Below are 57,671 nucleotides of genomic sequence, written 5' to 3'. Positions count from 1 at the left end.
GTCGGGCAGGTCCTTGGCCACCTTGTCGATTTCCCGGCTCACCTCACTGGGCAACAGGTTGCCCAGGTAGAGGAGTTCGTACACCTTGTCCAGCGTGACCAGGTCGCCAATGGGTGCGTCGGCAAGGCGGGTCCGAGGATTGATCATCAATTCCTGGGCCTGTTTGATGATGGTTCGGTTGCTGCCGCCCACATGGCGATGCGCTCCGCGACGAAGCCTGAGGCCGGCCACGATGTCCACGCACAGGTCGATTTCATAGGGAAGATACGGGTACAGGCGGACGAAACTCTCGCGGGTGACGGAAATGTCGCGGCTGGTTCGCTCCAGCCGGCCGAGTTCCTTGATGCGGCCTTCGTTTTCCACATACAAATCGCCGAGGGCCTTTTCGGCGTCAGGTTTTTTTTCAAGAACCCTTCGCGCCGTAATCTCCGCGATGTCGGATTGCTTGAGGTCCACGGTCAGGCGAAAACGATCCTGGAGTCTCGCCAATTCAATTTTTTTGGAATCCAGTGCGTGCACCACCTCGTCCAATTTTTCCTGCGACGTGACCGCAAGCCAACAAGGGGACACCGCTTTCTTGTGTTCCACCCGGTTTTTGCTCTCCACTCCCAGGGCTTGAACGATGGCCTGCAAATCGAGCATTTTATCCACGCTACGGGAAACATACTGACCCACCTCGTCGATAATGAAAATCAAGGCATGGCCTGGTTTTCGACGATCTGTCAGCTCATAAGCCCTTCGGGCCAATTTGTTCGGGTCGATGTCGGCGCGGCCGGAGCCCACGGAATTGACATACGAATCAGGAGTGGAATACGTCCCGGGATAGAGGGAGTGCAGCACCTCGCCGGCTTCATTCAGGGCAAGGCCGAGCAGACGGCGTTTTTCCCATGGCTGACCATGCACCTCTTCGAATCGAGTGAGAAACGCATCGAGTTTCCCGTCCCCTTCCAGGGTGATTTCCAGTTCCGCCAGGTCAAAATCTTCTGAGTAACCCAGTTCACGAAGCAGGGCCTTATAGATGATTTCCGTCAATCGTTCGTTGGCCAGGCGCACCCCTCGATCCATGGAAACATCGAAGATGACGGCATGGAAGGGTATGCGTGCGTTGATCAGATCAACCAAGTCCGCGATTTTCGGGTTGTTCACCTTGATCTTGAAAATGTCCGAGGCAGTTTTGGAACCCACCTTCCGGGCTGCCATGGTGTAGCCGAGTATCTTGGCAAACAGGGATTTACCCGAACCGAAGAAGCCAGAAATCCAGATGCCGATTCCTTCACGGGGGTTGGACGGCCCGGACGCGATCTCTTCGAATATCCTGGCGTATTGTTCCTGGAGGAAATCGGTGGGAACATACTCTTCAAGTTCCGTGAGCACGGCCTTTTCGTCGGCTTGCTCCACCTTGATGACTTCTTCGATGGTGCGATCAATGGGTTTGGCGAAAATGTCGCGGATATTTTTCATGCCTCGGCTCCATAGACTTTCACGCGATAGTTGTAAGCTCCGGCTCCACCGGAACCCGGCAAGTTATAAAAACAAAGATCAGTTTGGCCTTTGGCGCTCCCGGGATAAAAGAAGATGGTGGGCGCCATGGTCCGTTGGTGCAGTTCATCAAGCAAAACAGAAGGTCGATAAATCACCGGTGCGAATCCTCCGGCTCGCACAAGAAACACAAGGTCCTTGTCCGGGTTGAGTCCTTCCATGCATTTGAGAACTTCATCCGCTATGGGACGGAAATGCGGACTGGAAAGAAGACTGTTCACATGATCCTGCGCGGCCTTGAAACCGCGTGTCTTTTCAACCTTGACCAGATAATCGAGACCCTGTTCTTCAGCGATCACCTTCCAGACCAATTCGGATAATGAAATGAAGTGGACATTCCGGCCATGATTCTGGTCCAGGCCAAAGGCAAAAAGCCTGAGCTTCTGTCTCAATTCGAATTCGTCTTCGGGACCGTACCGAAATATGGCGAACGGAAGGTCGTGGTAAGCACTGATCCTCATGGGATCGGAGACAAGGTCTTCTTCAAGATTTTTCAGACACCTATCCAAAGAGGACATCAGCATACTCTCCCGGATCATCCTTTGGAAAATCCACCCTGTAAATGCGGCCTGCCGAATTAAAATCCAGCAGTCTTTGCTGGTGCGCCTCCAGCATCAGGCGCTCGACGATTTGGGGGCTCATGAGAAACAACCGCCAGTCCGTATGGTTCACCAGGCTTGCTCCACTAAAACCCAATCTGGCAAGCCAAAATGCGATGTAGCAAAAGGAATCCAACGGCAAATGCACCGGGGCGACTCGTTTTTTGGAACCGCCTTCCAGAATCCCGAAATCACGAAGCGCAGCCAATATGCCGCGCCCGACTTTCAAGGTGACGGTGGGGCTCCATTCCTGCCCTGCATCGCCGATGTGCCGGCTAATCCAGGCCGTGGTTTCATCAATTCGAACCGAACCATCCCCTGACCGCGCGACATGGATCAATTCCTCGGTGACAAACTCATATAGAAGGTTGTCGCTACGCGCAGTGATCCAATAGTAGACGGGGATCAGGACTTCGGGCTCAGCGCCACGTTCCTCCAGGAGTCGGACGATTCTCCAGGCATTGGGTGGGTCGCCATGAATAAACCTGGGTGTGAAAGCTCTGACAAGCGTGTCTCTCGAACGGGCGAGGGTTTTCTTGCCCAGCAACCGATGAGCCTCGGCCCCGGCGTCCGCGCCTTCCACCTCCTCCCATGAGCGAACCAGCATGCGCATGTCATCAAGGAGTGCGCCGCCTTTTAGGATTCTTGTGTTATATTTTTGATTTGTATTGGCCACTAAAAATTGCTCCGTAATATGAAATGATTCGCCCACATGAAGGGTGAGCGATCACCGAGTCGCATCCCGCAATCACACCATAATGGGCTCAAGGCCGCTTGGCATCCTTGGGCTTTTCAGCCGCCCCGCCGGAGGTCACCCACTCGTCCACCTCTTCCTTGCGGAATTTCCACAACCGGCCGACCTTGTGGGCAGGCATCCTCTTGTTGTTCAGCCACTTGTACACCGTATCCCGTTTGATCCCGAGATATGTGGCGATTTCGTCAACTGAAAGCCAGCGATCTTCCATATCATGCTCGTATCGCCCTTGACTACAAAACCCCATTGGTCATACAGCACCCGGCCTTGCTTTCTGAGCGGTCTGAAATATTAGGGAAATCCCAAGAAGTCAGAATCTTGTAGCTCAAATTCAACTATTCGTCAATTCAATTCACTTTGCCCTATTAGGATCAAACAGGATGGAATGGTTTTGATTATCAATCACGAACAACCACTGCGCAATGCAACCAGTTCTTGGCATCCCTTGTGAGAGATTGTTCCTATGCTGTTTTTTTCAGGCGGGCGAGAGATTGGAAGGTTTCCCAAAGAAAAATGGTGAAACTTTTCATATAATTTCAATGACTTAATCCAATATTGCCGCCTCCAAAACAGGATATGTGAAAAAATAATCTGTAATTACGAACGGTTATATAAAATCTCAACACTTGACATTTCGCCCCGGGTTGTGATATAATATGTTGAAATAGTTGAAGAATCTGCAAGGGAAGGTCGGGAATCCGGCTTTCCCTTGTGTCGTTTTTAGGCCAGTCAAATCCGGGAGAATGAACATGCTGTTTGATCAATTGGGCATACACGGTTGGGATGAAATCGAGCCGGTGGTGTTGGCGGCCTTGGCCTCGGACCTTTCGGTGCTGTTCGTCGGAGACATCGGGGGAAATAAAACCGAGGGTGCGGAGCGCATCGCACGGGCCTTGCTCGGCCGGGACATTGAGTTCCGGGCATACGAGGTTCCGACCCTCAATTTCGATGACCTGGTTGGCTTCGTGAATCCGAAAACCCTGGCAAAGGGAAGTCTTCAATTTGTGCCCACCCCCTTGTCAATATGGCCCGCCGATGCGGTGTTGCTGGACGAAATCAATCGGGCCAATCCCTTTATCCAGTCAAAACTTCACGAACTGGTCCGGAAACGGACCCTCCTTGGCATGCCCACCAATTTGAAGATGGTCTTCAGCGCCGTGAACCCGCCAGAGACGTACAACACCGGCTACATGGATCTTGCGCTCGCATCGAGGTTCGTGTGCGTGCCGGTGCCGAACGTCTCGGCCATGGATGAAATTCAGATCGAACACATTCTATCCGGCAATGGCATCGGTCGTGGTGGACATGATCTGCGTGGCATGCTGGCCCGAGCATCGGCCTTTGAACCGAGTGGCATCGAGGGAATGCGCATCAGTTCCTTGTGCAAGAAGATTATGAGGGACCTGGGCAATTCGGGCATCGTCTTCAACGCGAGACAACTCAAGATGATGCAGAAACTCATCACGTCCGGGCTGGCCCTCCAATGGGCGTCTGGTCTGGATATCTTCACTGCACCGGACGCCATCGCCTCATACATCGGCGCGGTCATCCCTGAAATCAACGGCATTGTTCGAACAAGGGTAGACGCCTCGGTGGTCCGTGGCACCATCCGCACCATCGTGACCGGCTTCCAACTCGCCGACCCCATGACCATGGCCCGCAATCTCGGGGAACTCCTGGAAATCGAACCCGCAGACGTTCTTGCCTGGGCCGGGGCGGTGGACCGGTCCATCAAATCCGAACGGCAACCGCAATTGCTTCGCGATGTGCTGAGGCGCTTACCCATTCTCCAAAGAAAGGGGGTGATCGAGCATGACCTGTCGCGGACCCTGATGGAAAAGGCGGCAACACGTTTTGCCACGTTGACCCTGATTGAAGAAGCAACCCCTGTCCTGGAAATCCCGGGACGCATTCACAACATCATTCAGAGTTTGAAAGGAGAAGTGTCATGACTGAAAGGATTTTTCAGAGTGAGGCCCTGACCAACGGCTGGGCGAACATCACAAACGACGGAGTGAAGACCTGGTGGTTCGACACCGACAAAAAGTATCCGAGCATCTATGCGCTGGATAAAGGAACCGTGCCCGCCTACTGGGACGACGAGAAATACACCGAGGAAATCATCAAGGAATGCACCCACGACGACGTCTGCTGCCTCATCCTTTCGTCCGGCAAGACCAAGGTGCTGGTGGTAGTGCATGCCGACTTGCCCAACGTGATGATGCACGGCCGGGTCACCAAGGAAATCCCGTGGTCCGAATATGCTAAAGAAGGCTTCATGGCGGTGAAAAAACACATCACCCCATACCAATTGGACGCGGCGGTGATCAATCCCACGGTGCAAACCCTGGAAAAACTCGGGGTGCTGAAATCCATCATCCAGAAATTCGTCAAGGACGCCAAACTGATCGAAGGAGGAGCCGATGAATCCCCTGCTGATGAAAATGGAACGGATCAAGACGGCGCTGAGGAGTAAGGACCGTGATGCGGCGGCCGATCTCCTGGTGCGCATGTTGGCAAGCGACGAGTTGTTCGCCTATTGGTCCATGGCCAGCCAAGGGTCCGAACGCATCCCGAACATCCTGCGGTACGTGAGCCAGATCGTCTTTGACCCGGACATCCCAACCGCATCCGTCAACCTCCTGGAAGGAACCGTTCATTTGTCCCCGGACTTCTTCCTGGAACACATGACCGGCCCGGAGGATGTTTTGTTCATTCTGCTGCACGAACGGAATCACCTGATCCTGCACAAACTTTGGCCTGATTTGGTGGGGCATGAATATCCACCGGCGTTACGGAATTGGGCCGAGGACGTTTACATCAATGCCATGGCCAGACGCCAGGTCCTGTCCACTCTGCCGGAACGATTCTATTCGGACGGGGACTCCATGCAAATGGTCCTCACCGGCAGGCACCGCGCCGTGGACTGGGAGGAGATTGAATACAAAGTCGAGGGCCGAAACCTTCTCAAAGACGCCCACGCCGCAATGTATGCGCAAGCGGCCGAACTGATGGCCGCGATCCAGGAGCAACCCGTTCAGTGCGATGAATACAACGGGTTCCACCAGTGGATGCACTTGGTTCTCGAATGGTGGAAGGCCAAGCAGAGGGAGAATCGCCAACAGTTAGAGGACATGACCAAGGTGTTGGCCAACATCCCGCCGTTGGTCGCCAACCACGAACATGGGCCGGTCCAGACGGAGACCTCGGCCAACAACAACCCGGATCGGCAAGGCGTTGAGGTGCATACGATCCCGGACATTTCACCAAACGATCCGGTTGTCAAAATGATCCTGGCAACGTGCGAGATACCCGAAATCCGGACCAGGTTCGAAATGTTCAACGATGCAAAGGTCCGCATGGTGGAAACCATGATCGGTGGGGTCGTCAGCCAAAGGACCGTGGTGTGCGAGCATGAGGGGTATTCGGTCACGGTGCCGCATACGGTCACCCGCCGGGATGCCTTCCACATGACCACGGGCGCGGCTCCTGTTTTGTGGCAGCATTTCTACGGAATGGAGAAACCGGCGGTGGACCTGTACGTGGACGTGTCCGGGTCCATGTCCAAGTATTACATGTTCATTCCGTACATTTATCAATCCATCCTTCACGTGGTGGGCCGCATTTTCCAATTTTCCACCAAGGTCGTGGAGGTTGACCACGGTGAGCGATTCCTGTTCACCACGGGCGGGACCAGTTTCAATGTGGTGGCCGAGCACATGACCCAGGAGAATGTTCGATGGGCAATCCTGGTTAGCGACGGGTTGTCCGCGTTGAACTCGAATCTGGAAAGGTCCTTGGCCCGGCAGCTTGAGCACCTCGTCTATCTCAAGGTCCAGCACAATACGCATCGGAATTGGGAGAGATTGGCCAAGGACGTGGTGCTTCTGGAGGGCGGCTCATGATGAATCCGGATTACGCAACCGCCCTGAACGAGGCCATGGATTTGGTTCGGCATCATGTGGATGACGCGGCATTCAAGGACATGACCCGGGTGCCCAAGGTGAAGAAGGTGCGGTCCATGCCGGGATTGTTCCAGCTGGTGGTGGGCATCCTCGCCGAGGCCAAGGCGGTGCGGGAAAATGTGTCCGACATCGAAATTCTGACCAAACCCTTGTTCGATTTCAACCCCAAAAAGGTGGCGGCCTTCCATGAAAAACCCGGCCGGTTGGAAAGGCGTCTTTCGAAGATGGCGCCCGACTGGCCGACGGAAGACATGGAACCTTTCGTCCACGGCGTGGTGGAGGGGGCCCGGACTTTGATGGCCTGCAACACGGCATCGGGATTCCATCGGTTCGTGGAGGAGTTCTACGCCCGCAAGGACTGCATGATTGCCTCGTCCCTGCCCCTGGTCCTGGAGAAGGAAATACCGGGGATCGGATTCGCGGGTGCGTGTCGGTTCCTGAACCTGGCTGGTCACCCCGTGTTCTTCCTTGTGGAGCCCAAGGTGCGAGCGGTCCTGTTCGACACAGGACTCACCGAAACCAGGGGGCTGTACGATTCCTTCTTCGCCGTTTTGGAAATGGCGGACCAAGGGAGCATCCACCCCCATTCAACACACACAATCCTGTCCGCCCTGGTGGCCAACAATCTCCAAACCTTCTACCTGGAAAAGCTGGCGGCCAATACCTGACCAAAAAACGACATTGTGTCGTTTTTCCGACGATCCCAATCAAATCCGGCATGCCGCTTTTGAAGCAAGCGGCGAGTTCGCCACATGCCGGTGGAGTGTTTCCGGGGATCGTCGCAACAACAGAAAGGAGTGAAAGCCAATGGTGAAAGGGTTCTTCTGCGAAAAGACCGATGAACAAATCCCGTTTGCGGAATGCCTCGAATGCGCCCGGTCCCGATTGAATCGCAAATTGGATTGCCTGTTCGACGAGGCTGTCATCGCCGGGATGATCGACAACATCAAAAACAAGGTCGGCATCTCGGTGACCATGATCTCCGGTTGCCACCGGGCCGCGTTCATTCAACAGCATTACGACACCTATGTTTATCCGAGTGGCATGTATTGGGCGTTCCGGGGACAGATCGCCCACAAGGTCATGGAGGAAGCCGCCCTGCATGAAGACGCGGTCATCGAGACCAGGTTTGAAAAGGAGTGGGATGGCATCCTGGTTGAGGGCACGCCGGACCTCATCGTTCCGATCCAAAAAGTCTTGAAGGATTACAAGACCACGGTCTCCATCCCCTCCTACCTGAACAAAGACCGCCGCATCCTGGCCTACGACAACCACCGGGTGCAGGTGAACCTCTATGCGTGGCTGGTCCCGCATGACATCGAGGAATTGGAGGTCGTGTACATGTCCATGGAGGAGACGCGCATTTGCCCCGTGGAGGTCTGGGCTGAATCTTCAACCAAGAAGACGTACATGACGGTGGATCGTTACATGGAGGAAAACCTGGTCCCTCTGTTCGAGGCCCTGGAATCCGAAACCATGCCGCCCTACGCCCGCACCTGGGCCTGTGACGAATACTGCGGTGTCTCGGACATCTGCTACCGGGAACTCAAGAAAGAACTCATGGCCGCCCGCCGTGTGGTTCCCCTGAAAAAGAAAGGGAAGAAAAATGGCGATACCGCTAAAGCAACCGGTTGATGGACAAACGGTTCAACACGAATGGACCGCCGAGGAGATTGTTCGACAGGCCCGCAACATTCTGGACCTCAAGGACCGGGTCATGCGGGAGGGGATCCACTTCGGCGTGATACCCGGTTGCAGGAAACCCTCCCTCTGGAAACCGGGTGCGGAGAAATTGTGTCAGGCATTTCGATTGGAGCCGCAATTCGAGATCGTGGCCCGTGACGATCCTGGCCGGATGGTGGAGTGGACCAAGAAGGATTACCAATCCCGCCGTGAGGTCACGGGCACCACGAGGGGATTCATCGAATACCGGGCATCCTGCTCCCTCGTTCACATTCCCACCGGCGAGGCATGGGTCCGGAATGTGGGCGGGGTGTGCAACAATTTCGAGACCAAATACCGGACCATGAACCCCTACGACCTGGCCAACACCCTCGAAAAAATGGCCGAAAAACGCGCCTTCGTGGCGGCGGTTCTCCTTGGCACCGGGGCGTCGGACATCTTCACCCAGGACGTGGAGGACCTGGCCTATCTCGACGACGGGAACGCGAGCGGGAATGGTTCGGCCTATGAACCGGCGCAGAAACCAGCGCCACAGCAGGCGGCCCGCAACCCGGCCCCTGCTGCCCAAAACGGTGCTGAGTATGCACACCGTGATGAATCCGTGCGGTGCGCCACCGAGAAACAAATCAACTATATCCGAAGTCAACTGGGACGCAAAGGCATACCCGCAAAGGATTTTTTTGAAGACTGGGAGGAGGAGTTCGACAGCCTGGACACCATCCCCTTCAATCTCGTAAACGACGTTTTGGCCTGGATCAGGGAGCAATAGCGGCGCATGGTATCGGATAAAAAGCTCATCATTCTTTTTAACGAGGCGAAGGACTTTTTGGAAACCGTTGCGGGCCGGGATGTCGAGGAACTGCTGGCCTTCACCCGGTACTCCAAGGTGACCGACATGCAGGAGGTGTATTGGCGGTTCGCGCGGTCCCTGTGCAACAAGCGGGGCATGCCCGCCACCATCGGCGACGTGGACGACCTCGAACCGTTTCTGTTTGGGTTTGATCCTGTGCGCTCCGCCGGCAATTACGGGGGTGACTGGCGTCGGCTCTTTACCGCCATCCGGGAAGGGTACACCCCGCCGGGGCCGATGGATGCCAGCAGGGAAGGCTCTTATTGGGTGCAATACGTGAAGGGGCTCTTATCCGGGGCGGTGTTTCTGTCCAGATTCGAAACATTTAAGAAGTTCGAAAAATTCGTCGCCGGATTTGCACACCACCCCATCGCGCTGGCCGGGCTCCCTCTGACCTTGGACCGTCAGGTGTTCGCCATGGGCTTTCCCCTGGCCACCGACTGGCTGAGGGAGTGCGGCTACACCAACTATGCCAAGCCTGATGTCCATGTGATGACCATCTTCGTTGAATGCGGGATCGTCAGGGAGTGGGACACCTTTCAATCCTTCAAAATCCTGGCGCGCATGGGCCGGTTGGTGGGTGAACCGCCTGCTGTGGTGGACAAGGTGCTGTGGTATATCGGGTCCGGCCGGTTCCTGCCCGGTGATGAGCCCGTCACCCGGTACAGAGAAGCGTTCATCGAATACGTGAAGCCCATTTTGGAAAAGGATTAAAAAATGTGCGGGTTCTGCATGGAAAGACTATCCCTCATCGTGGCCGAGGTGGAGGCCAACGGTGGTTGCTACATTTTACCTGACGATGTGAGCCTTTTCGAGGTCGCCATGATCATTCAGGAGGCAAGGGAACCACACGTTGTCCTGGAAGTCGTCGAACCCCAGGCCCCGGACATGCTCGAAGACCCGGAACTGCTGGCCACTGTGCAATGCCGGGTCATGATGGAACATGCCTGTGGGAAGCCCTCTGCTTGGGTCGGCCATGCCCTGGTGAAGAAGGTCATGGCGAAAAAGCCCAGCGTACCGGAGGCCATGACCTTTGTGCTTGATGCAGTCAGAATAAAGGACGCCGACTTTCTGCGAGAGGTCGTCACCAACCCCGTGACCATGCCAGATTTTCTTGGGTGGGACCTGTGGACGCAAAGAATTGCGGCCCGGCACTTGGTCCGGGAGGAGGGAATGAAAGCCTTCGTTCCCTATGACCCGCGAGTCCGCCCGGCTCTCATGTTCTATGTCGGGCTGGGTCTTGGGCAGAAGGCACGAAACCACCTGGCCTTGTCCATGATGGAGTCCATCGGATTGCCGAGTGTGGATGACGGGGAGATTGGGGAATATGCAGGACTGCTCATCGGAAATTTAGGAGAATGACGAATGCGTGACCATTGGGAGGGTTTCGAGAAAGAAGAAAGGTTCCACCTGATCCTGCGCCGGGCGCTCGATGACTGCCCGACGATCAAGGCTCGGACCATCAAGCGCATTATCCACCAGGTTGCACCGGATTTCATGGAGGGACTTTTTTCTCCCCAGCCATGCGTTCGGAGATTGCGATACGTGGGATGCGGGGACGTTTGTTGCGAGTTCCCCACGGGCGAGGCAACGCATGGAAACGGCCTGGTCCTGGGGCAGATGTACGAATCGGAACTGTTCAACGGGGCCACCTATAAATTACGGGACCGGGATGGGTGGATAGGGGCCGTGCATTTTGAATGGATTCGGGGTGAGGATTAAGGCCATCCTGTTTTTAAGATTTCTCCAGATTTCTTAACGATTCCACTCTCATCAACCATGTTTTCATAACAATCCGGTATGCAATCCTAAAAATACGCATCCGTTTTCATCCGGTGTTTTCAACCATCCGGGCACAAGAGGAGTGTTTCCTATGAAACGATACCAGATCAGCCGCGATAAATTCATGTCCAGCGAGGAGGTTCGCCAGTTGCTCAAGGTATGTGAGGACCAGACCATCATTGACCAAGTCAAGGGACGGAAGACCTGGGTAACCCGGTACATGCTGGTCCACCTGGCCCTGCATTCCGGCCTGAGGGTGAGCGAGCTTGCCGCCCTGACCATCAGCGATCTGCACCTGGCTGGCCGGGAGACATACCTTGTGGTGCGGAGCGGCAAGGGTGGGAAGCGCCGCGACGTGTACCTGGATCGAGAGATCGTCCGACACCTCAAGGAATACATCGCGCACAAGGCCAGGGCTTGGCAGGAACCCGTTGATGTAGAAGCACCCCTCTTCATGGGCAGGTCTGGTCATTTCACCGAGACAGCCCTGCACCTATCCTTTCGCAAAGCCGTGGAGACCGCAGGGTTGTCGAGGCGTTATTCGATCCATGCGGCCCGGCACACATACGCCACCATCCTTTTGGCCAAGACGAACAATCTCCGGTTCGTTCAAAAGCAACTTGGCCATGCGTCCCTTAACATGACCGCCCTGTATGCCGACGTGTTGCCTGAACAGAATCAGGACCTGGCCAACGCCATGATCGAATGATTGACGGAGATACTGGATATTGAGGAGCCGGTCCCGCGAAGCGGGACCGGCTTCGTGCTTTGTGGAAACCATCATCAACAAGGAGGCGCATCATGTGGAACACCCCGAGCAAAAAGAGATTGGATCGGATACCCCGCCTGTACGACACCGAGAGCATCCCCGTGGAGGACAAACTCATCCATCTGCATTTTTTCATGTGCGGCTGCCATTGGTACATCGCCGAATACGACGGTGACGACCTGTTCTTCGGGTACGCGGTCTTGAACGGGGATTACTATAACGCGGAGTGGGGCTATGTTTCCTTTTCCGAACTCAAGGCAGTCAAGGTAGGCTGGCTTGAAGTGGACTGCGAGACGGAAGACGCCTGGCGGGTGAGGCCAGCGCGGGAAGTGGAGGGCATCAGTCAGTGAAGACGATTTTTGACGCCTGATTTGTCTTATCGCACGGAATATGGTAGACACGAATACTCAACGCTTTCATTGGTCTGTGGAGGAGACGCTGTTATCAAAAGTGGCATAAACTCAATGAATTGTGCCGTTTTGACGGGCCACAAGATGTGGGATTGAAGAATTTTTTTCGCGGGCCTTCAGGCGCACGGAGTCCTGTGGATGGACTTTGAGAGATATGATATGCTAATTAACATAACATGCCGAGCTAAAAGGGGGCGACCAAAGGAAATGGCATGAGTAACAAAAGGTTAAGTCATCTCTTGCAGAGTGTCTGCGGGTGTTTTATACGGACAGAAACGGACGGCCCGGCATCTTACGCAGGTCAATAACTATTGTTAGGACTTAGCAATGGAGATAAAAATGAATCATATCCTTTTAGAGAAGGCTTTTAAGTACGATATTCCGAAACAAAATGATAAACTTTTCACAGGTTACAAATACGATGGCGTTAAAGGCTACTGGATTAATATCGTAAACGGCAACCCATTAATGCATGAAGATGCAGGTTTCAAACCCAAAACCAAAAAAGAGGATATAGAGACAGGGGAAGACAGAAAAGGTGAATAAAGTAGAGTTCATTTTGTTGTCAGATTCTTATGATTTTACTACAGATTATATCGCTATTGAACTTGAAAAGAGAGGAAAAAACTATTTAAGAATTGATAGAGATCTTTTATCTTCTGACGATTTTTTTTGGGATTTCAATAATAAGAGAATAAAGATTCGTAAAGGAGGTAAATTATTCAATGTACAAACGGATCAGATTAATGGTGTTTATTATAGAGCGCCTACATATCTGCGTGAAACATTCAGCCGTTCAAATACCCCAGAAAAACAATTACAAAAATCTCAATGGATGGCATTGTTCCGGAATTTAATGTGTATAGAGGATGCCGTTTGGATAAACAATCCAACCTCGACCTTTCATGCTGAAAATAAACTGATACAATTAAAAATTGCCGATCAAATTGATTTCGACTTACCCGAAACATTTATTTTGAATAGCGCTTCGGAACTGCCGATAAATGACGAATACATAATAAAGTCACTGGACACAGCAATTTTTAGTTTTGGTGATCAAGAAGGCTTCGTTTACACAAACAAAACCTCGTATTCAGAACTATCGGTTTCAAATTTATCGCATGCCCCAGTTGTTATACAGAAAGATTTATCCCCTAAAATAGATTTGCGTGTAACGGTTGTCGGTCAGGATCTTTATGCCGTTAAAATATTGAAAGGCGATGATGGGGTTGATGGAGATTGGAGAAAATTAAAGGATGATGTCTCTTTTGTTCCGGTCAGACTCCCGGTAGATGTGAAAGAGAAATGTATCAAATTGGTTCGAAGCTTAAATCTTCTATATGGTGCTATCGACTTGGTTTTGTACAAAAAAAAATATTACTTTATTGAGGTTAATCCAACCGGGGAGTGGGCATGGCTCGTAGATTCTGCCAATCAACATATTTACAAATCTATATGCAATTATTTAGAAGGGTAAAAATGATAATGGCAAATATTTTTAATACAATATTTCCTTTCTTCGAAATGGCAAAAGCTAACAAAAAATTGCTATTAAGAGTCGAAAAAATCGAAAATGAAAATGATTTAGCAAATAGTATTCAATACATGAAGTGCTATGAAAAACTGTCTCTTGAAGAAATTAAAGAATTTTTTGAGAAAACTCTAAATATCAAAAAATCACTCGAAGAAAAACTAAAGGTTTCTTTGTTTTCAGTTACTGTTGGCATCACCCTTTTAACTTCCATGATTAGCTTTTTATATCAAGATGGATTTTATGGATTGAACAGCTATATCCGGGCAGGAACATTTTTTGTGGCAACCCTGTCGATTGTTTTCATGATTGTTGCAGCCTTTTACGCAATAAAAACCATAAGCGGGAAAATTACAGTTTACCAACTTTTTCCTGAAGACATAGTGGAAGCATCAACTGAAGATGAAAAAAAGAATTCGGTTGCTATCTGTGCAGAATTGAATTCAATCATGAACATTATCCGGCAAAATATGATGAGCGCCAGTTATCATTGTATCGTTAACTCACTTGTATTGGTCGCAGTTCTGTTTTTTTCGCTTGGGGTTAGTTCATTTTTTGTAAATCACAAAAATCCAGCTTTAGAAAAAATCGAGATTGAAGTAAATGATATAAAAAAAAGTTATTCATCGGTCCAATCCGATCTTAGCTCATTTAAAAGAAGCACCGCTGATTCGCAATCATCTATTTTTTCTTCTATTCAAAATATAAACGATACACTTATTGACACAATAAAAGGCAAAAAAGAACTCGAATCGAAAATTGTACTAACAAACAAAGAATTAAACGAATTGAAAGATGAACTAAAAGAAAATTCTAACAAGGCTAATGCAGCCGATGCAAAAAGCCACGCAGCTGATTAGCAGCGTTAGGTCACATCAAATCCGATCTCAAACCCTACATATTGTGGTTGGCGACAAAACCAAATATTATCGAATGCTGCCACCATTCGATACGCCTTCATTTCGTCGAGCATCAATGAGATTGCCCAGCTTTCCTTGAATCCACGCCGTCATTGACTCTCCTTAAAAAGCATGCCCACGATTTGACACTCTACTTGGTTGGGATTCTATTCCTCCTATCTATCTCGCTCTACTGTCAAAAAAACCACGCGACTATATTTGACAATTTATGCAGATAGGAATATTATTATCCATCTTATCTCGTCTTTTCGTCAATGAGGGTCGACCATGAAGTACCAAAATTTCTTTTCAAAACGCCCTGTTTTCACCCTTGAAGAACTGGACGCCGCACTCGAATCCAGAGGGTCGCCCAGTCCCGGAAAGCGGAAGGCCATGCTTGCCTATTACCGAAAGCAGGGCCGGCTGCTCATGGTGCGGCGGGGCCTGTATGCCGTGGTACCCGAGGGCATGGACCCGGACACCGCGCCGGTGGACCCTTTTCTTCTCGCCGGTAAGATGACATCAGACGCGGTTCTCGGCTATCACACCGCCCTCCAATTCCATGGCAAGGCGTACACCGTGAGGAATGATTTTCATTATCTGTCACGCACCAAATCTGTCCCGCTGCGGTTCCGATCCTACGATTTTCATTGCGTGACCATGCCCAAGGCCCTGGTGAAGAATGGCGCGGAGTATTTCGGGGTAGAAACGGCCGAGCGCAGGGGGGTTACCCTTCACGTCACGAATCTTGAACGGACCATGGTGGATGTCATGGATCGACCGGACCTTGCCGGTTCATGGGAGGAAATCTGGCGTTCCCTGGAATTGGTGGAGTATTTCAATCTTGACCAGGTTGTGGAGTACGCCCTTCTGCTGGAAAACGCCACCACCGCCGCGAAGGTGGGCTTCTATCTGGACCAGCACCGCGAAGTCTTGATGGTGGAGGACGAACACCTGGCGCCCTTGCGAAAACTGCGTCCCCGGCAACCCCATTACCTGGACCGATCCAAACGGACATCCGGCACCCTGGTCAAGGACTGGAACCTGATGGTGCCCGAAGACGTCCTCCACCGGACGTGGGAAGAAATGGCATGAGAGTATCACAAGAAAAATTGACGGCCGAGGCAGAGCGCACCGGCTTTCGGCCCGACCTGCTGGAAAAGGTGGCCATGCTTCTGCATCTGCTGGCCTCGTTCCAGAACCATCCGTTTCTGAAAGGCAAACTCGCCCTCAAAGGCGGCACGGCCCTGAACCTGTTCTTCCTCGATGTACCGCGATTGTCCGTGGACATCGACCTCAACTATGTGGCCCAACCTGGCCGCGAGGAAATGTTGAAGGACCGACCGAAGATGGAGCAGGCACTGACCGCCGTCTTTTCCAGAGAGGGCTTCACGGTCAAACGCATGCCCGAGGATCACGCGGGCGGCAAATGGGTGTTGGGATACCAAAGCGCCTTGGGTCAGCCCGGCAATCTGGAGGTGGACCTTAATTTCATGTTCCGCATCCCCCTGTGGCCGGTGTCCATCATGGATTCCCGGACAATCGGATCATGGACCGCCAACAATGTTCCGGTATTGAACGTGCATGAAATCGCGTCTGGGAAATTGGCTGCCCTGTTTTCAAGACATCAGGCCCGGGACCTGTTCGACTGCCATCAGATCATGTCCCTCGATCTGGACAGGGTAAAGGTCCGCGCCGCCTTTTTTGTCTACGGGGCCATGAACCGCAAGGACTGGAGGCAGATCAAACTGGACAACGTGGATTTCGATCCCAAGGAATTGTCCCGGCAGTTGACGCCCACCCTGCGGACCATCGCCGCTCAGGATGCGGAAACCGCCGAGGAATACGGCAGGAGATTGGTGGAAGAAACAAAGGGCGCTCTGGGCTTTCTGTTTCCGTTCACCGACGCCGAGATGGAGTTCCTGGGTCGGCTGCTGGACCACGGGGAAATCCACCCAGCTTTGTTGACAGACGACGCAGACCTGGTGGTGAGGCTGAGTGACCATCCATTACTGGAGTGGAAGGCGCTGAATGTTCGGAAGCATAAGGGCGGGGTGCCGGATTAGGCGTCCACCAAATTCTCGACAACCAATCCCGGCACCTTCTCGAAGATAATTTGGAATTGCAAATATCTACCAAAATGGTATGGAAAAATCGACCGGCGGTTATTTCTGGCCGTTCGGCTACACACACGAACTCTCAGATTCCAAAAGAGGATGCCCGATGAAAAAATTTGGGGTTTTGATCGCTGTATGCCTTGGCCTCCTGGCTGGGGTCTTGGTAGTTACTGCCATGGCTGACCATCATGAACGCGATGAACGCCATGAGAAGGACCGGCACAGAGGGGACCGTGGCTCCAGTACCACCGGGGTCACCAACCCGGCCGGGGCAGGTGTTCACGCGGACGCATGCGGCGGCTGCCATTTCGCCTACCCCCCGTGGCTACTGCCTTCCGGGTCGTGGACCAAATTGTTGGACAATGCGGATGATCATTTCGGGGAGACGATTGATCTTTCTCCGGAAGATTTGGCCGCCCTGCGAGATTACCTGACCAACAACGCTGCCGACCGCTCCGGTTTGAAACTGTCCCGGAAAATCATGCAAAGCCTGTCAGGGGATACACCCCTGCGGGTCACCGAGGTCCGGTACCTCATCCGGGAGCACCGGGATGATGATCTTCCAGCTGGGGTATTCGAACGTGCATCCGTGGGCGGCATGGGCAACTGCATCGCATGCCATACGGGCGCGGCAAACGGGGATTTTGACGACGACCATGTCCGCATTCCCAAGTGACGGGGATCGCTTCAGGAAGAAGCTGCGGAGTCCGGTGAGCCGGATTACGACGACCTGGTTCTGTCCGGCCTGGATGACAGCGACCTTCGCCACGTGTTCCGGGGCCTGTGTGCCATCAGGAGGTGACTGTCGGAAAGGAATCGACGCTGTCACCGCTGGGGGGAAATCCGCCCAGCTTTGTTGACAGACGACGCAGACCTGGTGGTCAGGCTGAGTACCCATCCATTACTGGAGTGGAAGGCGCTGAATGTGAGGAAGCATAAGGGCGGGGTGCCGGATTAGGCGGACCCTATGCCCCAACCATCATTGTTTGTGTGTGTGGCCTGCGCTTTCAGCCTGGCATCATTCAGTTTTTGAAGGTAGTTTCTTTTTGAGCTTTCGCTTGGCCCGAGCATGGACCTTCACATAATCCTTGATCGTATCTTCAGCCACCCCCCACCTGTTGGCCATGATGAGATTGGCAATCTCTGTAGGAGTTCCGTAATCGTTATTCTTGACAGAGAGCCGGAAGTCTTCATGCCAAGTATCAATGCTTATCATTTTCTGCTGATCGCTGAGTCTTCGAAACTTCCTTATGGTTTCAGCTATTTGATCCCTCTCTTCGGCAATTGTTTTAGCATGCCCCCTTGGAAGATCGCCATGCACTTTTTGGGTCGGGGAACCCTTTACAAAGCGGAGTTCTTTTGTCTGGAAATACCATGGTTCTGGGAGGGCATCATATCGAACACCCACGTCATGCATCTCTAATATGGTGTGGATAAATGACTTGGCCTTTTGGGGTGATAGGCCAAATTTCAGTTCGAGCATGCGAACAATTTCCTTTTTGCATGATCCTTTGTACGAATCCTCCAGTAACGTCTTCATGTCAGCTACCATTTTGGAAAGCTCTTTTTCACTCATCTGCGCATACCTCCCATGCCGGTTTTCCATGACTGCCAGACTGTGGCTCTTCCCGGATAATTCGGGTCATTACAGTTATGGCTGATCCCACAAAATATTTCAATCCAGTAAAGATAGCTCTCCAAAAAAATGCACGCCAGGTGCATTCCCATTGTTCCAAGCCCGTTGGCATTGAAACTGCCCCCTCCCCACAAAAGAATAACCCTATAGGCTGAACCGTTAGATGGAAGATTTGTCGCCACGTGAACTCGGAGGGGCTGGTCTTTCGGAAGCCCCCTTTTTCCAGACCATGGAAAGTTGTTCAGAATGGGATGGCCTTGGTCTTTTTCTCGTCAACGGACTGTGGCCGCCAAACACCAGGGAGTCTCGGCTTTTTAGACTCCGAAAAAATTTTGTCCGGGGTGCATTTCGGCGGTTTTGGGAGCGTATAGCAGCAACCGTACCCTTTGTGGAAAGATTCTGGTTGGAAAATAATGTTCACTATCAAGGACCACCGGCATCAGGCCCTTGGGAATGAACTGGTAGCACCCCGGGTGCAAACAACTTGAACCGTCCCCTCCCATGAGGAGGCTTGGACGCAAAATGCCATTGGGAAAGAAGAAAGGGGCGAGCCATCACCAAAAAAAGTTTACCACAGAAATAGCTCAGATCAGAAATGATCGAGACCCTGCCCCCTCGGATAGAGGCGAGGCTGTAAACGAAAAAGAGGCACGACAAATGCGTCGAGCCTTTGAACAAGCAATTGCCGAAATAACAAGAGGCTTGGTGATTGAGGACGGCCTGCCAGAACTCACGAAACAGCACGATCTGACCAATGAGCAAATTTTAAGGCCAAAAGCCAGAGTTGGAAATGTGCTCGCTAAAATGTGCGATGACATTGACCAGATAAGGCAACGATCAAAAGAAAAGTCTGGCCGAAAGAAACGCAGGAAAAGAGGGCCTCGGGTCACTGTTTGGCGACCTGACATGGATTAAGGAGCGTGTTGTAAAAGCATGGACACCCCAATGTTTGACATAGACCAAAATTCGGAGATAATGGGCGTTGAGGAGGTCGCCCTGTTCTTCAACAAAAGCACGAGTTGGGTCTACAAAAATTGGCGGGAACTGGGCGGTAGGAAGCTCGGAGGGTCCTTGTTTTTCCCATCGAAGGAGGACCTATATGAGCTTGTATTTCAAACCCGGAAAGGGGTGGAGGTACGACTTCACCCTGAACAGCAAAAGGCACACGAAGGCATGGTTCAAAACCAAAGCCGAAGCCAGAAGAGCCGAGGCACAACGAAGAGAGGAGGTGGAAAATCCACAGGCACCAACGGAACCGACGAGGGTGCAGACCCAAACCGGCACGGACTTCTTGACGCTATGCAATAAGCGGCTGGACCACGTGAATCGCCACAATTCCGAAAGCCATTTCAGGGATGTCCAAGGGCATACCAAGCGATGGTGCAAGGAGTGGGGGCGTCTTCCAGCGGACAGCATTACGGAGGAGATGATGCAACCTTACTTGGACAAGCGGGCGAAAATATCACATATCGCTGCCAACAAGGATTTGCAGTATCTCCGGGCGCTTTTCAATTTCGGCATCAAGAAGAAGATGGTCCATCACAATCCTGCCAAGGATTTGGAATGGTACACGATTGTGAAGCGCAAGCGCCGGATTCCCCCGAAGGAGGACGTGCTGAAGGTTATATCCGTGGCAGACCCGGAGACCCAAGACTACTTGTGGTGCATGTTGCTGACAGCAGCCAGGGTCAACGAAATCAATTCCCTTGTTTGGGATGATGTTGACTTTGAAAACAAGACCGTGACCCTCTGGACCCGAAAGAAGAAGGGCGGGCACAAGGAGCCGCGTTTGATACCCATGACCGAAAAGCTCTCCGGCATCATGGCGTCCAGATACAAGAAGCGCGATCCGGAAATGCCCTGGGTGTTCTGGCACACGTTCTGGAGCCGCACGGAGAAGCGACATGTTTCAGGGCCATACCAGGACCGGAAAAAGATCATGTTCACGTTGTGTGAAAAGGCGAAGGTGACCTATTTCCGGTTTCATCCGTTCCGGCACTTCACAGCATCCATTCTTCAAGACTTGGGGGTGCCCATCGGAGTGATCCAGAGCATTCTTGGTCACGAAAACCAGAAGACCACGGAGATTTACCTTCAAACGGTCAACGAGTCTGAAAGGCGGGCCATGGTCAAGTTAGATGAATTGGACATCATTGTCAGCGCCCCGATACGGACTGACGATGGCCCGACCAATCCTCACAAGGAGTACTGGCACAGGAAGGTCAAGAGGCCGCCCTTGAAGGTACTGAAACGTGACGTGGCCAGGATGGGGTATCGCGGCACTGGAAGGAAATATGGCGTCAGCGACAATGCTGTCAGGAAGTGGATCAAAGTGTACGAAAACGGCAATCAGACATCATCCGGGGTGTGATCCAATGGGCGAGCCAAGAAAAAGTCTCACACAGACTCTCACACAGACGAAAAAAGGGGTTAACCCTTTTAGGCTAACCCCTTGAATTTTTTGGCTCCCCAGCACGGACTCGAACCGCGGACCCAGTGGTTAACAGCCACTTGCTCTGCCAACTGAGCTACTGGGGAAGAAGGACCGCCTTTCAACTAACTTGCGTCTTAAAAGGCTGTCAGAAAGCCTGCAAATCTATACGATCGCGAGCCCGCCCGAAGTCGAGCGTGAGAAGCCTTATACGCCAAGCATCCCGGCCTGTCAACGGAAAATTTGGGATTGTTGGGGAAAAGTTTGGCTGGATTGCCGCGAAACTGCACGCCTCTAATTGCTGAGTTTAAAGGACCGCCGGAACGGCCATGCACCCCGGCGGCCTATGTCTGAATCCTTTATTCACCGAAAATTGCGGTCAAACGCCTCTCGATTGGACCGCACCGCTACTACTATCTTTTCGATTCACGCCTCGGCGGCGATGAAATGCAAGGGCTGGTCCTTGTCCATGGGCAGCGGAAAATCCCCGTAGCTTTCGGACATGGTCTGGTAAATCCTGATCAACCGCGATCCCAGAATGGCCGCCAAGCGCTCGTAGATGATCATGCCCGAGGCCGGATATCTTTCCATGGCCTCGTACAAATCCTCCCGCTTGATGGAAAGCAGCCGGGTGTTGCCCACGGTCGTGGCCGTGGCGGAGTACACGTCCCCGCCGGTGAGGCTGGACCACCCTATGAACTCCCCGGGCTTGTCGGCGGTGTACACCAAACGGCCCTCGGTCCCGATGGTCAGTTCAACGGTTCCCTTGATGAGGAAATAGGCTCGTTCGGCCGGATCCCCCTGGGAAAAAATCACGCGGCCGCCTGGCAAATGCTCTTTGCCGGCGTTGTACATGACCCTTTCCACAAAATGCTCCTCCAGGTCCCGGAACAATGAAGTTTTGTCTGATTTCATGGCGAATCCTCCTTTCCCAATCCGTTATTGCCAGGCAGGCGCAGGGGCGCCTGCGTCCTTTTTCGTGGATTGCGAGTGGCGCCAGGTTGCGTTTGAAAACGCATCTATGATTTCGCAATTTTCCAAACGCAACTTGCATCTAAAGAGGGCTTTATTGTTCAGGGCGAAAGAGCGCAGGAGAAGAACAGGGGAGAGGCCCCGGAAGCGGCAATGCGGCGCAGGAGACTGGTTCAGCGGCCCTTTAAGAGCGTGACCTCCGTTCGTCCGGCAAAGGGAGCATGGCGTTCCCTTTCTTGCTTAGAATACAACAACCGCGGGCTTCCCGGCAAATTTTAACGCACGGGTCCGTGGCATTCTAAGCGCAACCGGGCTGACTGGCCTCCCAACCATCCTGTCCGCCATTTTTAACATACAAGATTCGGGCCAAAACTTATTTATCCGGCATGGTGTACAAGCCCGGCTCGTAAGGCGGAGGCAGCATGGCGATGCGGGACTCCAGTTCCTCCCACTGGCGATCGGGAAAACTGCGCAGCAGTTGGGACAAGGCCTTTTTATCGCCGACCGCGCAATTCATAAGCACAAAGGAGAAATCCGCCCAATAAGGCTTGCCGTCCTTGCCTTTTTGCTCGATGCGTTTGGCCGCGGCAGGCAGACGCAGGCCGGTTTTCAGGCTCTCCTGTTCGCTTTTCGTGGCTGGAAATTCAAGAATGCGGACCGCAGGGCGCTTGCTTTGGCCCTTTTCCAGGTCCATGGTCACGGCGGCCATGGGCGGGGATGCGGATATGACGATGGCCGGCAAAACCCGGGCGTTCCGAAACCGGGAATATACTGAAATCCAATAAAATACAGTCCCCAAGACGCATAGGCTTAAAAGGGCGCCGCCAATCCACCTGGAGGCCAGGGTCATGATCAACACGGCCGGAATAAAGCTGATCCCGGTCATGGCAGGCCAGATAGGATAATGCGTCGCCCACACCAGAGGATTGATGCTGACCTTGGGCATTTTGGACCGGCGCGGCTTGAAGTCCTCGCCGAAAACTTCCTGGTTTTCAGGATTTTTCCCGCCGGGCGGGAGAGGCTTCTCTTCCTTGGGCGGCTCAGGCGCCCTTGGATAGTCTTCCTGCTCCAGGGCGAAGGGGGGCTTTTCGGGCTCAGGCGCTTTGGGATACTCCTCCTGCTCCAAAACAAGCGCTTCCTGCTTGGGCGCGGGCGCTTCGGGCTCCGCAGGCTCTTCCTCTTCATGCAGGGGAATGACCTGGCCCTTGTTTTCATCCACGATAAATTCCGAACCCTCTGGGAAGTCCAGGTAGGGCGACACGCACGGGTTGTGCTCGATGATGGTTTTCAGCTTTACGGTAACGTAATTGTCGAAGTTTCCGCTGTATTTGGCGTCTTCATCGCCGTAGAGAAAAACCCATCCTGAAAGGGCGCCGTCTTCAGGCGCCGCCCTCAAAAAATGGCGTATTTGAAATCCCTGGGCCACGGCTTTCCGTGAAACCATGCATTGCTTTTGATTATCCATGGAGCTTGTCAAACTTTCCTTGCACGCCGGAGTGTTATCGCCGGCTTATTGCTATTTTTCATCTGTTTCAAAACGCACCTTGACCTTGTTTTCCAGACCCTGGGGCAGGATAACGGTCAAGGAATGATTCATTTCCACATATTTGCCGTGTATGTCCACGGAAATATACACATGGTGGACGGCGCCGGTCCTCCGGGAGTTCGGGTGCACCTCCAGGTCCAGGGAGGGAACGCCGAATCCCCTGGAATCCACAAGAAGGCGGCTGGCCTCCCCGGGCGCATACCGGGCTTCCACGTGCACCGGCTCGAAATCCGTATGCACAACAAGCTCGGTCACGTCTGGCCTGATGGTCAGATCCTTCTTGAAGGTCTCAAAGATAGGCCGCCGGGTGAAATACGAGGACGACACGCTAAAGGCCAGGATCACGAAAATGGCCGCAAAAATAAGTTTTTTGACGGCCGAGGCTTTCCTGTCCGGGTCGGGCTCTTCTTTTTCGGGAATTTTCAGGATGAAAAAATACAGGGCCGCAGCTACGAATAGATTAATCCCGCCCGACCACGTTACGTCCGTCAGAAAGTGCGCGCCCTGGACCACCCTTGTGGCGCCCATCAACACGCCGAAGCCCAGGCTGGCAACCCCTACGGCAAAGGCTGCGCGGGATTTTTTCCGGAAAAACAGCAAGGGGACGAAAGCAAAGCCCATGGCTGCATGGCCGCTGGGAAAGCTCTGGCCTTTGCCAGGGTCTCCGGGGTCGAAAACGTTGCGGTATTGCCACTCGCCTCCGAACTCCGTAATTTCCACGGGCCTTGGCCTGCCCCAATAGGGCTTGAGCACGCCGTTGATCAGAACTCCGCTGGAAATCACCCCGGTCAAAAAGACCAGCAGCATGTATTTGCGCCACTTTATCAGGCCGGAGTAAAAATGGCTTCCGAACCATAGGCACAGGCCTCCCACCAGAAAGAGCACGCCGGGCAGCGTCCCTTGATGATACATCCACAGCCAGGGCTGTTTTTCCGCCAGAAAAAATCCCTGCTCCGGCGAATAAAACAGGGCCGTAACCTTCCGGTCCAGATCCAGAAAGGACGCGAGGGCCGTAAACAGGATAAGAAAAAGGGCTATGCCCGCCAGGACGAGCAAGCCCTTTTTTCGATAGTCCATTGGTTGGTTTTGTGCGGTCACTTGGCTTCTTCCTGTTCGTTGAATCCGGGACTCTCAAAACAACGCGGAAACGGGGCCATGTGTGCTTTTTATGTCAAGTCAAGATTATACAAACATCTTTGCGCCGCATTTTGCAGAGTCCCGGCGTTAATGCAACTCCCTGTTCATAGCCATTTTATCGTGAAGCCGCAAGGCCCTTAGGCAAAAGGCCTCCAATTTCGCCTCAATAACCTGTGGAAAAGGCGAACCGTCGCTTTCTATGGCCAAAAACGGCAGGGTTTCCGTGTCAGACAGAATCCGGGTCAGCTTGCCGTTGCCGGAAGTCAGGTTGATTTTCTGCTCCCGGGTCATGGATCGGGCCATAATGGACTCGCTCAATCGGTTGGGCATGCACCCAAAAGGTCCGATGGCGATGGCCCCGCAGGTATGGGAGCCCACTTCGTACAGGGCGCTGCCCACGGTGAGGATGGCCTCTCCCGTGAGGTTTTCCGAAATAAAAGCGCCCCCGCAGTTCATGATGCCCTCCATGTCCACGGTATGGCCGGGGACCAGGCCGCTGGTCGCCAGCCATTCTTTAATGCGCTTTTCGCTATGGGCCAGAAAGCGCTTCTTAATGGATTGAAGAAGTTTATCCTTGAACGTTACGGGGGCTTCCACCAATCCTTTGTCCACCAAGTAATTAGAGTAGATAATCCATTCGGCGATGGGGGAGCAACGCACGGCTATGCCCCGCTTGGCCAGGTTTTCCGTCAGCTTCCTGCGGGAAAGGGAGTCGCGGCGCACATAGATTTCTCCAACCAGGGAAACCACAGGAACGTCTTCGGCCGCCGTCTTTCTTGGGATGGCCCCAAGCCTTTCGGCCGAAGCCAGAGCCTGTTTTTTGAGCCGGAAAAAGCTCTGCGTCTCCAGGGCCGCCAGGATTTTTGTCCATTCCTCCTCGAAAACCGCCATGGCGTAATCCGGGTCTTTGGCGCAAGCCAGAAGCATGGAGCGCACATCCTCCATGACGTCGGCCGTCACCAGGGACCTCCAGGCCCAAACCTGAAAATTGCCGCCCATGCCAGCGTAGGCGTTTTCCGCGGTCAGGGAGAACAGGGCCACGTTCGGGATTTCCCGCTTTTTAATCAGGTCCTCCATGAAAATATGATACTGGCCGAACCGGCAAGGCCCCGAGGCCGTGGGCATGAAGTAAATAAGGATTTCGTCCTCGCGCTTCTCCCTTTCCAGGTAGCTGAGCAAGGTGCCTGTGGTGAGAATCAAAGGCAGGCACTCCTTGCACGAGGTGTTGGCCCGGCCCAGCTTGAGGATGCGTTCGTCCGAGGGCGGATGGGCCACGGCGTTCAGTCCCATGCCCCGGAAGGCCGCTGCTGCGGCCTCGCTGGAAATCCTGCCCATGGAAGGCAGCATGACCGTCACCCTGGGGTCCGTCCAGGGCAGCTTTTCTCCCGAGGACGTCATGACGTAGGGGCCTTTTTTCTCCATGCCCACGGACGCCGGGGTGAACGGTTTTTTGGGCTTTGCCATGGTCTTCAGGCGGGAAAGCTGCCTGTACGACGCCACGATGTCCAAAAAAGCCTCGATGCGCGTTTCCAGGCCGGCGTCGGCCGTGTGGCTGTCCAACTCCAGGGTCAGGGACGGCTTGCGCCCCATGATGTCCCGGAAATACCCGACCACAAAGGAGTCCGGGCCGCAGGAAAAGTTTGTGATGAAGGTCCCGAACAACTGGGGATGCTTTTCCACGAACCGGGCCGCCTTTAAAATAAGCTGGCCCATGCCCCAGTACATATGCCGTTTGGTGCGTTCGTTTTCCAGGGGCAGAAAATCAAAGGGAATGATCATAACGCCCCGGGAGGCGATTTTATGGGGGATTCCCATGTGGGCCTCGGATACGAATCCGTTGTAAGGCCGCGCAAACAGGGCCACGGCGATTTTGTCCGGATCGCTTTCCAGGGCTTTCAGGGCCTTGGCGCCCAGGGCTTTCATTTCGTCCATGCACTCCTGCTGCACGGCCAGGGCCTTGTCAAAGGCTTCCCTGGCCTCGCTCCGGGGAATTCCCGCAGCGTGCACGGCTTCCACCATGGCGGTGCGGGCAGCGTGCACCCCCTTGGAAAAATCCAGGGTGGGGGTGAGCATCTTCGTCCCTTGGGCCTCCAGAACCTGGATTTCCCGGGCGAAGGTGGCGCCCAGAAAAAAGGGCTCTCCCTGGACGAACGGACAGACCTGGGAGGCTTTAAACCCGTTGGTGATGGAAATCGCCTTAAAATGAGGCAGAAAAATAAAATCCGGCGCAGGATCGCTCTGGATCATGGTGTGAAAAAATCCGTGAGCCAGCTCGCCGGGGTAGCAAAAGGCCGCCTCCCTGGCGTCGATCCCCTTTTGGGAGGGTTTGTCCGGTACAACCGGGGCCAGGCCCAGGTTGGCGAAAAAATGGGAGTACAAAGGATAATAAGTGTTGGTGAGAAAGCTGCGGTTGATCCCCACAGTCCCCCTTTGAATTCCCTGCCTCGCCTCGCCCTGGGGCGCGCCGTACTTATGAAATATAAGCTCCTGGCGCTTGCGGACCAAATCCAATTCTTCAATCTCGTATTTGATTTCACGGCGCAGGTTGTAATACCGGTTGCACGCGCCGCCGAAGGGGTATTTTTTGCCTTCAATTTCTATGACCGCAATCTCGCACTTGCGGTCGCATCTTTCCTTGCCGCCCTTGCAGATAAAAGGCGTTTTATAGACCACCTCCCGGGCGACCAGGGTTTTCAAATCAAAGGTCTGAGGGGCCATGAGCCCTTGCTCGATTTTTTCCTGCACGGCCAAACCCACGCCGAAGGCGCCCATCAAACCTGGCTCGGGCGGCACCACAATGGGCTTGCCCACCAGGGCGGCCATGGCCAGGGGCACGGCCCGGTTATAGCAGACCCCGCCCTGCATAAACACACGCTCTCCTACGGTCCGGGCGCCTTTGACCCGGTTGGAGTAGTTCATGCAAATGGAATAGGTCAGGCCCGCCACAATGTCCTCGTGCTGAATGCCTTCATGGATGGCGTTTTTGATGTCCGAAGCAATGAACGCCGCGCACTGGTCGTTGAAGTTGGGAGGCGCCTGGCCCTGGAGGGCGATGCCGGCGATATCCTCCATTTTCACGCCCAGGGTTTCAAAGGCCGCTTCCTCCAAAAAGGATCCCGTGCCCGCGCTGCACGCCTCGTTCATGGCGTAATCCGAAGGCACGCCGTTGGTCAGCCAGGTGTATTTGGCGTCCTGGCCGCCGATTTCAAAAATGGTGTCCACTTTGGGGTCAAAATGCACGGCCGCCGCGGCATGGGCGATGATTTCGTTGATCACCCCGTCCGTGAGGGCGTGAAGCCCGGCGATCTGCCGGCCCGAGCCGCAAACGCCCAGCCCGATGATGGAGACGGACTCGGACGGAGCCTTTTCCTCCACCTGCTCCAAAATGGCCTGGTAGCACTGGCGGGAGGCGCCCACGGGATCGCCGTTGGTGCGCAGGTACACGGACGCCAGCATGGCCTTATCTTTAGTGCGCAGCAGCACGGCCTTGGTGGTGGTGGAGCCCACGTCCAGGCCTAAAATGCATTCGTCGCCCTTTTGCACTTCGCCTGTGGTCATGGTCTTGAAATGGACCTGATCCTCAAAAGAGGCCAGGGGCTCCAGGATGTCCATGACGGCGGCGTTGGCGTTAAAAAGCCCGTCCATGCCGGGAAAGGACAGGGTCTTGTTTTCCAAGCCCCACAAGGCGGCGCCGATGGCCTCATAGCAATAGGCGTGCTCGGGGATGACCAGATCCTTAATCTCCTGCTTCAGATAATGGACCATCATCTGATTTTGGGAAGTCCCGCCGGTGAGCATAATGCGGTCCCGGCCGACCTTCTTAAGCAACTCCAAAATCTTGTTGGCCATCATCTGGCACAGGCCGGCCGTAACCCGGGACTTGGGAACGCCCTTGTTGGTGGCGTGGGTGCAGTCCGACTTGCAAAACACGCTGCACCGGCCCGAAACATGATGCGGGGTTTCCGTGGCCGCCCAGGTTGCGGCTTCCTCCAGCGTTACGTTCATGCGCCGCAACTGCTGCAAGAAAAATTCCCCCGTGCCCGAAGCGCACTTGTTGCCGGTTAGCACGTTGGAAACCTGGCCGGTCTTGCCTAACTGGTAAACCATAAAGGTTTCCCCGCCGGCGGACACAATGGCCTGGCAAGGACCGCCCTCGGGCTTAAGCAATTGATAGGCGGCCTCCACGGCTTCGGGCTCGGGAATGGAGGTCAGGTTTAATAGATTGCGCAGGCGCCTGCCCGTGACCGTAATGCGGTCGTAAGCGGCCAGGTCGAATTGCTCCAACGCTTTGAGCAGGGCCTTGCGGGGATTGCCCTCATGCGGCAAAGCCAGAGTCCTTTCCACCTCAGGCGGAGCGCCGCCGCTCGAATTGATGGAAGCCATGGTAATGGTGGAGGCCCCCAGGCACAAACCCAGAGAGTAAAGGCCGGAGGCGTTCTGATTGGTCTTATTTGTCTTTTCCATAATATTCCTTCCTTTTTCCTTAAGGAGGACTTACGGGGTTTTGCATAAAAATTTCCTGATCAACATGTCCAGGGTATGCTTGACGTCGTCCTTGCCGTAACCCAGATCTTCATTCCGGGAGGCCTTGATGAACAGGCCGTACAAAAGCATTTCCACGGCGCCGTATAAAACCTGCCGCACGGCGCTGGGATTCAGGTCCCGGTCAAAGATTCCCTGATCCTGTCCATCCTTGATGATGGAGTCGATGGTGTGAATGAACTTGCGGTTTTGGATGGTGATTTCCATCCGGGTGTCTTTAAGCTCCTCGTCATTGATCATGAACATGCGAGGCAATTCCTCGATGAGCACTTTGGCCAGGTACAGCCGGTTGTTATCCCGGACCAGCATGAACTCCGCCAGCCGGGCCACTTCGGTGATTCTGGCGACAGGGTCGGAGATGCTTTCCAACTGGGTCTCCAGCCTGTCGTTCAAAATCTTCCAGAAACGGACGGTTATTGACAAAAGAACCTGGAGCTTGCCTTTGGGAAAATAAAAATAAATCAGGCCGCTGGATACATTGGCCCTTTTGGCGATGCGCGCCATGGTTGCATTGGCGTATCCGTTTTCGGCGATTTCCAGGGTGGCTGCGTCCAGGATGCGGTTTTCTTTGGTTTGTTCGGTCATGGCAAAAAGCGTCCTCTATGGGGCCTTTGCGGAGTTCTCCCCGCGATTTTTGAATTTGAATTCAAATTCAATTTTGGACACGCAAGGCCTTCCTGTCAAGAAAATGTTTTGTAAACAAATTGTAAAAACTCAAGCCCGCACCCAATCAGGCCGATATAATATTGCAGGCTTATGTTAACGCTGCGGGTCTTTCATGAATTTTTTATGAGGAGCAGGAGGCGCGGATGGTTTGGATGCTGATTATGGGTGTGCTTTTTGCGGCTTTGGTGATTTTCAGCCTGAGCGTGTACTTGTTTGTGGAGACGGAAACCCAAAGGAAGGCCAGGCTGGCCCGGGAAGCGGTCCAGTCCGAGCCCGAGATTCCGCAAAAAATGCTGGAGATGTTCTAATAAAGCCTTCCAGCCCTTAGATACCGATTTCTTTAAGAAGACCAGGACCTTTTAAAACCGCTTTGCAAGATTTTATTTGGGTGGCGGGAACCTGCAACAAGGACCCTTGTCGCCATCTACCATAGAACCCGGATTCGGCCCGCCAAGGGGGCCGGCCGGGTTTTTTCATTGCAGTTTTTCCCATTTCTATCTATCATCTTATCATATGACTTTTATGGTAATTCCTCAAAGATTGCGTGAGCGGAGGTTATTCATGGGCGGGGTTGGAACGCCGGATGGGGAGCGGCCCAATAAAATCGGTTCTGAGTTCCAAACAGGCTGGTTCAATATACTGGTGGGGATCAGTCTGGCGTATATTGCGATCGTTTCATTTCACGGATATTTCAATCATTTTGTGGATGATGAGTTCAAGCACATTCTGCTCATGAGAGAGCATGGGGTGTGGGGCTTTATCAAGTACTACTATTACGAGTCGGACGGTCGATTCGTCTCGTTTTTTCTCATGTATTGGATGGAAAAAATCAACACCATGGTCCCGCTGCACAGGGTTCTGGGGCTGGTGCAAAGCGCTTTGATCGCCGGATGTTTGTATCTGCTGCAAAAACGGTTGTTGGGAAGCAAGACCCAGGGCGGCGTCATCCGTAAAGGCCTGCTTTGGAGCCTGTGCATCGTGGAGACGGCCATGGTGCTCATGATAATTCCCTACAAGGCGGACGTGCTTCTGTGCATTCAGGGGCCGTCGGTTTATATGACGTCGTTTTATCTTTTGGTCCCGGTTTTGATTTTCTTGGATCGCTACGCCAAGGGCGGCGGCGCAGGCAATCTGTTTTTTGCGGGAGCGCTTTCGTTTTTAGCCGCAGGATGCCAGGAAATATACGGGTCCATGGCAATCGGCCTGTGCCTGGTGTTTTTAGGGGTCAAGGCGGCGGATGCCAAGGCGCCGAACCTGGGCGGATGGGCCGGAGAAGCATTGCGCTCCACGGCGTATATCTTCCGCCGGATAGTCAAAATGCCCTACGCGTGCTACGCCGTGTTCCTGGCCTTCCATGGGGCTGGGCTGACGATAATCGCCCTTTCCCCCGGAGTTGCAGATAAAAGGGCCTTTATAAATGCGCCGGGCCTGCCCCTATGGCAAGACGCCCTGCAGGTGCTCATGAACACCCTGATGGAGACTGCCAAACCCAAACTATATATGATTCCGGTCCTGGCTTTTTTAATTGCCTGGCTGCTAGTTGGAATTTGGGGCTGCAAAAAAAGGGAAGGCGATTTCGTTCCCGAAAACGCCGCCATTTTCGGGCTGCTCGTTTTCATGAATTTTTGCCTCATGCTGATCATGAACGTCATCAGCCACATTTCCATGGGAACCCCGCTGGCCGCGAGGGCCTATACCGCGCCTTTTCTATTCATCTTCCTGCTGACGGTTCCGGCCATGATCGCCGTGGCGCAAAACAGCGAAGCCCTTTTTTCCGTCAAAGGCAAACCTCTGTTCCAAATGAAAACCGCCGTCAACATAGGCCTGATTCTGTTTTTCGCCTTTCATGTTCTTAACGCAGCATTTCAAGCCGTCCTAATCCCCGAAACGTTGAACCACCACAAAGCCAGGCTGGCCCGGGAGGCCCTGCTGGAAAATCCGCCTGCCGGGGAAGGCCCCATTGTGCTGCCTAAACTGCCTTACGTCACCATGCATAAAAAGAATCCTTTGGACACGTTTCCCGAAGGCTACCTGAACCAGCGGATGGTCCGGTTTTACAACCTGAATCGTCCGGTGGTTTTGGAAAAAGCGCCCGAAGTCCAGGAATCCATGGGGCAGTTGATCATTCGGGCGATAAAAAACCGCATTCTTTTGTAATTCGAAATTTTTCGTGAAAAAGGCTTGACACCTGAACATATGTACTATATTTTCCTCCTATAGAACATATGTTCAGGCGCCGCCGCGCTCCTGGACGAAAAAGGCGAAGGAGCAAAGTCATGGATCTTTTCATCACGATTTTTAATGCAAACAGGCATTGGATACTTCCCATAATATTGATGGTGGTCGCCGGGTTCGTAGTGCGGGAGGTGCGGAACTTTCTTCTGGAGTCCGGCGTGGGCGGCGCCGGGCGGGAATTCGGCGTTGCTGTAAAAAAGGCAAGGCCCATGACGGGCCGCCCTTTTTCCTCCAAGGGAATGTCGCCCCTGCCCCCTGCCAAAAGGGCCAGGGCCAGCCTGCAGTTCGGCGGCGCCATGCTTTTTCATAACAATCGCTTTAACGGCATGAAATAAAGGATCGCCATGGAAGACCTGACGGAAAAACAAAGCCTGGTTTTCGAGTTCATCATGGAATACACGGCCGACCACGGGTATCCGCCAACGGTGCGGGAGTTATGCGACGAGTTGGGGTTCAAGTCCCCCAACACGGCCCATTTTCACCTGAAAGGCCTGAAAGACAAAGGCTACATCCAGGTTGCCAAGGGCAAAAACCGGGGCATTACAGTTTTAAAGGCGCCGCCCGGCGCAGGAGGCAAAATCCCCCTGGTGGGCCGCATCGCCGCGGGCGCGCCTATCCTTGCGGTGGAAAACGTCATGGACACCCTGGATGTGGACCGGGCTTTTTTCGGATCCTCCGATGCTTTTTCCGTGCGTGTGGAAGGGGATTCCATGATCGAAGCCCACATAGAAGACGGAGACTATGTGGTCATCAAGCCCACGGCCACGCCCCGGAACGGCGATATTGTCGCCGCGTTGGTGAATGACGAGGTCACCCTTAAGTACTTCCACAGGGACGGAAGCCGCATTGAACTGCGTCCCGCCAACGCCAGGTACAAGCCTTTTTGCTACACCGAAGAGGATTTTATCGACGTGCGCGTGCTTGGCGTAATGGCCGGACTGATCCGAAAGGTGTAGAACCGTGGAGCCCGAAGTCTGGGAAAAGGGCTGTATGGAAAGCGACCGCATCAGGTGGTGTGAGGACGGCCGCTACGTCAAAGCCTGCGGAAGGGTTATCATCATTCATACGCCGCCGACCAAAAGCGGCAAACGGGTCATGTTCATCACTCTGGAGGACGCCAGGGGCTTGTTTGACGTGACCGTGTTTGAAAACGTCAGCAAACGCTGCGCCAAAATCGTGCTGTCCCAAACCGTTTTAGTGGTGGAGGGCGTGGTCAACCGATTCGGCTTGCGCGGCGTTTCCATACTTGCAAAAAATATTCGCGCCCCCAGGCGCGCTAACGATTAACCGGGAAACTTCAGGCGCCTCGTAAGGACCCCACTACCTTACGGCTCGTTACCCAAGCGTATCGCCTCTTAAGATCACCCTGATCGACCACTTTACCACTTAGCCTGAAGTCTCCCGGTTGACCCTTTAAAATGAACTTATTTGCAGCCCGGCAGGCAGTTTTGCCGCAGATTTTTTTCTGATTTCAGGGCTGAAATTACTTAGTTGACAGCAACCAGGTCAGACGCCAGGCGTGAACCTTTCCGCCTTAAATATTTTTGGCGGGATCAAAGGCATTCAATGTATCATGATACGGGTAGGTGCAGCAGGATGGACTCATGCAAGCCTTGCAGGCGAACGGGCGTTTTACCCCCCCGGCCTGGGGCAAAGGGATTACCTTAAATATTACGCGTCCCGGTTTTCCTCGGTAGAGACGGCCTCTACTTTTTTCCGGATTCCAACCATGGAGATTGTCAGCCATTGGGTGAACCAGACGCCTGATCACTTTGTTTTTCATTTTCAGGTTCCGGGAATGCTGACCGGTTTTCCCATTATCCCCAAAAACCTGCCAAGCATCATCGCCAGAGACCTGGACAGGGAACTGTTGGACAAACGCCAAATTCAGGCTTTCCCCAAGCAGGTTTTGGAAATGGGATTTGACATGTTCACGGCAGGCATGCGCCCGGCCGTGGAGTCAGGAAAACTCGGCGCCGTAATCTGCCGTTTTCCTCCCTGGTTCGAACCAGACGAATCGTCCTTTGCGTACCTGGATTTGATGGACGACAAAACACGCGGCCTTGTCCGCGCCGTAGAGTTCCTGAACGCTGCTTGGCAAAAACCAGAGGCATTTTCCCAGGCGATAGCGTTCTTTAAACCCAGAAATATTGCTTTTGCAGCAACAGACTCCTTTCGCATCCGGAATTATTCAGGCCGCGGCGGGCTGACCAAAGAACTGGCTTATTTGCGATTTTCAGGAAGAAGCCAGGAAATCCGTTATCTCTACAGCCAGCCAGACTTGCAACCTTGGCTGGCGAGAACCTTTGCTGCAAACTCAAGGGCGAAAAACGTATACGCCGTATTCGCTTCAATACAGGGTATGGACGCTGTATTGAACGCGCGCTTATTCATCAACATGCTGAAATGGGAGGCGAAGATTCGCAAAGAACATAAAAAAAAGCGGACGGCGGCTTGAGTCAAGAATAGCCGCAGCGCCCGCTTTTATTTGCGCACCTTACTTATTCGCCCGTTTCCCGATCCAGGAAGGCCCGATACTCGCACATGCCGGAAAGGGCTTTGACCGCCCGCTCCGGAGTTTCAAAAAATACGTCTTCGTACTGGCAGCCGGGAACCTTAATCACCGTGCCGCTGTCCTCCGACCTGCCCATGCGGACGCCGATAAACGGTTTATGGGTTTCGTCCATAAGCTTGGCGAGATGAGCAAAAAAATCGTCCTCCATGTTGCTCAGCAAGTCGTGCATGGCGTCCAATTGTTTTCTGTCAGCGTTGGGATCTGTTTTTAGGGCGCTGTCTATCCACCGCTTCAGGGCGAGTTTTCTTCCGACAATACCTAAAACCAAAACCGCATCGCAGCCGTCCCAACGAGCCAGTTCCTGGGCTACGTCAAAAAACAACTGGGGATTGTTTTCCCCCACCAGGTCGATAGGGTTGGCCCGGCTCCAATAAGGCGGCAGGATTTTATCTATGGTCTTGACCAGATCGTCCGGCAACGGCGGAACGTCCAGATTCCACCGGTTGCAGAGGTCGGCGGTAACGACTCCCCAGCCGCCGCCCAAGGTCATGATGGCCGTGCGCTTGCCTTTAGGCAACGGAAGCGCAGAAAAGACGGCGGAAAGATCCAGCAAGTCCATGGGTTTTTCCACAGAGACCACGCCAGCCTGCTTGCATGCGGCGTCGAAAACCTTGACATTGGACGCCATAGCTCCTGTATGGCTGGCGGCGGCCTTGCCGCCCGCCTCTGTGCGGCCTCCTTTAAGGACGATCACCGGCTTGATTTTGCCCAAACGCCGGGCGCTTTCGTAAAACCTTCTGCCGTTCTTTACGCTTTCCAGATAAAGCACCACGGTCCTGGTGAGTTCGTCCACCTCAAAGGCTTCCATGCTGTCTTCAATGGAAATCATGGCTTCGTTGCCCGACCCGCAAAAGGCCCGCAGGCCGATGCCCTGCTCCAAGGCGAAAGCCATCAACTGCCCGCCCATGTTGCCGGACTGGGAAACGAACGCCGTGGCGCCCGGTTCGGGCCGAATGTGCGTACCCGTGCAATAAAAGGTGTTATGAGGGTTGTTCAGGCCCATGGTATTGGGGCCGAGAATGATGATGTCGTGTTCTCGCGCCTTGGCGACCAGCTCTTTTTCAAGGACCTTGCCTTCCGGTCCGGTTTCCCCAAACCCGGATGTGATCAACAAAGCATACCGGATGCCCTTGGCCTGAAACTCGGGAAAAAGCCCCATTACATGGGCGGCCGGAATGGTGATGCAGGCCATGTCCACAGGCCCGGGGATTTCCGACACGCTTTTGTATACCTTTCTTCCCAGAATTTCCCCGCCTTTGGAATTAACCAAATGCAGATCCCCTGGAAAGTCGCCGCCCAAAATACACGTGGCGATGGAAAAGCCCCATTTGCCGACAGTGCCGGAGGCGCCCACCAACGCTACGGATTTAGGGGTGAAAAACCGGGCCACGTCCTTGGGAGCAATGGCGGGAGGATGGGTGACTTCCTTCTGCTCTTCTCGCAACACCACCAAGGCGTCCACAGCCGTAACCGCCCCGTCCGGCCCTATCTTAAGCGGGTTAATGTCCACCTCAGCCACCTGGGGATTGTCCTGCACCAATCGGGACAAACCGGCCAAAGCGTTTAAAATCGCCTGCTTGTCGGCCGCCGCCTGCCCGCGAAAATCCCCCAGCAGCTTTTTGGCCTGGATTTCATCAGGCATGGTCTCCAGGTCCTTCTCCGAACAGGGCGCCAAACGGAAAACCACGTCGGAAAGAGCCTCGGTAAAGACGCCTCCAAGCCCGAACATGATCACCGGGCCGAAGACGGGGTCCGTAAACAGCCCGGCCACGAACTCCCTGTCCCCCCGAACAAGAGGCTGAACCAGAAACCCCTCCAGCGCATCGCCGGCCTTGCCCTTCATCCCCTTGGCCGAAGCAATAACCGAATTTTTATCAGTCAGGCCGACAGCCACCAGCCCCATTTCCGACTTATGGGCAAGGCTTTCGCCCAGCCCTTTGAGAACCACGGGAAATCCGGTCTCCTCAGCAAGCTCCGCCGCCTTTTCGGGCGAATCTGCAATTTTCTCCTCAACCACGGGAACGCCGTACTCGGCGAGCAAGGCTTTGGACTCCGATTCCGTTAAGGCTTTTCTGCCGGCGGATAGAACTTTTTGTATAATCGGGTGCTGATTCACAATTTCCTCCTGATGAATTGCGCAAAAAGGGAATGCGCTAAAATAATTTCAAGGCCTAAAAATTTTTCGCCCGCCCTGAAGGATCATCCCGGCGGGCCGTGCGTTGTCGCGCGTTTACGCTTCTTTTTCCAACTTCAAAGCAGTCTCATGATAAGCAGTCTCTACGGCAAGGAGCTTTTCCAGATCCTTGCGAATGTCCGTGACATCCGCCGCGTCCTTTTCAGACGCCTCTTTGCAGGTCATGGCCAAATCCGTCCAGGCCTGGGCGGCGTCTCCCATAAGCTGGGGCAGCCCCAGGTCGTTAATTTCCGGCAAATAGGACGCGGACTCATCCAGGAAGTCCCTGTACATCAGCCGGAACCCCCCTCCTCCGGTGCCGCGCTTCTCAAACACCTGATAGGCGAACCGGAACGCCCATTGCCAGTCGTCAAATCCGGCCCAAAGATCCAGTTCATTCAAAAAAGTTCGCAATCCCTCCATACCTTGCATCTTCCATGCCGGATCCATCAGCACGCGGCTGTTAAAAACAATGGCTTCCCGCACGGTTCGGCCCATGTCTTCCGGAGCCGCAAGAGTTTTAGGCGCCATGCAGTTTCCCTTGATGTCAAAAAATACGTCCTTGCAAAACCGGGCCTTGGCCATGTCGCTGTATGCCACCTCTATCAAATCCGGCCGCTCCGTATCAGTCACCAGAAACGCCTGCTTGTGGGGATCGTACCCCCAAACGGTGATCACGTGCCCGGGAAAGTGTGTGCCGGACTGGTAATAAGGCAAATAAAAGATGTCCGTCTGAACAATGACCGGCAGACCGGAATCGAGTTTGGCGATCAGGTCGTCATGGCTTTCTTCGGGGGTTTTAAACTTGTCCCAGGGCAGGGGCTGGCCGATGCGAATAAAAAACTGCTCTTCGATGTCCGCAGAACGCACATGCACCATGCGGGACGGGCTTTTGCTTTTAATGTACCAAACGCCGAGGCCGGCACCTAATCCAAAGCACATGGCCTCGGACCAGCCTAATCCGTGAAATGCAGCGAGGTTGCGCAAGCCGCTGCTGGCGCAATGCCTGCCAGGGACATTTAAAGGTTGGATCAACACGAAGAACCCTCCTTATATGGAAATGAAATCAAGGCGAAGACAGGAACGATGGATTTCGTTCGATACCGTACGATATCAAAAATAACTTGCTTTGGGCAAGCGAAATATTCCAAGCAGGAAAACCGGCGGCCCAACCGGACAGGATCGCCCCAGGCCTTATTTGCTTAAAACTCCCCCTTAAATAAAGCCTCCACCGGAAAACGCCTTGCAGCGGCCGCCGGATTCTCATTTAAATCCATCTTCATAAGTATAACTATTTAGACTGAAGAACACCAGTATGATAAAATGTTTTTAACCATTAAATTTATATCGGCGAGTCGCTTTTTGTCCTGATCCGAACAGCGCAATCCCATCTTCTCTTCCGGCGACAAGCCCAAGCGCCAATCATCGGAAATTCTGAATTGTCATGCAGCCGGAGTTGAAAGCCTGCAAATCCGTTTTTTGCGGAGTCAGGCGCCTCCAAGTAGGACGTTCTTATGTTGAAAAAGATCCTATTGGCCGCCCTTTTGATGCTCTTATGGATCCCCGCCCCTGTTTTCTCTGCAGACAACGAGAAAACCGGCCGGGGCGCTCTCGCCCTAACCGACGAGGAACAGGCCTGGCTGAACGCCCACCCCGTCATCAGGGTCTCGAATGAACTGGATTACGCGCCCTTTGATTTTGTGGAATACGGAAAGCCGCGCGGCTTCTCGGTGGATTATTTTAATCTGGTCGCGGAACGCGCCGGGTTTAAGGTGGAGTACATCCAGGATTTCTGGGACGTCCTTCTTAAAATGTGCGCGCTGGAGAGTATAAGGGAGGGACGGGGCGGGCATTTTGACCCGGATATGGTGGACGCATTTATGGAAATCGCAGACCGGTTTATGGAAGTCGCTCTGGAATTCGCCGATTTTGACGAGGAGCGTCAGGCTCTTTTAGCGGACGCCTGAGCCTCCGCCCTGATTTTTATCCGGAAAGTATTACGCCCCCGGCGCGGAAATGCGTCCGGGGGCGTTTTGGGCTGCAATAACGGGTTGGTTGCTATTTTATAGGCAAAAGGCTACTTTACTCCCACCGCCTGAATGAAACAATCCAGATCATTATCCTTGGAGGCATATTCCTGAATCAACTCTTCAATGGCCTCATACGGACTCGAAGAGACGGCGGGAAACACCAGGGTGGATATGGCGTCCCGCTTGCGGCTGGTTAGGGGGCCGCCTTCATAGGCGAAACTGTTTCCATCGGCGTCCCGAGTAATTCCCACGCACACGATGTCCTGGTTGGAGCTTATAAAGGCTATGCCGGCAAATCCGCTGGGCAACTCTTCAATGGAGCTGAGATCGACGACCGTGCTGCCTCCTGCCGGAATGGTTTCCCCCCAAAACACCGCCACGGATCCATCCTGCTTACGAATTGTTATATCGACATCTGCCTCCGAACCGCTTGAATTTCTGATGTAAATCAGCGTAGTTTCCCCCATGAATGCGTTAAAAACCCCTGGAAAACACACCAGTTTGGAGGCATCCGACTCCGGGACGCCCTGAAAGGCAAAGGCGTCGTCGCCGTCGTTATTAGTGCTTTTTACCGTTACGGCGATGGGTTGGTCGCTGCTGGTGACTACGGCCTGGGCCGCGCCCAGGGGCGCCGAGTAGGAAGAGGTTACAAAACCCTGGTTACCCGAAAGGCCGTAATTGCTTGTCCCTAACGACGTCCCGTCCTCCCCGTAATAGTTTACCGTTACGCCGGTCGAATCCGAACCCAAATTCTGAACGTAAAAATTGGAGGTAAATCCGTTTGTATCGTGGGGAATGGCCGGAATGGCGACTTCCTGAGCCTCCGTGGCGAAACCGCCTACCGCCGCGTTCCCTTCCCCGGCGAACTGATTGGTTACGGCGATGGGCTGGCCTCCGCTGTCCAAGGCGGCGGATCCGAAAAAATTTTCCGGAGCATGCAACTGCAAGGTCTCGTAAGGCCCTAAAGAAGCCGTAAAGGTAATACTGTCAGCCCCGGAAAGGGGAATGAAATACGCCAGCAACTCAGCGGTGGGCGACATGGTATTAGTCACTCTGAGCGTATTGGTGTCGCTGTCCGCGTAGGTCATGACCGGGGTCACGCCTACAACGCCTGCCGAGGACGGGGCAATTCCGCGATAGGCTTCTCCGGTAAAGGGATCGATGTATGTTGCGAAAAAGCCGGGGGGAACATCCAAAAAAGCGCTGGAAGCCCCGTCGGGAACATACAGCGCCGTGCCCTGCCCCGGCAGCAATTCATGGGTGCTTTCAATAGGCTGTGAATACTGATCCAGATAAAACCTTGCGTCAAAGAATGTTCCGGACAGCGCCTTGGCATCATCCGGCTCGGTGGCGTTGAAGACGTAGATAGTTCCGGCATAGGCGGAGCCGTTACATAGCAATAGCGCCGCGGCGATAACCAAAGCAAACCTTGGGATAAGCCTCACTCTCATGAGTTGCTCCTTTTGTTTCCGCTCAGGGTTGTTAATGGCGTTCAATTTAAATCAGGATAAGTGCTTTATATTATACATAAATTTTTGGCGTAATCAAGGTTTAAACAGACCTGTTTAAACAGACCTGAACGATACGTTGCCCAAACGATAAGTTTTAACCAAGGCATCATGATTGCTTTTTGCCGTTCCATGAAACTCCAAACGCCCCCGGCGCGGAAATGCGTCCGGGGCGTTTCCCTGCTAGAAGCATAGTATGGAGGACCTTTGCAGGGTAGCGGCCGGCTGAAAGGGCGCTCTGCCTATCAAGGGATTCACAGCATAGCGAAATTTGCCTGTAATAAACTGAAATTTGAGCGGATGCCCCCAAGGCTAAAGGCAAAAAAACCTTTTCATAAAACCATGAACTATGAGACCATGTACTTAAGAGGATGTGACCTGATTATTTGCAGCAAACCAAGCTCGCCTGTGCGGAGGTAATACGAATGTCTTATGGTTTGAATGTGATCATCCTGGACGATGACCCGGACGTGTGTATGACTCTCAAGGAGATTGTGGAAAGTTTTTACACATGGGGGGAAGTGCACCCGTTTACGGATCCGGATGAAGCCACGGACTTTTGCAGGAGTGAAGAAGCAGGAGTGGCCATATTTATTCTGGATGTATATTTAGGGGACCGCATGGGATTTGTTTTTCTGGACGCCATTACGGACAAATTCCCAGCGGCCTATGAAGACACCATTGTCATTTCCGGCGAAGCCAGCAAGGAAGTGGTGGACGTATGCGTGGCCTCGGAAATCACCTATTTACTGGAAAAGCCGGTTCGCCCCTACGCCCTCCAAATGGCTGTCAGAGCCATCGTGGCCAAGTACATCAAATTCGCGAAGAAAATCCTGGACGATCCGATTTTGGCGGCGGCCATCGGCAAGATGTAGCCGGGCCGCCAACCGGATTATGGAGTAATGGCGAAGGCCCCCAGGCCGTCGAATGGATTGATGGGCGGGGACGTCGGCCTGGTTGGTTCGGCGAACAGCTTGGCCAGATCCTTGTCGATGACGTACATGCATATCTCCCTGGCGCCCTGGTCCGTATACCCGTATTTTTTCTGCAGGTTGGCCATGAGAAAGCTGACTTCCTCCCGAATTCTCCGGTCGTAAGTCTTGAAGGCGTCTGTATTGAAATCCTTGATGGCGTTTCGAAAGTTTTCGTTTTCCTGGAACGGATCCATCACCTTTTCCTTCAGGTTGTGAACGTAACGCTCCATCAACTTGTTGTAAACCGCCGTTTCCGTAATGGGCTTCTTTTCCAGGCCCATTTCCTGGGTCAGGGTCTTGGAAGCGTATTCCCGCTGGATTTCCTCCCGGAACATGAGTTGCGCCTGTCCAGGGACTCCCGCGCCCATGAAACGCTGTTCCATGGAGCTCAGATAACTTTCGGTGATTTCCAGTTTCTCGCCGGTGTACACGCATTTTTCCTCCCTGCCGATTTCAAAATTAATGGCGAAGAGATAGTTCTGGATGTCGTTGGAAATCCTTTCTTCATTGTAATAGTACAGGGATTCCTTCACTTCCTGGAGAAGCATGTAATTGTAGGAGTCCACCAGGGATTCCATAAAGCCTTCCGGAATGATCACCTCCTGGCCTTTTTGACGTTTTTTGAAAAAGTTCACCAGCATGTCCATGTTGATGAGCTTGCCTTTTTTCGCCACCGCCGTATAAAACTCGTTGAAAATATTAATGGAGTCGCGCCCCGAAAAGCCGGCGCGGCCTTCGTTTTCCGACTCGGCCACAACCTTCCGGCGCCGCTTGGCGCTAAAAGCCTGCCTGTCCCGCTCCGAAAGCCAGGCCGGGATGACGCCGGTGTAGATGTCCATTTTCAGCAGCAGCAGGTTCCGGTCGCAGTATCTCCTGTATCTGTAGGGATCGCCGATCCACTCCAAAAGGGGTTCGGAGCTGGTTTTCAGCCTGGTGGAGATGATGACCTTGGCGAAGTTTTCCAAAACCCTGGGCAAAAAACGCTTCTCGATCTGGTCCCCAAAGTTGCTTTTGTAGATCTTCACTTCCGTGTTGTAATCCAGCACGTAGTTGATTTTTATGTACGTGATGCGGTCGGAAAACGAAAGCGCCTGATCCACCTGATTGTGATCCTCGGGATTCATGAGGGCCAGGAACAGGGAATGCACGTCTTCCTCCACGTCTTCCAGTTTATGCACTCCCTCGCTGATGATGCCGTGGAGAGCGTTGAACCGGTATTTGTTGGCGTCCTTTATGTCCATGAGCGCGTATATGCCGTTGTTGGTCTTGGCGTACCGGGAATACACGTACCGGACCTGGTTGCTGCTCCGCAACAGGCTGTCCAGCTGCTGCTGCAGCACGGGGTTGCTTAGCAGGTTGCTTTTGGGAATCATGTCCGCCGGGTTGAAAACGCTCACGCCTTCCCCAAGCCTTCGATTAAACTGATAGGGCCTGGCGTAAATCATTTTAAAAACCTTGGAAGGCGCCCCCAGCACGTCCAGCAGCGACCGGAACAAAGACGCGCAAATGGTGCACGGCTTATCCCGGTATATCCATTGGTACTGCTTTTGATACAGGATCTTCTTTTTTAAAACCGGATCGTCGATCAACTCATCTATCAATTCCCTGCGGTAGGCTTTGGGAATTTGCATGATGGGATGATCGTGGTTAGGGCAATGCACCTGGAGGTAATTCTTGTTGCTTAAAGCCGCCAGGTCCGCCCCTTTCATGGGCGTTACGCCCCGCACGCCCGGGGTTTCCACCAGGTTTTTCAACTGCTTTAAAATGGCGGCCGCTTCTATATCTCCGGCGCCCAGCTCGTTTTTATCGATGCGCCAGATGGTTTCGTAGGAAACCCCCTGGGGAGTTTTGGTGTACTGCTCGAATTTCATGAGCAGATTGTTTAAAAAGGTGCTCTTTCCGCTGCCGTGAGGGCCTTCAAAGATATAAATGCGATTTTGCGGAATGCCCCGCCGAAACGTGGTCACATGCTGTATAAAGCGGTTGGCAAACAAGCGATCCGCAAAAAATGGGTTGTCGCTGCCTTCCACAAACAGGCGGTGCGTATCGTAATACACGAAGTTGATGGTCTCGGGGTCTCCAAGATACTCATCGCTGCCGGGCCCCACGTAGGAATGAATCATATCGTGGAAGACCTGGAGAATGTTGCGAAACACCCGGTCCGGCTCGCTGGCGGCGATTTGAAGAAACTCCTCCAAAGGGATGGGAGCGCCGTGCTCCTTCTCCCGAATCTTGGCGCACAACCCCTCCAGGATGTCCTTGGATTTTTGCTCGTAGGGATTTTCGTTCATAACACAACCTTTGAGAGCTTTCTGTCTTCCATAGTATAAACCACGCGCCGGTAACTGGGCTCCCGCGAGGACCCGGGGAACGGGTCCGTGGCGAAAGCCGCATAAAAGGCCGCCAGGCCGGTTGGTTCAGGCGCAGGCATGATCAACTCGGTGGTTTCCAGCTTGACCGGTCCTCCCCAAAGAAACTCTATGCCCATCATGGTGTTTGCGATGAACTCCTTGACCAGGGGCTTGCCTTCAAAGCGATGGGTCAAATACAGGTGCTCGTCGTTGGTCTCCTCCTCCACAATGTCGATGCTGGGAGGATGGTACAGGGAGTCCAGAAGCATTTGCTTATAGTCTTCAGCCTTACGGCTTTTGATGTAGTACTCCCACACCTTCTTGCGGGGGTTCAGCCTGCGGCCCGCCACAAAAAGTTTGTGTTTGTCCACAAACTCCTGGTCCACAAAGGTATTGATAAAAGTGAAATCCGAAAAATTTTCGCGCACCTTGAAGACCCAGCCCCCGCCCGAAGCGTCCTCCCTGGAGAATTTCTTTCTCAGGTTCGCGTCCAGCAGTTTTTGAAAGTCGTAGGATATCCTGCCGCCCCTCCCCAAGTCCTCCACGTGCTCAAACAAACGCATGCCGATTGCGTAGGGGTTCAGGCCCACAAAGGGCAAGGCCGTCACAAAGGCGTTCACCCTGGCGAAGCCCACTTCGTTGCCGCTGATTCTGTCGTCCTGCAAAAAGAGCTTTTCGTGCCAGTAGCTGGACCAGCCTTCGTTGATGGTCTTGGTGCGGATTTGCGGGGCGAAAAACAAAGCCGTCTTCCGGACGATTTCCACCACGGGCTTCATCCAGCGATTTTGATCCTTGGCCAAAAAAGGCGAATTTTCCAGGATATAGGACATAAGGTCCTTTGGACGGGAGTGGCGCCTGTTCTTGAATTTACTGTACAAGGCCTCGAATTCCGGATAGGCGGCCGCCACTTCCGCAAAAAACACAGGATCCGGGGCGTCGGGAAAATCCCTGCAAGCCTGGTTGTAGCGTTCAATCTCCTTAAGATACTCCCCCGCCCGAACCTTTTTTTCCTTTTGCAAAAACACGTCAAAATAATAATCCAGCCGGGAAAGGATCGGCGTTTCATGCCTGTTGAGGCTGGAAAGCTCGGAATACAGGCCGACCAGGTTGTCTATCCCCCGGGAAAACTCAATCACATAATCCACCCAGCGTCCTTTTTCGGACCGCAGCTTGGCGATGTAGCGTTTGTCCGACAAAGCCTGGCCCTCGAAATCCTCGTGCCAGGTATGGGCGAACAAGTGGTTGTTCCGAAAAAAGTCTATGTGGCCCAGGACATGGTAAAAAATCATGACGTTGAGCCAGTCCGGGTTGTTATCGTTATAAAAGGATATGGCCGGCCGGGTGTTGATGACCGTTTCGTACGGGTTGTTGGGGTACAGTTCGTACCGGCTGCGCTCCTTGATGACCTCCACGTCCTGCACCCAATAGTCGTACAGGGTGGGGATCATGTTTTTGGGCCCCAGGTCCACAAGGTCCCGGTTGGTCACGATGTACTCCAGAGTGTCGCCGCCGAACTCCAGGCCCGCGTCCCGAGCCCGCTCCTTGCAGCCTTCCATGATTCGCTTTGTATGCTGATCGATGAGTTCCATTACGCCATGAGCCTCCGAATGCCTTCGATCAGGCGGTCTTCATCCGCGTTTTCCGAAAATGAGTCCAGGCTGAGCCGGGCGTTTTGGTCATGAAGCAGACCGGAGTTGCGGATGTAACGCTCCACCACGGTCTTGCTTTGGCCGCCGGAATAGCGTTCGGCGATGGATACGCCCACCCGGCTGGAGTAAAGCAGCATTTTTTTGAGTTCGGGCAGGGTTTCCCGTCCGTCGGAATCCCAGTCGTCGCCGTCGGTGCCGTGAAAAACGTAAATGTTGTAATCCCGTTCCAGGCTTTCCTTTTCCACGATTTCATTCACCAACTGGTACGCGGACTTGACCCGGGTTCCGCCGGCCACGGTGGAGCTGTAATAGGTGTGGAAGTCGTCCACTTCCTTGGCCTCCGTGTCATGGAGGATAAACCGGGTTTCCACCTGCCTGTCGTATTGGTACAAGAGCCAGCTGTAAATGAGCACATGCTGCGAAACCACGGCCTCGGTGGGCTTGCCGCTCATGGACCCGGAGTAGTCCCGCACGAAAAAAACCATGGCCTGGGACTCGAAATCCTTTTCCCGGGAGACGATCCGGAACACCCGGTCTTTGGGCCCCATGATGAGCTCCGAGGCGTCGATATCCCCGTCGGCGTCAATTCTGCCCAGGGCGATGTTGGTTTTGACGATCTGCCGGAAGGTGGCTTTTTTGTCCAGCACCTGCCCGGATCCCACGTGCCTGTCCGTCAGGTCGTAGGTGTATTTGGTGAGGGAGCGCTTCTTTCCCTTGTCCTTCAGGTTGGGAAGCTGGAATTTTTCCGTAAGAATCCTGCCAAGATCATAGGCCGAGGATTCGATCTCATGTCCGCCGCTGTCTCCCTCGCCCGAAGCGCCCTGCCCGGACCCGGAGGTCTGATGCACGGGCTGCTCGCCGATCACCTCGCCTTCCTGGCCTTCGCCGGAACCGCCTGTGCTCTGCTCCTCCTGCTCGTCCTGAGGGCGCGTGTCGTGCATGAATTTTTCTTCCACCGTGGTGGGAACCAGAATCACCTTGTCCTTGCCGCCCCGGGCCGGCTTCATAAACCTGCCGATGCGGATTTTGCGGGGAAAGCCGTCCTTTTCCCGCTGTGCGTCCCGCTCCAGCAGCTCATCCACCGAGCTCAGGGTGTGCACGTAGGTGACGCCGGGGCCGGGCCCTTTGGACGGGCCTCCGGGAGGCGCCGCCATGTCTGAGCCCAAGCTCAATTTTTTATTATCAGGGTCCTTTGCCACGTCCTTGTCCTCGCATGGGCCTGCTTAGGTTTCGTCGCTTTGGGTGCAGAAATATTCTATGGTCTTGTGGGCGCACGTCCTGCAATAACCCAGTTTGTTCAGCATGGTGTCGATCATGCGGTCATAGAGCTTCTGGTTTTCCTCGTTGGTCCGGTTGGCCAGAGCGCCGATGAGGCTGCCCGTGCCTGCGATGTCGGATTTCAGCCGGACGTCCGTCACGGCCTTGACAAGCTCTATGTTGTCCATGAAGTCGTATTCCTTGTTCAGGGACATTTTCTGGCCGTAAATCTTACGGATGGAGGTGCGGAAGCTTTCCCGCTGCTCCCGGGTTTTCAGGCCCAGGCGCTCCTCCACGCTCTGGACGTAGCGCTCGTCGATTTTCAACGCCTTCAGCTCGCCGCTCTGGGGGTCCTTGTACTTCCACATCTGGTCCGGCCCCAGGTTTTCGGCGTCAATGCCGATGATCATGTTCACGTAATTCATGACGTCCTTGCGGATGGCCTGGGGCTCGTCCATATAGGCGTTGAACATTTCGGTCATGACCCGTTCGCGATACAGGCCCCGGGCTGTCTTGATGTCCGAGAAATACTTGGCCCGATCGTTGGCTTCGGTCACATAATCCAGCACCACCCTTTCCAGGGCCTTGAACACGTCCTCGGCGAACATGCAACGGCCTTCGTTGGTCTCGGAGGTTTCCATCTGAGCCTGCAGGGCGCGGCCCAGGGCGCGCTGGCCCAGGCCCCTCTGGCCGAACCGGCGTGTGATGTCCGGCTCGTGGTTCAGGGAGTCCTTGACCTCGGCCAGGGTCTTGATGCTCTTTTCCCCGGCGATCTCTCCGGCGGCCAGCTTCATCATTTCGATGCTGGTCAGCTTTTCGTTTTTCGGCAGGCGCGTCAAAACCACGGCGACGGAAGCCGCATAGTTCATGTTGGGGTCCTGATGCAGCTCTTCGCTTGTGATGGTGGTTTTGGATTCGGCGCCGATGGCGTAATCCGTCAACTGGTTTTGCAGCCTGTAGTCCGTGTTATGGGCCACGTAGCAAATGCGGCAGCGGTCCACGATGGGCGCTTCTTCCTTTTCCGCCAAAAAGCGGTTGAACTCGGCGTTGTTGCTGGTTGCTATGATCAAGGTGTCAATGGGCCAACGAAAACCGTCAATTTCTATGTTACGATTCTGGATGACGCCTAAATAAATCTGGACCAGATCCTTTTTGTTTTTGAAAATTTCGTCGGAAAAATGAATGCCTCCGCCAGCCACGCGGGACAAGGCCCCTCTGCGCAAGTCAAAGCGATAGGGGTTGTTGGGGTCCGCAATGTGGAGCAGGCGGCTGATGGACTCTTCGCCCAGCAGGTCCACGGCGGAAGATGTGATTTTGTCCTTGGCCGAATATTTGCCGGTAATGGTGCCCAGGCTTTCGCTCAAAGGCACGGGCGCCACCTGAAAAAAGGAAAGCATTTTATCGATATCGCCGTCCGTGTGCATTCGGATGTCGTTGAGCATAAAATCGCTGCAAGCGCCCAAAGGCCGATAATTCTCGAACAACTTGTCGATATCCTTGGCCTTCATTTTGCCGCGCTTGGCCAGGATTTCCTTGCTCTGCTCCTGAGTCTCGCCCAGGTTCATCCACAGGACCATGGGGTCTTCAAAGGTTTGGGACTGGAAGGTGTTCAGCTTGCCGTAAGTCCCCAACCGGTCCATGCCCGTAAAGTTAAAGGTGAAGCGCCTGTTGGCGGGCTGGGCTAAGAACTCGCGGTATCGGGCGCACAGGTAGTCCACGAAAAAGGTTTTGCCGTTGCCCGGCTCGCCCACGAGGACAAAGGCCATTTCGCGGGAAGACCCGCCCTCCGCGGCGTCTTTCACGCAGGACACAAAGCTGTTGATTTCTTCAAACATGCCTACAACATGCCTTGCACCCTGCCGAAACAGTTTGAAATCATAAGTATTCCTGCCATGAACAACGACCTTTTCAATAGCTGACTCATCCTCCAGGATCATCCTGGCCACAGCCTGAAAAGCGTTTTCAAAGCGCAGTTTGCCGGTTTTCACCAGCTTGAGGTGGTCGTCCAGGGAGTTGTTCCGGTTGCCGTTCATGGTCGCCTCCGGGGTCTTAAAAATTAAAATTATTGCAGGCTTTAGCCCGGTAAACTGTCTGTTTTAAGGTCAGGCCGGCGCTTTCACGCCGTATTGCGGTGGAACTCGGCGCCAAGGCCTTGGCTGGAAAACCAAGCCTCTCTTTGGCGCCGCAAAGCAGAAGAGTTAGCCTTATTGAGAGCAATTCCTGTGCCAAAAACCTATTTGCGCATAGAAAGCCCGTATTTGCGGGAATTGAAAGAGTATTTTAGGCTGCTATCGTCTCAATGGAAGGCGCAGCCCCCACAAAATAGGAAGATTGACAAAATCATGACGATTTTTAGAAGAGAAAACGTCAAGAATGGAAATGAAAGGCCGGGGAAATAAAATACAGAAAAAGAAGTAACGTCAAAATTTCAAATAAACTACGCAGTAATTACTCGGTTACGCCCGTTGTCTTTAGCGCAATACAAGGCCAGGTCCGCCCTTCCAAACAAGGACGCTGCGTCGTCGGAAGGGGAAAGCTCGGCAACGCCCAGGCTGATGGTCTTTATTATGTGGCCGCCGCCCTCGATGGTAAAGCGATGGGCGCAGAAGGCCTTTCTCAGCCTTTCCGCCACCTGGACAGCTTTTTTAAGATCGATCAGCGGCAGGATGATGGCGAACTCCTCGCCGCCGTAGCGGCATGGAATGTCTCTGGTGCGGACGTTGGCAGCAATGATTTCGCCCAACTGGTGTAAAATCCTGTCCCCCGCGGCGTGGCCGTGTTCGTCATTAAGCTGCTTAAAATGGTCGATGTCCAGGATGATCAGGGATAGCGGCTGGCCCACGCTCTTGCAGGTTTCAATTTCGGAGGAGATTTTCCCGGTGAACCATCTTTTGTTGTATAGGCCGGTCAATTCGTCGCGGATGGACAATTCCATGAGCCGCTTTTCCTGAGTCTGGAGGATTTTTTTGTCCTTTTGCAGGGCGCTGATGCGGTCCCCCAGGGCCAGGGAAAGCAAAATCGCCTCCATGGTGCATGTTATGGCGACGGAGTTGCTGGTAAAAAAATTGTTGGGCAGCAGGCCAAGCCCCTGCAGGCTAATTGTACAACTGCCCAAACAAACGACCAGCCAACCGGCCACGTAATATCTGGCCGGCGTGTAGCCTTGCAGCAGCCTGCGGACTCCCGTGATAACAGCCAGCCATACGCTCGAAGCTCCGGCTATATGAACCAGCGTATTGGACAATTGGGGGCGCCCCGCGACTATGGCGAACAGCGCGGTCAGGCAAAAAATAAAGTATAAGGTGATCAAACGGTGCAAAATCGGGGTGTGTTTTTTGGTTTGTAAAAAAGATTGGGTGAAAACGGCGCCAAAACAAAAAACAAATGACGCCGCCTGCAGGGGGTATGCGGCAAGCCTTGGAGCGTCAAAAACGATGGGCAGGCCGCTATACATGATCACATATATTAGAATGGACGCCAAATAGCATACATAAGAAAAGTACACCTTGTCCTTCAGCTGCAAGGCTATAAACAGGTTGTACAAGGCCAGCGACAAAAGCATTCCAAAGATGGTGAAAAAGAAAGCGATTTCCTTTCTCGCCCTTTTTAAAAAATGCTCTCTCCCCTCGACAAAAGGAACAAAGCTTAAAGCGGCGTGGTATTCCTTGCCGGAAGGATTGATGCGCAAATAAAAATATTCACTCCCTGGCGCGTCTTGCAAAATGAGGAATACGGGATATCGATATTTAAATTCCCTCTCCCCCCCTTGGGGGTGCAAAAGGCTGACTGATCGCCGAATCCAATGGGAATCAACGCCCGGACCCTTTTGAGGGACGTACAGGTCGGCGTATGGAAGAGGCCTGTCAATAGCCAAAACAAGCGGCTCTCCCCATGGGTTGTCCAGCTTAAACCGCAGCCACAGGACCTTGCTGGTAAGGCCGAGTGTATAGGAATCGTCCTTATGCGGCTGAAACAATTCCTGATATGTTTTCTGCAGGATGTCTTCCAGGGAGACTTCTTCGGAAGAGGCCGTCAAATACTCCGTATATTTCCCAATAGGCGAATATTGGCCGTCTTCCCTGACGATGCTCTCCGCAGCGCCCGCGGCGGAGGGCGTTAGGACCCAAAACAGGAAAAGGATCCAGAAGTATTTTTTTTTGGATTCGCTCAAAATACAATTCAACGGGGCTGTATGGTAATAATCAAGGCCGCAGGAACTATATGAAAAATAGGGGCAAGTTTCAACAAAAAGCTGAGAATCGGCTTGAATAATAAGGTTTTAAATGTTTGAGGCCGGCCCCATTACATTAAATGCCGTTTAGCCAATGAAGCACATGATTATTTTTCCGGCGCTGAAATGACTTTATTCCGGCCGCTGTTTTTAGCCCGATACAGGGCCTGGTCCGCTTTTTCAAACAAGGACGCCGCATCATCGGTGGGGGAAAGCTCGGCCGCGCCCAGGCTGATGGTGGCCTTTATTTTCTCGCCTGAACCGGTTTGAAAAACAAAACGCGAAAAAACGCCGCGGAGCCTCTCGGCTATTTGAGCCGCCTTTTTCAAGTCTATCAAAGGCAAAATGATGGTGAACTCCTCGCCGCCATACCGGCAGGGCACATCCCTGTCCCTGACGTTGACGGAAATGATCTTGCCCAATTGGTTCAGGACAGTATCGCCCATGGCATGGCCGTAAGTATCATTGAGCCTCTTAAAATGGTCGATATCCAGGATGATCAGGGAAAGGGGCTGGTTCACGGCTCGGCAGTTCCCGATTTCCGAGGAGATTTTGGTGGAAAACCAGCGCTTGTTGAAAAGCCCCGTTAACTCGTCCCTGATGGACAACTCCATAAGGCGTTTTTCCTGGACCTTTAGAACTCTCTTCTCTTGCTGCAGTGCGTTGATCCGGTCCCCCAGGGCCAGGGAAAGCAAAACCGTCTCCATGGTGCATGTTATGGCTACCGCATTGGTGGTGGCAAAATTATTGGGCAGCAGGCCGAACCCCTGCAAACTAACCATAAAGCTGCCCAAGGAAATGGTCAGCCAACCGGCCACATAATACCTGGCCGGTACATAGCCCTGCAACAGCCTTCGGACTCCCGTAATAATGGCCAGCCACACGCCTATCGCGCCAACCCCGTGCACCAGCGTGTTCCCCAATTTGGGATGTCCTGTAATCATGGCCGCTAAAACCGCCAGGCACAGGATAAAGCAAGCAGTAAGCAGATGATGCAGAACCGGGCAGTGCTCCTTGGTCTGTAAAAAACTTTTTGCGAAAAGAATGCTGAAGCAAAGCGCGATTGCTACAGCCTGGATGGAAAGCAAATTAAGACGTGGAGCGCCGAACGCGGCCGGCAGGCCGCTGCGCGTGAGCACATATATCAGAATGAAAACAACGTAGCCCACATAGGCGAAATAAACCCTGTCCTTCAATTGGATAGCCAAAAACAGGTTGTAAAAAGCCAGGGACAAAAGCATGCCGCAAACAATAAAGAAGAAAGAAATTTCCCTCCACGTCCTTTTTATGAAATCCTCCCTTTCCTCCACAAAGGGCAGGAAGCTCAGGCTGGAGTTGATCTCTTTTGAAAAAGGCTTAAGGCGCAAATAAAAATACTCATCCCCGGGCGCGTCTTTGGGAATATGGAATGTGGGAAATCGAAAATTTAACGCCGCCTCCCTTTTTCGCTCGCCTGAAAGATAACCGGAATGCTGAACATCATACGCAACTCCCGCCCGGCTTTTTTGCGGGCTGTACAAATCAACGTACGGAAAAGGCCTGTCCACGGCGAAAACAAGCGGCGTCTCCGGCCGGTTGACCAGTTTGAACCGGAGCCATAGTATTTTGCTTGTCAAGCCCAGGGTGAAAGCATCTTTTTTGTGGGGCTGAAACTGATCCTGATACTTCTTCTGAAGGATGTCCTCTATACCCAAATCCTCGGAGGAGGCTAATAAATACTCCGAATGACTTCCGGTAGCAGCATATAGGCGCTTGCCTTCCATGACCACCGGCTCCGCGCCAATGACGAAGCCCGCCATGACCCAAAGCAGAAAAAGGAGAAGAATAGTATTTTGATATAGTCTTTTCACGGTAAAAATTGTTAAGGGCTCCGCGGAAAAAATCCAGGATAGAGGACTATATGAAAACCTGGGGCGAATTTCAATAAAAAGTGTTCGCCCGGGCGAAAGAAAAGGTTATTTCCTGAAAAAAATCAATTGGTAATAAAGATCGCCCAAAAAAATACTGCGGTATGTCAGAGAAGAAGGGCGAACCGGGTCTGAAGATCAATAAACGGATATTCAACTTATAAACAGGCGCCCTTAATGTTTATTTGTCCCACATAAAATCAGTTTAATTGTCCGGAAAGCGTTTTCAACCCTTTGGAAAAGCCCGCCTCCATAGCCTTGGCTATCAGACGGCCCGTATAAGGCGCTTTGGCCTTGAAGGTCATGGTCCACACCACCCGGGAGCCGGTTTTGGTGCGGGAAATCAAAATCGTTCCGGTGTAGTCCTTCAACGGGGAGCCTTTACTGATGACGTACTGGCACAAATACGGCGGCTCCAGCCGGGTGATTGTCTCCTCCAATGTGCTGGGGCCGATTTTCACCTTGCGGACCGACCCCACGCCATTGGGATTTTCCTTGTCCGTAGGGCTGGCCTTAATTCTGGTAAGGACGGCGTCAAGAAAGCGGTTCATCAATTCGGGGGTGCTGAAATGAGGAAAAACCTCTTCAGGCGGGACCGGATACTCCCGGGACAAAAAAACGCGCTGGGCGCCGTACACGGAATCGTGCAGGAGCATTCCCACTTCCAAAGGGGCCAGGGCGTAATGCTTCCAGTTTGCACGGCTCCCCCTTTGCAAAACGTTCCGGCCGGTCTGCATCACCGTAGACGCCTTAATCCTGGCCAGGGAGGAAGGCGAGTCCATACCCTGATGCCCGCCTTCTGCAAGGCGCTGCTCCAAAAACTCTTTAACCTTCGTAAAGGGAACGTGGCAAACCACGCCGTCAAAGGCCAGGTAACGAACCACTCCCTCCTTGTCCAAAACAGCCAGCGCGGGTTTGGCCACGCCTCCGGACTCATAGGGGTTGAACAAGCCCCAGGCCTTGACCATGTTGCAATCCGGATCGGACAATACGTCAAATTTCAGCCCCATTTCTCGCTGCATGGCGGCTGACTGCTCCATGCTGTCCGTCGATACCGCGTATACGGACGCCTCCAAGCTTCCTAAATCCTCGACGCAAACGTTAATCTCGCCTAACCGGGCCACGCAGGCGGGGCACCAATGGCCCCGGCAGAAGCAAAGCACGACATGCTGCTTATCCCCCAGCAGATCCGTAAAACTCATGGCCCTGCCGCTCTGGTTCAAAGCGCGTACAAATGGGGCAGGCCGGCCGACCTGCAATATTTCTCCGCTGTCCATATCACCCTCCCTCGGATAGTTTTCAACAGGCGGACAATTTAATACCAGATTTAAGCCGCTGGAGCAAAGCGCTTTTTTTCAGGATTCATTTTGCCGTATTTGTGAGCAATTTTTTTATCCTTTTTATGGGTACATTTTTTTGAGCAAAAATATTTGACAATATTTAATGCCTGCTTTATGGTTTCTATAAGGACGCTCCCATGGGAGCAGTTCCACAAAAACCAGGAAAGGAGGAAAAACCATGCAAAAAAAGCAAGAACGCCGGAAGTCATTGAAAGGCAAAGCGGAAGAGCGCACTCCGGATTTGCGGCTGATAGCCTTGAGCTACACCCGTTTTGGAGCGGCGTCTTTGGGCGCGTTGATGGGGCGCGGCCGGAGCCGCAGGCATTAGAGGGTTGCAGGGAGCGCGGGGAGGACGGAAAAAGCCGGGTTCTCCCCGAAAAGAACAGGGTTAGAGATCTTTAAGGAGGGGGTTATGATTTTCTATGTAACTTTATGCTGTTTTTCAGGGGTGTTTTTCGCCCTGTTGTGGATCCATTGCTTAGTGGCATGGAGCAAGAGCTATTAAAAAAGCTCCTTTTTTTTGTCCAGCCAGTAATGAGCCTGCTCTTGGGCAAAGACGTTGAGCATGGCGCCGCCTTCCAGAGCTTTGGGGTCGGTTTTGAGTATGTGATCCATAAGCTCTTCAAAGCGGGGCTTGTCGCCGATGGTTACGGAAAGAAAACGGGCTTCGAACAGATCGACCATCAGGTTTTTTCCGTCTGTTACGTCCCTGGCCTCCTGGAACATCTTGGCCGAGTTCTCCGGGCCTGAGCCCACGCCCATGAATTCAGGAATCAAGGCGTAATATACGCCGATGAACATCTGGCAGGCTCCGAACAAATAATCCGGGTCCATTTCCATGGCTCTCCCCACCATGTCCAGGCTTTCGGGGATTTCCAACTGCGCTTGATGGTCATTCCGATTTTGCAGCAGGTAGAGCATTTTCGCCGAAGCCGTCCACATGAGGGCTTCCACGTAGTCGTCGTTCAAATACTGAACCAGTTCCGAAGTCCTTTTTCCGGAATCCATGCCGTCCCTGAATTTTTTATTGGTTCTTAAAGCGCGTTTTCCGCAATCCCTGGCAATGTGGTATAGCTGGGAAGCGAAACGGGGATCTTCGTTTTCCACAAGCATGCCGTAGCAGCAATGCAGATAGGCGGCCTTGCTCTGAATTTCCAGGTCATTGGGGTGCAATTCTGCCAGCGCCGTAACAATGACCATATTGCCGCCGATGCCTTCCCTGGCCAGCCTGATGTTATCCGTATCCATAATTATATCCACCATCATATGGATGGTTGGGCCTGCAAATATTTCGGCGCCCGTGGACACGCCCACCTGGGAGATTTTTTGAATCACCCGGGTGCAGCCGATCATGGAAAGAAGGACCCCTGCAAGGATCAGCAGTTTGGTTTTGGTCAGGACAGCTTTTTTATTATCGATGCCGGGATGCATGAAAACTCCTCGTTGTTGCGTAGAATTAGGCCGAAGGAACCGTTCCCGCCTTTTGGGCCTCTGCGGTTTTCTCCGCCTGGATTTGAAAATCAGCCAGGATGGCTTCCAGGGCCCGGGAGCGAAACTTCTTCGCCTCTTTTGACGTAATGGGGCCCATTCCAAAATAGTCCAGGGCCATTTTCGCCCCAAAACGGACGAAAAAATTGTCGAGAACTTCGGTTGAGGCATAGAGCTGAGTCTTGGCGTTGTCTTTATCCTGGGCGTCGCACATGATTTTGACAAAGGAGCCTTCCCCGTTATTGGCCTGGATCATGACCGAGGAAAAGTCGAATATCAGCTCTTCCATGGAGGAAGGCAAAAGCCAGTCAATGCTCCAGGACGGCAGAACGTACATAGCCATTCCGGAAACGCGGGTGTCCACCAGATTGTCCGAGCGGATGGAAAGCAGCATGGCCTCATCCAGCTTTTCGTAATCCACCAGGATGCGCAGGCCTTTGGTGGAAAACTTCAGGCCGTTGGCCTTGGTGTACAGATCCAGATACAGGTCCACGGGAAGCACTGTCAGATTCTTAAAGCTGAAATCCTCCCGATACTCGGGCTTGCCGAAACCGTCCGTGGGCAGCACCTTTCCGTTGCTGGTGCAAAAGGAAAAAGTCAGAAAGTCCTCATCGGTTTGGGCCTTAACCTCCAAAATCTTGTGCCCGAACTCGTTCAGGAAACGCATGTCCGCACGCAGGGTGCCTTCCAAATTGTCCAGGTGCGCTGCGGTCCAGGGAAAGTCGTCGTTGAGCTTGTTCAAAAACAAGGAGGAGCTAATCGCGGCCTTGGTGAACTCCTTGCCCTCCACGCTCATAATCTCATAGTCCACTTTCAGGTCCGAAAAGTGACCGAAAAACCGGCTGGAGTTTGGGAAAACCTCCGTTAATTGAGCGGCGACGTCCACTTTTTTGCCGCAACCGTCCGAGCGGCCCGCGCAGGCGGAGGCCTCTAACTGCCTGAGATTTTTGGGATCCAAAACCAGCAGCAGATCGTCCAGAAAACGGTTTACGCTTTCGTGGGACAAGCGCCCCGTGTTCGCCTCGGCATTGAAATAGGTGGAAAAGCTGGGCTCGCCCACCGCCGACCTGCCATGCCGTTTGAAAGCCGCATCCGCTGTCATGCCGCCTTTGGAAGCGAGAGAAGGAACTCCGCTGTGCGCTTGGGCCAGGTTGAAAACATAGCCGTCTTTTTCCGGGTAGCCATGAAAGGTGAGGCCTTTATACCCCTTGGGGCCGGAAGTCAGGTAGTGGCTTTCGTATATTTTTTGAAATTGGAACTCTTCCAGGGAGCCGGCGAGAAACCCGTAGCATTCCTGAGTCTGCTCGCTGGAAATCCGATGGTCGTTGAAGTCCTTGAGGACCTTGGCCAGGGTGTATAGGATGTCGGCGCCCTGTTTTTCGCCGCCCAGATTGGATACGGCGTCCTTGATGGTAAAGGCGCTGGTGCAGATAAAAAGAACAAAGGATAAGGCGATGGCGATCCAGGATTTCATGAAGTCCCCCCCAGTGGCATGAATTCTGATTCGGCGCAGACGCCGGTGCGTCTGATAGTAAAAGAAACGGGAACGCCGCGGCTTTTAAGGCGAATAACCTGCACGCATGGAATTGGAATGAAATAAGAAGAAGAGCCGACGACCGGCCTTGTTTCCCCTTGAAAAATCAGCCGGCGTCTTTGTTGTGCGATTTTACATCCAAGGCCTGCAAATGGGCTCCACCCCTGCTTCATTCCCATGAATCAGACTAATTAAGTACCCGGTAGTCCCAAATTTGTCAACAGGCAACAGGGGCTTGGCCAGGGCCAACGCAAGTAAAGAATCCGCGTGTGGCGTTTCGTGTTCAGTGAATTTTATGAAAACACAACCTCTTGTAAATACTCAACGTCCATTGCCGCGTTCAGCCTCTTGGTTTTTATACTTCCTTTAAAGGATTTGTCTTTTTTCAGCAAATTCAAGGCGATATGTCTTAGCGCCGCCAAGTTTTCAGGGGCGTGCCCAGCCCTGATCCGGCTTTCATCCTCCCGGAATGCAATGTCCAGGACCCAATGGACCGAATTTTCTATGCCCCAATGATTGCGAACGGCCTCCCCAAATTTCTTGGCGTCACACCCCAAGCTCGTAATATATAAACGCCTTTCCCTGCTGGCC

51 protein-coding genes and 1 tRNA gene (1 of these 52 running past the window's edge) are annotated in these 57,671 nt (G+C 53.3%); 28 read left to right on the top strand and 24 right to left on the bottom strand.

Features of this window, described 5'->3' with window-relative positions:
- From brxC to mads1, 4 genes are all read right to left on the bottom strand, one after another.
- Positions 1-1,461, bottom strand: the 5' end (the start) of a protein-coding gene (gene brxC / locus BUE18_RS12840; RefSeq protein ID WP_073476316.1) for a BREX system P-loop protein BrxC. 2,187 nt of this gene lie to the left of the window's left edge; the window shows 1,461 of its 3,648 coding nt (coding positions 1-1,461); it begins with the start codon at positions 1,459-1,461; the stop codon falls past the left edge of the window.
- Positions 1,458-2,057: a BREX protein BrxB domain-containing protein gene (locus BUE18_RS12835; protein ID WP_073476315.1), complete on the bottom strand. Its 600-nt coding sequence runs from the start codon at positions 2,055-2,057 to the stop codon at positions 1,458-1,460. The genes brxC and BUE18_RS12835 overlap by 4 nt, the downstream gene beginning before the upstream one ends.
- On the bottom strand, positions 2,041-2,814 hold the full coding sequence (locus tag BUE18_RS12830; protein ID WP_211482807.1) for a BrxA family protein: 774 nt from the start codon (positions 2,812-2,814) through the stop codon (positions 2,041-2,043). The genes BUE18_RS12835 and BUE18_RS12830 overlap by 17 nt, the downstream gene beginning before the upstream one ends.
- A gap of 88 nt (positions 2,815-2,902) precedes the next feature.
- Positions 2,903-3,103 (bottom strand): methylation-associated defense system helix-turn-helix domain-containing protein MAD1, encoded by a 201-nt coding sequence (mads1, locus tag BUE18_RS12825; protein ID WP_073476313.1) that lies wholly within the window; start codon positions 3,101-3,103, stop codon positions 2,903-2,905.
- A 538-nt stretch (positions 3,104-3,641) separates the two neighbouring features.
- On the opposite strand from mads1, the gene BUE18_RS12820 reads away from it, so the two are divergent.
- The 17 genes from BUE18_RS12820 (at position 3,642) to BUE18_RS12740 (ending at position 17,574) form a co-directional block, all read left to right on the top strand.
- A complete protein-coding gene (locus BUE18_RS12820) occupies positions 3,642-4,844 on the top strand; it encodes an AAA family ATPase (RefSeq protein ID WP_073476311.1) in 1,203 nt (400 codons plus the stop codon).
- The gene (locus tag BUE18_RS12815) at positions 4,841-5,368 is read left to right on the top strand and encodes a hypothetical protein (RefSeq protein WP_073476309.1); all 528 of its coding nucleotides are present in this window, start codon (positions 4,841-4,843) and stop codon (positions 5,366-5,368) included. Before BUE18_RS12820 ends, BUE18_RS12815 begins: the two co-directional genes overlap by 4 nt.
- Entirely contained in the window at positions 5,316-6,797 is a 1,482-nt protein-coding gene (locus BUE18_RS12810) for a hypothetical protein (protein ID WP_073476307.1), read from the top strand. The genes BUE18_RS12815 and BUE18_RS12810 overlap by 53 nt, the downstream gene beginning before the upstream one ends.
- Positions 6,794-7,525, top strand: coding sequence for a hypothetical protein (locus BUE18_RS12805; protein WP_073476305.1), 732 nt, complete (start codon positions 6,794-6,796; stop codon positions 7,523-7,525). Before BUE18_RS12810 ends, BUE18_RS12805 begins: the two co-directional genes overlap by 4 nt.
- A 139-nt stretch (positions 7,526-7,664) precedes the next feature.
- Positions 7,665-8,492: a PD-(D/E)XK nuclease family protein gene (locus tag BUE18_RS12800; protein WP_073476304.1), complete on the top strand. Its 828-nt coding sequence runs from the start codon at positions 7,665-7,667 to the stop codon at positions 8,490-8,492.
- Positions 8,464-9,309: a hypothetical protein gene (locus BUE18_RS12795; protein WP_073476303.1), complete on the top strand. Its 846-nt coding sequence runs from the start codon at positions 8,464-8,466 to the stop codon at positions 9,307-9,309. The genes BUE18_RS12800 and BUE18_RS12795 overlap by 29 nt, the downstream gene beginning before the upstream one ends.
- Positions 9,310-9,315: 6 nt before the next feature.
- Positions 9,316-10,104, top strand: coding sequence for a hypothetical protein (locus tag BUE18_RS12790; protein ID WP_073476301.1), 789 nt, complete (start codon positions 9,316-9,318; stop codon positions 10,102-10,104).
- An 18-nt stretch (positions 10,105-10,122) separates the two neighbouring features.
- Positions 10,123-10,752, top strand: coding sequence for a hypothetical protein (locus tag BUE18_RS12785; RefSeq protein ID WP_170868353.1), 630 nt, complete (start codon positions 10,123-10,125; stop codon positions 10,750-10,752).
- Positions 10,753-10,755: 3 nt separating this feature from the next.
- Positions 10,756-11,112, top strand: a complete 357-nt coding sequence (locus tag BUE18_RS12780; protein ID WP_073476298.1) for a hypothetical protein — start codon at positions 10,756-10,758, stop codon at positions 11,110-11,112.
- A gap of 151 nt (positions 11,113-11,263) precedes the next feature.
- The gene (locus BUE18_RS12775) at positions 11,264-11,881 is read left to right on the top strand and encodes a tyrosine-type recombinase/integrase (protein ID WP_073476296.1); all 618 of its coding nucleotides are present in this window, start codon (positions 11,264-11,266) and stop codon (positions 11,879-11,881) included.
- Positions 11,882-11,973: 92 nt separating this feature from the next.
- The gene (locus tag BUE18_RS12770; protein ID WP_073476294.1) at positions 11,974-12,291 is read left to right on the top strand and encodes a DUF2958 domain-containing protein; all 318 of its coding nucleotides are present in this window, start codon (positions 11,974-11,976) and stop codon (positions 12,289-12,291) included.
- Positions 12,292-12,678: 387 nt separating this feature from the next.
- Complete coding sequence (locus BUE18_RS12765; RefSeq protein WP_139264727.1) at positions 12,679-12,897, top strand: hypothetical protein; 219 nt, start codon at positions 12,679-12,681, stop codon at positions 12,895-12,897.
- Positions 12,890-13,828: a hypothetical protein gene (locus tag BUE18_RS12760; protein WP_073476290.1), complete on the top strand. Its 939-nt coding sequence runs from the start codon at positions 12,890-12,892 to the stop codon at positions 13,826-13,828. Before BUE18_RS12765 ends, BUE18_RS12760 begins: the two co-directional genes overlap by 8 nt.
- On the top strand, positions 13,765-14,742 hold the full coding sequence (locus BUE18_RS12755) for a hypothetical protein (RefSeq protein ID WP_170868352.1): 978 nt from the start codon (positions 13,765-13,767) through the stop codon (positions 14,740-14,742). Before BUE18_RS12760 ends, BUE18_RS12755 begins: the two co-directional genes overlap by 64 nt.
- A gap of 327 nt (positions 14,743-15,069) precedes the next feature.
- Positions 15,070-15,876 carry a type IV toxin-antitoxin system AbiEi family antitoxin domain-containing protein gene (locus BUE18_RS12750; RefSeq protein ID WP_073476286.1) on the top strand — a complete coding sequence of 269 codons (807 nt, stop codon included), beginning with the start codon at positions 15,070-15,072 and terminating at the stop codon, positions 15,874-15,876.
- The gene (locus BUE18_RS12745) at positions 15,873-16,847 is read left to right on the top strand and encodes a nucleotidyl transferase AbiEii/AbiGii toxin family protein (protein ID WP_073476284.1); all 975 of its coding nucleotides are present in this window, start codon (positions 15,873-15,875) and stop codon (positions 16,845-16,847) included. The genes BUE18_RS12750 and BUE18_RS12745 overlap by 4 nt, the downstream gene beginning before the upstream one ends.
- A gap of 211 nt (positions 16,848-17,058) precedes the next feature.
- A complete protein-coding gene (locus BUE18_RS12740; protein WP_170868351.1) occupies positions 17,059-17,574 on the top strand; it encodes a cytochrome C in 516 nt (171 codons plus the stop codon).
- 342 nt (positions 17,575-17,916) lie between these two features.
- Here BUE18_RS12740 and BUE18_RS12735 read toward each other — a convergent pair whose 3' ends face one another.
- Positions 17,917-18,474 carry a hypothetical protein gene (locus BUE18_RS12735; protein ID WP_073476281.1) on the bottom strand — a complete coding sequence of 186 codons (558 nt, stop codon included), beginning with the start codon at positions 18,472-18,474 and terminating at the stop codon, positions 17,917-17,919.
- A gap of 582 nt (positions 18,475-19,056) precedes the next feature.
- On the opposite strand from BUE18_RS12735, the gene BUE18_RS12730 reads away from it, so the two are divergent.
- The gene (locus tag BUE18_RS12730; RefSeq protein ID WP_073476279.1) at positions 19,057-19,449 is read left to right on the top strand and encodes a hypothetical protein; all 393 of its coding nucleotides are present in this window, start codon (positions 19,057-19,059) and stop codon (positions 19,447-19,449) included.
- 184 nt (positions 19,450-19,633) lie between these two features.
- On the top strand, positions 19,634-20,905 hold the full coding sequence (locus BUE18_RS12720) for a tyrosine-type recombinase/integrase (RefSeq protein WP_083610983.1): 1,272 nt from the start codon (positions 19,634-19,636) through the stop codon (positions 20,903-20,905).
- Positions 20,906-20,996: 91 nt separating this feature from the next.
- Here the strand turns inward: BUE18_RS12720 and BUE18_RS12715 are convergent.
- The 6 genes from BUE18_RS12715 to BUE18_RS12690 all read right to left on the bottom strand — a co-directional run bounded on the left by BUE18_RS12715 (position 20,997) and on the right by BUE18_RS12690 (position 29,747).
- Positions 20,997-21,072, bottom strand: a tRNA-Asn gene (locus BUE18_RS12715).
- A 319-nt stretch (positions 21,073-21,391) separates the two neighbouring features.
- Positions 21,392-21,880 (bottom strand): Crp/Fnr family transcriptional regulator, encoded by a 489-nt coding sequence (locus tag BUE18_RS12710; protein ID WP_073476273.1) that lies wholly within the window; start codon positions 21,878-21,880, stop codon positions 21,392-21,394.
- 430 nt (positions 21,881-22,310) lie between these two features.
- Positions 22,311-23,402, bottom strand: a complete 1,092-nt coding sequence (locus BUE18_RS12705; RefSeq protein ID WP_073476271.1) for an immunity protein Imm33 domain-containing protein — start codon at positions 23,400-23,402, stop codon at positions 22,311-22,313.
- Between the two features lie 51 nt (positions 23,403-23,453).
- On the bottom strand, positions 23,454-24,581 hold the full coding sequence (locus BUE18_RS12700; protein WP_170868350.1) for a phosphatase PAP2 family protein: 1,128 nt from the start codon (positions 24,579-24,581) through the stop codon (positions 23,454-23,456).
- A 126-nt stretch (positions 24,582-24,707) separates the two neighbouring features.
- Positions 24,708-29,084: an acyl-CoA dehydratase activase gene (locus BUE18_RS12695; RefSeq protein WP_073476268.1), complete on the bottom strand. Its 4,377-nt coding sequence runs from the start codon at positions 29,082-29,084 to the stop codon at positions 24,708-24,710.
- Positions 29,085-29,114: 30 nt separating this feature from the next.
- Positions 29,115-29,747, bottom strand: a complete 633-nt coding sequence (locus BUE18_RS12690; RefSeq protein ID WP_073476266.1) for a TetR/AcrR family transcriptional regulator — start codon at positions 29,745-29,747, stop codon at positions 29,115-29,117.
- Between the two features lie 224 nt (positions 29,748-29,971).
- Between BUE18_RS12690 and BUE18_RS27945 the strand changes: the two genes are divergently transcribed.
- From BUE18_RS27945 to BUE18_RS12665, 6 genes are all read left to right on the top strand, one after another.
- Positions 29,972-30,136, top strand: coding sequence for a hypothetical protein (locus BUE18_RS27945; RefSeq protein WP_170868349.1), 165 nt, complete (start codon positions 29,972-29,974; stop codon positions 30,134-30,136).
- 253 nt (positions 30,137-30,389) lie between these two features.
- Positions 30,390-31,985, top strand: coding sequence for a hypothetical protein (locus tag BUE18_RS12685; RefSeq protein WP_073476264.1), 1,596 nt, complete (start codon positions 30,390-30,392; stop codon positions 31,983-31,985).
- A 119-nt stretch (positions 31,986-32,104) separates the two neighbouring features.
- The gene (locus BUE18_RS12680) at positions 32,105-32,398 is read left to right on the top strand and encodes a hypothetical protein (protein WP_073476197.1); all 294 of its coding nucleotides are present in this window, start codon (positions 32,105-32,107) and stop codon (positions 32,396-32,398) included.
- 9 nt (positions 32,399-32,407) lie between these two features.
- Complete coding sequence (lexA, locus tag BUE18_RS12675; RefSeq protein ID WP_073476195.1) at positions 32,408-33,019, top strand: transcriptional repressor LexA; 612 nt, start codon at positions 32,408-32,410, stop codon at positions 33,017-33,019.
- A gap of 34 nt (positions 33,020-33,053) precedes the next feature.
- Positions 33,054-33,350 (top strand): OB-fold nucleic acid binding domain-containing protein, encoded by a 297-nt coding sequence (locus tag BUE18_RS12670; RefSeq protein ID WP_073476193.1) that lies wholly within the window; start codon positions 33,054-33,056, stop codon positions 33,348-33,350.
- A 286-nt stretch (positions 33,351-33,636) separates the two neighbouring features.
- Complete coding sequence (locus BUE18_RS12665; RefSeq protein ID WP_139264724.1) at positions 33,637-34,521, top strand: DUF72 domain-containing protein; 885 nt, start codon at positions 33,637-33,639, stop codon at positions 34,519-34,521.
- Positions 34,522-34,564: 43 nt separating this feature from the next.
- Here the strand turns inward: BUE18_RS12665 and BUE18_RS12660 are convergent, their stop codons facing one another.
- Together BUE18_RS12660 and BUE18_RS12655 are read right to left on the bottom strand one after the other, a co-directional pair.
- Positions 34,565-36,754: an acetate--CoA ligase family protein gene (locus BUE18_RS12660; RefSeq protein WP_073476190.1), complete on the bottom strand. Its 2,190-nt coding sequence runs from the start codon at positions 36,752-36,754 to the stop codon at positions 34,565-34,567.
- 114 nt (positions 36,755-36,868) lie between these two features.
- Complete coding sequence (locus tag BUE18_RS12655; protein ID WP_073476188.1) at positions 36,869-37,849, bottom strand: BtrH N-terminal domain-containing protein; 981 nt, start codon at positions 37,847-37,849, stop codon at positions 36,869-36,871.
- A 476-nt stretch (positions 37,850-38,325) separates the two neighbouring features.
- Here BUE18_RS12655 and BUE18_RS12650 point away from each other — a divergent pair, with 476 nt between their 5' ends.
- Positions 38,326-38,778 (top strand): transporter substrate-binding domain-containing protein, encoded by a 453-nt coding sequence (locus BUE18_RS12650; RefSeq protein WP_073476187.1) that lies wholly within the window; start codon positions 38,326-38,328, stop codon positions 38,776-38,778.
- A gap of 110 nt (positions 38,779-38,888) precedes the next feature.
- On the opposite strand, the gene BUE18_RS12645 is transcribed toward BUE18_RS12650, so the two are convergent.
- On the bottom strand, positions 38,889-40,292 hold the full coding sequence (locus BUE18_RS12645) for a hypothetical protein (protein WP_073476185.1): 1,404 nt from the start codon (positions 40,290-40,292) through the stop codon (positions 38,889-38,891).
- A gap of 482 nt (positions 40,293-40,774) precedes the next feature.
- Here BUE18_RS12645 and BUE18_RS12640 point away from each other — a divergent pair, with 482 nt between their 5' ends.
- Positions 40,775-41,224 (top strand): response regulator, encoded by a 450-nt coding sequence (locus BUE18_RS12640; protein ID WP_073476184.1) that lies wholly within the window; start codon positions 40,775-40,777, stop codon positions 41,222-41,224.
- Between the two features lie 17 nt (positions 41,225-41,241).
- On the opposite strand, the gene BUE18_RS12635 is transcribed toward BUE18_RS12640, so the two are convergent.
- From BUE18_RS12635 to BUE18_RS12605, 7 genes are all read right to left on the bottom strand, one after another.
- The gene (locus BUE18_RS12635; RefSeq protein WP_073476182.1) at positions 41,242-43,614 is read right to left on the bottom strand and encodes a serine protein kinase PrkA; all 2,373 of its coding nucleotides are present in this window, start codon (positions 43,612-43,614) and stop codon (positions 41,242-41,244) included.
- Entirely contained in the window at positions 43,611-45,263 is a 1,653-nt protein-coding gene (locus BUE18_RS12630; protein WP_073476180.1) for a SpoVR family protein, read from the bottom strand. Before BUE18_RS12630 ends, BUE18_RS12635 begins: the two co-directional genes overlap by 4 nt.
- Complete coding sequence (locus BUE18_RS12625) at positions 45,263-46,522, bottom strand: DUF444 family protein (protein WP_139264723.1); 1,260 nt, start codon at positions 46,520-46,522, stop codon at positions 45,263-45,265. The genes BUE18_RS12630 and BUE18_RS12625 overlap by 1 nt, the downstream gene beginning before the upstream one ends.
- A 24-nt stretch (positions 46,523-46,546) precedes the next feature.
- Positions 46,547-48,613, bottom strand: a complete 2,067-nt coding sequence (locus BUE18_RS12620; RefSeq protein ID WP_073476178.1) for a serine protein kinase — start codon at positions 48,611-48,613, stop codon at positions 46,547-46,549.
- A gap of 404 nt (positions 48,614-49,017) precedes the next feature.
- Positions 49,018-50,751, bottom strand: coding sequence for a diguanylate cyclase (locus tag BUE18_RS12615; protein ID WP_073476176.1), 1,734 nt, complete (start codon positions 50,749-50,751; stop codon positions 49,018-49,020).
- A 167-nt stretch (positions 50,752-50,918) separates the two neighbouring features.
- Positions 50,919-52,661 carry a sensor domain-containing diguanylate cyclase gene (locus BUE18_RS12610; RefSeq protein ID WP_073476174.1) on the bottom strand — a complete coding sequence of 581 codons (1,743 nt, stop codon included), beginning with the start codon at positions 52,659-52,661 and terminating at the stop codon, positions 50,919-50,921.
- Positions 52,662-52,918: 257 nt separating this feature from the next.
- Positions 52,919-53,995: a redoxin domain-containing protein gene (locus BUE18_RS12605; RefSeq protein ID WP_073476172.1), complete on the bottom strand. Its 1,077-nt coding sequence runs from the start codon at positions 53,993-53,995 to the stop codon at positions 52,919-52,921.
- Between the two features lie 241 nt (positions 53,996-54,236).
- Between BUE18_RS12605 and BUE18_RS27940 the strand changes: the two genes are divergently transcribed.
- The gene (locus BUE18_RS27940; protein ID WP_170868348.1) at positions 54,237-54,386 is read left to right on the top strand and encodes a hypothetical protein; all 150 of its coding nucleotides are present in this window, start codon (positions 54,237-54,239) and stop codon (positions 54,384-54,386) included.
- Between the two features lie 173 nt (positions 54,387-54,559).
- On the opposite strand, the gene BUE18_RS12595 is transcribed toward BUE18_RS27940, so the two are convergent.
- The 3 genes from BUE18_RS12595 to BUE18_RS28765 form a co-directional block, all read right to left on the bottom strand.
- Positions 54,560-55,489, bottom strand: coding sequence for a TRAP transporter TatT component family protein (locus BUE18_RS12595; RefSeq protein WP_073476169.1), 930 nt, complete (start codon positions 55,487-55,489; stop codon positions 54,560-54,562).
- Positions 55,490-55,514: 25 nt separating this feature from the next.
- On the bottom strand, positions 55,515-57,020 hold the full coding sequence (locus BUE18_RS27935) for a hypothetical protein (protein ID WP_073476167.1): 1,506 nt from the start codon (positions 57,018-57,020) through the stop codon (positions 55,515-55,517).
- 353 nt (positions 57,021-57,373) lie between these two features.
- The coding region (locus BUE18_RS28765; protein WP_139264596.1) for an ISAs1 family transposase at positions 57,374-57,671 on the bottom strand (298 nt) is incomplete at its 5' end.

Source organism: Desulfatibacillum alkenivorans DSM 16219, assembly GCF_900142135.1.
Taxonomy (GTDB): domain Bacteria; phylum Desulfobacterota; class Desulfobacteria; order Desulfobacterales; family Desulfatibacillaceae; genus Desulfatibacillum; species Desulfatibacillum alkenivorans.
Note: the sequence above shows the minus strand (reverse complement) of the source record. Positions and strands in the feature narration are given on the sequence as shown.

What these genes read in the sequence shown, in the direction of transcription:
- BUE18_RS12685 (WP_073476264.1), top strand. Translation starts at nt 30,390, where the DNA reads ATGGGCGGGGTTGGAACGCCGGATGGGGAGCGGCCCAATAAAATCGGT.
- lexA (WP_073476195.1), top strand. Translation starts at nt 32,408, where the DNA reads ATGGAAGACCTGACGGAAAAACAAAGCCTGGTTTTCGAGTTCATCATG.
- BUE18_RS12730 (WP_073476279.1), top strand. Translation starts at nt 19,057, where the DNA reads ATGCCATTGGGAAAGAAGAAAGGGGCGAGCCATCACCAAAAAAAGTTT.
- BUE18_RS12765 (WP_139264727.1), top strand. Translation starts at nt 12,679, where the DNA reads ATGGAGATAAAAATGAATCATATCCTTTTAGAGAAGGCTTTTAAGTAC.
- BUE18_RS12795 (WP_073476303.1), top strand. Translation starts at nt 8,464, where the DNA reads ATGGCGATACCGCTAAAGCAACCGGTTGATGGACAAACGGTTCAACAC.
- BUE18_RS12785 (WP_170868353.1), top strand. Translation starts at nt 10,123, where the DNA reads ATGGAAAGACTATCCCTCATCGTGGCCGAGGTGGAGGCCAACGGTGGT.
- BUE18_RS12690 (WP_073476266.1), bottom strand. Translation starts at nt 29,747, where the DNA reads ATGACCGAACAAACCAAAGAAAACCGCATCCTGGACGCAGCCACCCTG.
- BUE18_RS12640 (WP_073476184.1), top strand. Translation starts at nt 40,775, where the DNA reads ATGTCTTATGGTTTGAATGTGATCATCCTGGACGATGACCCGGACGTG.
- BUE18_RS12605 (WP_073476172.1), bottom strand. Translation starts at nt 53,995, where the DNA reads ATGGACAGCGGAGAAATATTGCAGGTCGGCCGGCCTGCCCCATTTGTA.
- BUE18_RS12775 (WP_073476296.1), top strand. Translation starts at nt 11,264, where the DNA reads ATGAAACGATACCAGATCAGCCGCGATAAATTCATGTCCAGCGAGGAG.
- BUE18_RS12800 (WP_073476304.1), top strand. Translation starts at nt 7,665, where the DNA reads ATGGTGAAAGGGTTCTTCTGCGAAAAGACCGATGAACAAATCCCGTTT.
- BUE18_RS12695 (WP_073476268.1), bottom strand. Translation starts at nt 29,084, where the DNA reads ATGGAAAAGACAAATAAGACCAATCAGAACGCCTCCGGCCTTTACTCT.
- BUE18_RS27940 (WP_170868348.1), top strand. Translation starts at nt 54,237, where the DNA reads ATGCAAAAAAAGCAAGAACGCCGGAAGTCATTGAAAGGCAAAGCGGAA.
- BUE18_RS12745 (WP_073476284.1), top strand. Translation starts at nt 15,873, where the DNA reads ATGAGAGTATCACAAGAAAAATTGACGGCCGAGGCAGAGCGCACCGGC.
- BUE18_RS12680 (WP_073476197.1), top strand. Translation starts at nt 32,105, where the DNA reads ATGGATCTTTTCATCACGATTTTTAATGCAAACAGGCATTGGATACTT.
- BUE18_RS12770 (WP_073476294.1), top strand. Translation starts at nt 11,974, where the DNA reads ATGTGGAACACCCCGAGCAAAAAGAGATTGGATCGGATACCCCGCCTG.
- BUE18_RS12620 (WP_073476178.1), bottom strand. Translation starts at nt 48,613, where the DNA reads ATGAACGGCAACCGGAACAACTCCCTGGACGACCACCTCAAGCTGGTG.
- mads1 (WP_073476313.1), bottom strand. Translation starts at nt 3,103, where the DNA reads ATGGAAGATCGCTGGCTTTCAGTTGACGAAATCGCCACATATCTCGGG.
- BUE18_RS27945 (WP_170868349.1), top strand. Translation starts at nt 29,972, where the DNA reads ATGGTTTGGATGCTGATTATGGGTGTGCTTTTTGCGGCTTTGGTGATT.
- BUE18_RS12815 (WP_073476309.1), top strand. Translation starts at nt 4,841, where the DNA reads ATGACTGAAAGGATTTTTCAGAGTGAGGCCCTGACCAACGGCTGGGCG.
- BUE18_RS12755 (WP_170868352.1), top strand. Translation starts at nt 13,765, where the DNA reads ATGGCTCGTAGATTCTGCCAATCAACATATTTACAAATCTATATGCAA.
- BUE18_RS12750 (WP_073476286.1), top strand. Translation starts at nt 15,070, where the DNA reads ATGAAGTACCAAAATTTCTTTTCAAAACGCCCTGTTTTCACCCTTGAA.
- BUE18_RS12665 (WP_139264724.1), top strand. Translation starts at nt 33,637, where the DNA reads ATGATACGGGTAGGTGCAGCAGGATGGACTCATGCAAGCCTTGCAGGC.
- BUE18_RS12630 (WP_073476180.1), bottom strand. Translation starts at nt 45,263, where the DNA reads ATGGAACTCATCGATCAGCATACAAAGCGAATCATGGAAGGCTGCAAG.
- BUE18_RS12720 (WP_083610983.1), top strand. Translation starts at nt 19,634, where the DNA reads ATGAGCTTGTATTTCAAACCCGGAAAGGGGTGGAGGTACGACTTCACC.
- BUE18_RS12670 (WP_073476193.1), top strand. Translation starts at nt 33,054, where the DNA reads ATGGAAAGCGACCGCATCAGGTGGTGTGAGGACGGCCGCTACGTCAAA.
- BUE18_RS12835 (WP_073476315.1), bottom strand. Translation starts at nt 2,057, where the DNA reads ATGTCCTCTTTGGATAGGTGTCTGAAAAATCTTGAAGAAGACCTTGTC.
- BUE18_RS12780 (WP_073476298.1), top strand. Translation starts at nt 10,756, where the DNA reads ATGCGTGACCATTGGGAGGGTTTCGAGAAAGAAGAAAGGTTCCACCTG.
- BUE18_RS12790 (WP_073476301.1), top strand. Translation starts at nt 9,316, where the DNA reads ATGGTATCGGATAAAAAGCTCATCATTCTTTTTAACGAGGCGAAGGAC.
- BUE18_RS12805 (WP_073476305.1), top strand. Translation starts at nt 6,794, where the DNA reads ATGATGAATCCGGATTACGCAACCGCCCTGAACGAGGCCATGGATTTG.
- BUE18_RS12595 (WP_073476169.1), bottom strand. Translation starts at nt 55,489, where the DNA reads ATGCATCCCGGCATCGATAATAAAAAAGCTGTCCTGACCAAAACCAAA.
- BUE18_RS12810 (WP_073476307.1), top strand. Translation starts at nt 5,316, where the DNA reads ATGAATCCCCTGCTGATGAAAATGGAACGGATCAAGACGGCGCTGAGG.
- BUE18_RS12705 (WP_073476271.1), bottom strand. Translation starts at nt 23,402, where the DNA reads ATGGATAATCAAAAGCAATGCATGGTTTCACGGAAAGCCGTGGCCCAG.
- BUE18_RS12650 (WP_073476187.1), top strand. Translation starts at nt 38,326, where the DNA reads ATGTTGAAAAAGATCCTATTGGCCGCCCTTTTGATGCTCTTATGGATC.
- BUE18_RS12710 (WP_073476273.1), bottom strand. Translation starts at nt 21,880, where the DNA reads ATGAAATCAGACAAAACTTCATTGTTCCGGGACCTGGAGGAGCATTTT.
- BUE18_RS12735 (WP_073476281.1), bottom strand. Translation starts at nt 18,474, where the DNA reads ATGAGTGAAAAAGAGCTTTCCAAAATGGTAGCTGACATGAAGACGTTA.
- BUE18_RS12820 (WP_073476311.1), top strand. Translation starts at nt 3,642, where the DNA reads ATGCTGTTTGATCAATTGGGCATACACGGTTGGGATGAAATCGAGCCG.
- BUE18_RS12645 (WP_073476185.1), bottom strand. Translation starts at nt 40,292, where the DNA reads ATGAGAGTGAGGCTTATCCCAAGGTTTGCTTTGGTTATCGCCGCGGCG.
- BUE18_RS27935 (WP_073476167.1), bottom strand. Translation starts at nt 57,020, where the DNA reads ATGAAATCCTGGATCGCCATCGCCTTATCCTTTGTTCTTTTTATCTGC.
- BUE18_RS12635 (WP_073476182.1), bottom strand. Translation starts at nt 43,614, where the DNA reads ATGAACGAAAATCCCTACGAGCAAAAATCCAAGGACATCCTGGAGGGG.